46 protein-coding genes (1 of these 46 running past the window's edge) are annotated in these 57,671 nt (G+C 35.5%); 24 read left to right on the top strand and 22 right to left on the bottom strand.

Annotation, left to right across the window (positions count from 1 at the left end):
• Positions 1–68: the 3' end of a LytR/AlgR family response regulator transcription factor gene (locus ABD792_RS03625; protein ID WP_345004434.1), read on the top strand. Its footprint begins 613 nt before the window's first position; 68 of the gene's 681 nt are visible here — the last part of the coding sequence; its start codon lies beyond the left edge, outside the window; its stop codon occupies positions 66–68.
• An 81-nt stretch (positions 69–149) separates the two neighbouring features.
• Here the strand turns inward: ABD792_RS03625 and ABD792_RS03620 are convergent, their stop codons facing one another.
• The 6 genes from ABD792_RS03620 to ABD792_RS03595 all read right to left on the bottom strand — a co-directional run bounded on the left by ABD792_RS03620 (position 150) and on the right by ABD792_RS03595 (position 9,615).
• Positions 150–443 carry a F0F1 ATP synthase subunit delta/epsilon gene (locus ABD792_RS03620; RefSeq protein WP_345004433.1) on the bottom strand — a complete coding sequence of 98 codons (294 nt, stop codon included), beginning with the start codon at positions 441–443 and terminating at the stop codon, positions 150–152.
• 77 nt (positions 444–520) lie between these two features.
• Positions 521–2,029 (bottom strand): F0F1 ATP synthase subunit beta, encoded by a 1,509-nt coding sequence (gene atpD, locus ABD792_RS03615; protein WP_345004432.1) that lies wholly within the window; start codon positions 2,027–2,029, stop codon positions 521–523.
• A gap of 185 nt (positions 2,030–2,214) precedes the next feature.
• Complete coding sequence (locus ABD792_RS03610) at positions 2,215–5,022, bottom strand: TonB-dependent receptor (RefSeq protein WP_345004430.1); 2,808 nt, start codon at positions 5,020–5,022, stop codon at positions 2,215–2,217.
• Between the two features lie 196 nt (positions 5,023–5,218).
• Positions 5,219–7,066, bottom strand: coding sequence for a glutamine--fructose-6-phosphate transaminase (isomerizing) (gene glmS / locus ABD792_RS03605; protein WP_345004429.1), 1,848 nt, complete (start codon positions 7,064–7,066; stop codon positions 5,219–5,221).
• A 15-nt stretch (positions 7,067–7,081) separates the two neighbouring features.
• The gene (bamH, locus tag ABD792_RS03600; RefSeq protein WP_345004428.1) at positions 7,082–8,779 is read right to left on the bottom strand and encodes a BamH family beta-barrel-assembly machinery protein; all 1,698 of its coding nucleotides are present in this window, start codon (positions 8,777–8,779) and stop codon (positions 7,082–7,084) included.
• A gap of 26 nt (positions 8,780–8,805) precedes the next feature.
• Entirely contained in the window at positions 8,806–9,615 is an 810-nt protein-coding gene (locus tag ABD792_RS03595) for a glycogen/starch synthase (protein ID WP_345004426.1), read from the bottom strand.
• A gap of 198 nt (positions 9,616–9,813) precedes the next feature.
• Between ABD792_RS03595 and panC the strand changes: the two genes are divergently transcribed.
• The 9 genes from panC (at position 9,814) to ABD792_RS03550 (ending at position 21,526) form a co-directional block, all read left to right on the top strand.
• Positions 9,814–10,665 (top strand): pantoate--beta-alanine ligase, encoded by an 852-nt coding sequence (gene panC / locus ABD792_RS03590; RefSeq protein ID WP_345004425.1) that lies wholly within the window; start codon positions 9,814–9,816, stop codon positions 10,663–10,665.
• Between the two features lie 13 nt (positions 10,666–10,678).
• Entirely contained in the window at positions 10,679–11,029 is a 351-nt protein-coding gene (gene panD, locus ABD792_RS03585) for an aspartate 1-decarboxylase (RefSeq protein WP_345004424.1), read from the top strand.
• Positions 11,030–11,033: 4 nt separating this feature from the next.
• Positions 11,034–11,993, top strand: coding sequence for a lysylphosphatidylglycerol synthase transmembrane domain-containing protein (locus ABD792_RS03580; protein ID WP_345004423.1), 960 nt, complete (start codon positions 11,034–11,036; stop codon positions 11,991–11,993).
• Positions 11,994–12,083: 90 nt separating this feature from the next.
• Positions 12,084–13,232 (top strand): alpha/beta hydrolase, encoded by a 1,149-nt coding sequence (locus ABD792_RS03575; RefSeq protein WP_345004422.1) that lies wholly within the window; start codon positions 12,084–12,086, stop codon positions 13,230–13,232.
• Positions 13,232–14,590: a DNA repair protein RadA gene (gene radA, locus ABD792_RS03570; protein ID WP_345004421.1), complete on the top strand. Its 1,359-nt coding sequence runs from the start codon at positions 13,232–13,234 to the stop codon at positions 14,588–14,590. Before ABD792_RS03575 ends, radA begins: the two co-directional genes overlap by 1 nt.
• Positions 14,591–14,806: 216 nt before the next feature.
• Positions 14,807–18,211: an isoleucine--tRNA ligase gene (gene ileS, locus ABD792_RS03565; protein ID WP_345004420.1), complete on the top strand. Its 3,405-nt coding sequence runs from the start codon at positions 14,807–14,809 to the stop codon at positions 18,209–18,211.
• Positions 18,212–18,215: 4 nt separating this feature from the next.
• A complete protein-coding gene (locus tag ABD792_RS03560) occupies positions 18,216–18,596 on the top strand; it encodes a TraR/DksA family transcriptional regulator (protein ID WP_345004419.1) in 381 nt (126 codons plus the stop codon).
• 172 nt (positions 18,597–18,768) lie between these two features.
• Complete coding sequence (locus ABD792_RS03555) at positions 18,769–19,389, top strand: lipoprotein signal peptidase (RefSeq protein WP_345004418.1); 621 nt, start codon at positions 18,769–18,771, stop codon at positions 19,387–19,389.
• Positions 19,390–19,639: 250 nt separating this feature from the next.
• Positions 19,640–21,526, top strand: coding sequence for a hypothetical protein (locus ABD792_RS03550; protein WP_345004417.1), 1,887 nt, complete (start codon positions 19,640–19,642; stop codon positions 21,524–21,526).
• On the opposite strand, the gene ABD792_RS03545 is transcribed toward ABD792_RS03550, so the two are convergent.
• From ABD792_RS03545 to ABD792_RS03530, 4 genes are read right to left on the bottom strand one after another with little or no spacing between them, the layout of a single operon-like run.
• Positions 21,523–22,086, bottom strand: coding sequence for a 5-formyltetrahydrofolate cyclo-ligase (locus tag ABD792_RS03545; RefSeq protein WP_345004416.1), 564 nt, complete (start codon positions 22,084–22,086; stop codon positions 21,523–21,525). The genes ABD792_RS03550 and ABD792_RS03545 overlap by 4 nt on opposite strands.
• Positions 22,083–23,069, bottom strand: coding sequence for a succinylglutamate desuccinylase/aspartoacylase family protein (locus ABD792_RS03540; RefSeq protein ID WP_345004415.1), 987 nt, complete (start codon positions 23,067–23,069; stop codon positions 22,083–22,085). The genes ABD792_RS03545 and ABD792_RS03540 overlap by 4 nt, the downstream gene beginning before the upstream one ends.
• Before the next feature lie 8 nt (positions 23,070–23,077).
• Complete coding sequence (rimK, locus tag ABD792_RS03535; RefSeq protein WP_345004414.1) at positions 23,078–23,953, bottom strand: 30S ribosomal protein S6--L-glutamate ligase; 876 nt, start codon at positions 23,951–23,953, stop codon at positions 23,078–23,080.
• Entirely contained in the window at positions 23,950–24,375 is a 426-nt protein-coding gene (locus ABD792_RS03530) for an ATP-dependent zinc protease family protein (RefSeq protein WP_345004413.1), read from the bottom strand. Before ABD792_RS03530 ends, rimK begins: the two co-directional genes overlap by 4 nt.
• Before the next feature lie 191 nt (positions 24,376–24,566).
• Here ABD792_RS03530 and uvrC point away from each other — a divergent pair, with 191 nt between their 5' ends.
• The 9 genes from uvrC (at position 24,567) to ABD792_RS03485 (ending at position 36,571) form a co-directional block, all read left to right on the top strand.
• Positions 24,567–26,360, top strand: a complete 1,794-nt coding sequence (uvrC, locus tag ABD792_RS03525; protein WP_345004412.1) for an excinuclease ABC subunit UvrC — start codon at positions 24,567–24,569, stop codon at positions 26,358–26,360.
• Positions 26,357–28,591: a patatin-like phospholipase family protein gene (locus tag ABD792_RS03520; protein WP_345004410.1), complete on the top strand. Its 2,235-nt coding sequence runs from the start codon at positions 26,357–26,359 to the stop codon at positions 28,589–28,591. Before uvrC ends, ABD792_RS03520 begins: the two co-directional genes overlap by 4 nt.
• A gap of 202 nt (positions 28,592–28,793) precedes the next feature.
• Complete coding sequence (locus tag ABD792_RS03515) at positions 28,794–29,951, top strand: homogentisate 1,2-dioxygenase (protein WP_345004409.1); 1,158 nt, start codon at positions 28,794–28,796, stop codon at positions 29,949–29,951.
• A 136-nt stretch (positions 29,952–30,087) separates the two neighbouring features.
• A complete protein-coding gene (hppD, locus tag ABD792_RS03510) occupies positions 30,088–31,248 on the top strand; it encodes a 4-hydroxyphenylpyruvate dioxygenase (protein ID WP_345004408.1) in 1,161 nt (386 codons plus the stop codon).
• Positions 31,249–31,400: 152 nt separating this feature from the next.
• Positions 31,401–32,186, top strand: a complete 786-nt coding sequence (locus ABD792_RS03505; protein WP_345004407.1) for a DUF3108 domain-containing protein — start codon at positions 31,401–31,403, stop codon at positions 32,184–32,186.
• A gap of 7 nt (positions 32,187–32,193) precedes the next feature.
• Positions 32,194–33,111, top strand: coding sequence for a tryptophan 2,3-dioxygenase family protein (locus ABD792_RS03500; protein ID WP_345004405.1), 918 nt, complete (start codon positions 32,194–32,196; stop codon positions 33,109–33,111).
• Positions 33,069–34,394, top strand: coding sequence for a M23 family metallopeptidase (locus tag ABD792_RS03495; protein WP_345004403.1), 1,326 nt, complete (start codon positions 33,069–33,071; stop codon positions 34,392–34,394). Before ABD792_RS03500 ends, ABD792_RS03495 begins: the two co-directional genes overlap by 43 nt.
• A 4-nt stretch (positions 34,395–34,398) precedes the next feature.
• The gene (gene pgi, locus ABD792_RS03490) at positions 34,399–36,018 is read left to right on the top strand and encodes a glucose-6-phosphate isomerase (protein ID WP_345004401.1); all 1,620 of its coding nucleotides are present in this window, start codon (positions 34,399–34,401) and stop codon (positions 36,016–36,018) included.
• A 112-nt stretch (positions 36,019–36,130) separates the two neighbouring features.
• The gene (locus ABD792_RS03485) at positions 36,131–36,571 is read left to right on the top strand and encodes a hypothetical protein (RefSeq protein ID WP_345004399.1); all 441 of its coding nucleotides are present in this window, start codon (positions 36,131–36,133) and stop codon (positions 36,569–36,571) included.
• A 21-nt stretch (positions 36,572–36,592) separates the two neighbouring features.
• On the opposite strand, the gene ABD792_RS03480 is transcribed toward ABD792_RS03485, so the two are convergent.
• On the bottom strand, positions 36,593–37,645 hold the full coding sequence (locus tag ABD792_RS03480; RefSeq protein WP_345004481.1) for an endonuclease/exonuclease/phosphatase family protein: 1,053 nt from the start codon (positions 37,643–37,645) through the stop codon (positions 36,593–36,595).
• 182 nt (positions 37,646–37,827) lie between these two features.
• Between ABD792_RS03480 and ABD792_RS03475 the strand changes: the two genes are divergently transcribed.
• The 3 genes from ABD792_RS03475 to ABD792_RS03465 are packed head-to-tail and all read left to right on the top strand — an operon-like array spanning position 37,828 to position 42,495.
• A complete protein-coding gene (locus ABD792_RS03475) occupies positions 37,828–40,605 on the top strand; it encodes a carboxypeptidase-like regulatory domain-containing protein (RefSeq protein ID WP_345004398.1) in 2,778 nt (925 codons plus the stop codon).
• A gap of 59 nt (positions 40,606–40,664) precedes the next feature.
• Positions 40,665–42,110 (top strand): DUF5689 domain-containing protein, encoded by a 1,446-nt coding sequence (locus ABD792_RS03470; protein ID WP_345004397.1) that lies wholly within the window; start codon positions 40,665–40,667, stop codon positions 42,108–42,110.
• Between the two features lie 7 nt (positions 42,111–42,117).
• Positions 42,118–42,495: a hypothetical protein gene (locus ABD792_RS03465; RefSeq protein ID WP_345004395.1), complete on the top strand. Its 378-nt coding sequence runs from the start codon at positions 42,118–42,120 to the stop codon at positions 42,493–42,495.
• Here the strand turns inward: ABD792_RS03465 and ABD792_RS03460 are convergent, their stop codons facing one another.
• Positions 42,496–43,464 (bottom strand): endonuclease/exonuclease/phosphatase family protein, encoded by a 969-nt coding sequence (locus ABD792_RS03460; protein ID WP_345004394.1) that lies wholly within the window; start codon positions 43,462–43,464, stop codon positions 42,496–42,498.
• A 77-nt stretch (positions 43,465–43,541) separates the two neighbouring features.
• Here ABD792_RS03460 and hflX point away from each other — a divergent pair, with 77 nt between their 5' ends.
• Both hflX and ABD792_RS03450 read left to right on the top strand, forming a co-directional pair.
• Positions 43,542–44,753 carry a GTPase HflX gene (gene hflX / locus ABD792_RS03455; RefSeq protein WP_345004393.1) on the top strand — a complete coding sequence of 404 codons (1,212 nt, stop codon included), beginning with the start codon at positions 43,542–43,544 and terminating at the stop codon, positions 44,751–44,753.
• A gap of 169 nt (positions 44,754–44,922) precedes the next feature.
• Complete coding sequence (locus ABD792_RS03450) at positions 44,923–47,172, top strand: transglycosylase domain-containing protein (protein WP_345004392.1); 2,250 nt, start codon at positions 44,923–44,925, stop codon at positions 47,170–47,172.
• A gap of 60 nt (positions 47,173–47,232) precedes the next feature.
• Here the strand turns inward: ABD792_RS03450 and ABD792_RS03445 are convergent, their stop codons facing one another.
• From ABD792_RS03445 to ABD792_RS03400, 10 genes are all read right to left on the bottom strand, one after another.
• Positions 47,233–48,483 (bottom strand): YaiO family outer membrane beta-barrel protein, encoded by a 1,251-nt coding sequence (locus ABD792_RS03445; protein ID WP_345004391.1) that lies wholly within the window; start codon positions 48,481–48,483, stop codon positions 47,233–47,235.
• 15 nt (positions 48,484–48,498) lie between these two features.
• A complete protein-coding gene (locus tag ABD792_RS03440; RefSeq protein WP_345004390.1) occupies positions 48,499–50,916 on the bottom strand; it encodes a sulfatase-like hydrolase/transferase in 2,418 nt (805 codons plus the stop codon).
• A 26-nt stretch (positions 50,917–50,942) separates the two neighbouring features.
• Positions 50,943–52,373, bottom strand: coding sequence for a glycosyltransferase family 2 protein (locus tag ABD792_RS03435; protein ID WP_345004389.1), 1,431 nt, complete (start codon positions 52,371–52,373; stop codon positions 50,943–50,945).
• A 2-nt stretch (positions 52,374–52,375) separates the two neighbouring features.
• On the bottom strand, positions 52,376–53,479 hold the full coding sequence (locus ABD792_RS03430; RefSeq protein WP_345004388.1) for a HEAT repeat domain-containing protein: 1,104 nt from the start codon (positions 53,477–53,479) through the stop codon (positions 52,376–52,378).
• Between the two features lie 22 nt (positions 53,480–53,501).
• Entirely contained in the window at positions 53,502–53,876 is a 375-nt protein-coding gene (locus ABD792_RS03425) for a response regulator transcription factor (RefSeq protein WP_345004387.1), read from the bottom strand.
• Positions 53,877–54,166: 290 nt separating this feature from the next.
• On the bottom strand, positions 54,167–55,093 hold the full coding sequence (locus ABD792_RS03420; RefSeq protein ID WP_345004386.1) for a DUF3078 domain-containing protein: 927 nt from the start codon (positions 55,091–55,093) through the stop codon (positions 54,167–54,169).
• Positions 55,094–55,219: 126 nt separating this feature from the next.
• Complete coding sequence (locus tag ABD792_RS03415; protein WP_345004384.1) at positions 55,220–55,726, bottom strand: DUF2480 family protein; 507 nt, start codon at positions 55,724–55,726, stop codon at positions 55,220–55,222.
• An 85-nt stretch (positions 55,727–55,811) separates the two neighbouring features.
• Complete coding sequence (locus tag ABD792_RS03410) at positions 55,812–56,138, bottom strand: SUF system Fe-S cluster assembly protein (RefSeq protein WP_345004383.1); 327 nt, start codon at positions 56,136–56,138, stop codon at positions 55,812–55,814.
• Between the two features lie 85 nt (positions 56,139–56,223).
• A complete protein-coding gene (locus tag ABD792_RS03405; RefSeq protein WP_345004480.1) occupies positions 56,224–56,646 on the bottom strand; it encodes a SufE family protein in 423 nt (140 codons plus the stop codon).
• Between the two features lie 38 nt (positions 56,647–56,684).
• Positions 56,685–57,467 (bottom strand): META domain-containing protein, encoded by a 783-nt coding sequence (locus tag ABD792_RS03400; protein WP_345004382.1) that lies wholly within the window; start codon positions 57,465–57,467, stop codon positions 56,685–56,687.
• Positions 57,468–57,671 lie beyond the last annotated feature (204 nt).

The raw sequence follows: 57,671 nt of genomic DNA, 5'->3' as shown, positions 1-57,671 counted from the left end.
ATAACCATAAGATTGCTATTGGTAACCGTTATAAAGAGGTGTTTTTTCAACGGTTAAACTTGATGTGAAAAAAGTCTGGGTGGCCAAAAAAAGAAAATCGTCTAGAAAGTTACTTCTAGACGATTTTATATATTCTAAGCTTAAAGTTTTTAGTCGGCTAAAACAATAACTTTATTGTCTTTCATCTCTATAGTACCAGAATCAATCTTAACCGTCAAAATCTTCTTGTCATCATTATGGGGAACCAATCTTGCATGCAAATCGTCAAATTCCAAATGACTTTGACTATGCGTTTTTATTTTAATTGTTCCTGATTTTAAAAGAGAAACAATGGGAGCGTGATTTTTTAACATTTCAAACTCGCCATTAACTCCAGGTACAACCACAGAGTCTACTTCTGAGCTAAATAAAGTTGCTTCCGGTGATACAATTTCTAAATACATATTTTATCAGTATTAAGTATTCAGTATCAGTACACAGTTGCATTACTGCAAACTGCTACTGCAAACTGTATACTATTTTAAGCTTCAGCTAACATTTTTTCTCCAGCTTCAATAGCTTCTTCGATAGTTCCTTTAAGGTTAAACGCTGCTTCTGGTAAGTGATCTAATTCACCATCCATAATCATGTTAAATCCTTTTATCGTTTCTTTAATGTCTACCAATACTCCTGGTATACCTGTAAACTGCTCAGCAACGTGAAAAGGTTGTGATAAGAAACGTTGTACACGTCTAGCACGACCTACAGCCATTTTGTCCTCTTCAGAAAGTTCTTCCATACCAAGGATGGCAATAATATCTTGTAATTCTTTATAACGTTGCAATAACTCTTTTACGCGTTGTGCACAATCGTAATGTTCATTTCCTAAGATGTCAGCAGTTAAAATACGAGAGGTAGAATCTAACGGATCTACCGCAGGGTAAATACCAAGCTCGGCAATCTTACGCGATAATACTGTTGTTGCATCTAAGTGGGCAAACGTTGTTGCTGGCGCAGGGTCTGTTAAGTCATCCGCAGGTACGTAAACCGCTTGTACAGATGTAATCGAACCTTTCTTGGTAGAAGTAATACGTTCTTGCATCGCACCCATCTCTGTCGCTAGCGTAGGTTGGTATCCTACCGCAGAAGGCATACGACCTAATAATGCCGATACCTCAGATCCAGCTTGTGTAAAACGGAAAATGTTATCTACGAAGAAAAGTACATCTTTTCCTTGTCCGTCTCCAGCGCCATCACGGAAATATTCAGCAATAGTTAAACCAGATAAGGCTACACGTGCACGTGCTCCCGGAGGCTCATTCATCTGTCCGAATACGAAAGTAGCTTTCGATTCTTTCATCTTAGATTTATCAACTTTAGATAAATCCCAACCACCTTCTTCCATAGAGTGCATAAAGTCATCACCATATCTAATAATACCAGACTCTAACATTTCTCTTAAAAGGTCATTTCCTTCACGAGTTCTTTCTCCAACACCTGCAAATACAGATAAACCACCGTGACCTTTAGCAATATTGTTAATCAACTCCTGAATTAATACTGTTTTACCTACACCAGCACCACCAAATAATCCAATCTTACCTCCTTTTGCGTAAGGTTCAATAAGGTCGATTACTTTAATACCTGTAAATAAAACTTCAGTTGACGTTGATAATTCTTCAAATTTTGGAGCTTGACGGTGAATTGGCAGACCTGCTTCTCCAGTTTTTGGTAAGTTACCAAGACCATCAATTGCATCTCCAATAACATTAAACAAACGACCATAAACATCATCTCCAATTGGCATTTGTATTGGCGCACCAGTTGCAGTAACTTCGGTACCTCTACTTAAACCATCAGATGAATCCATAGCAATAGTACGAACAGTATCCTCACCAATATGAGATTGTACTTCTAGTACTAAAACAGAACCGTCAGGTCTTTTAATTTCTAATGAATCGTAAATTTTTGGAAGTTCAGAACCAGAACCGAATTCAACATCGATAACCGGACCTACTATTTGTGCAACTTTACCTGTAACTTTAGACATTACTTATGTGTTTAATATTATGCAATTTAATTGTACGAAAACAGTTTTGGTTTTCGCGTGCAAAGATATATTTTTTAATTTAAAAAGAAAGTTGTTTTTAAAGCTTTTTTGATATAAAAAACCACCTTGAATTTCAAGGTGTTTTATGATTGTTATTTAAAGGTATACTAAATAGAGAAATTAAGTTAATTGTTGATCGTCCAGGAAATAAAATATTGGGAGCCAATAAAAGGCGAACCTACTGCACTTTGAAATTCTTTTCCTCCTAAATTAGTGCCTCCAATTTTAAATACCGATTTCATAGATGGTATTGTATAGTTTATTTGGGCATCAACAACTGTTCTCGAGGGTATAACAGCGTTAGCAATACTTGCTTGCCATAAATATTCATCACTCCAACGTGCATTAATGTTAAAACCAAAATTTTTGAATAGTTGGGGATTTCCTAAGGATACCTTTATTTTGTGTTCTGGCGTATTGAAACCAGCGCTGAAATCTGGATCTGATGATTGGTCGAAATCTAATTTGGCATAAGTATAATTAACTCCAAAATTATAGTCTTTAGCTATTTTTGTTGAAAGACCAACAACACCCCCATAAGAATTAACGTCTGCTGATGAGTTTGTAAATACATTGAAAATTTGAACATTTCCTCCAGCAACATCAAGTACACCAGTCATATCACTTACAGACCCTGTTTTTGGAGTAACTACAAGTTTTTCAGCTATAAAGTTGTTATAGGTGCTATAGTAGGCATTGAAGTCTACAGTGAAAATTCCTAGCTTGCCACGATAGCCAACATCAAATGCAGTAACTTTTTCTTGTTCAACTAGCGGCGTTATGCCAGTGCCTTGAACGGGCATTAACTGTGTTGTGCCGCCACTAGCTTGGAAAGCCTGTACTGAAGAAAGGGTATAAGAATTAAAGTAGGCATCTCTTCCTGTTAAATCTGTATTGGGTAAATCCCTGTCTAAATTGTCTGGTGCGGCACCTACTAGGATAGCCCTGCTTACATCAAAGCCAATAAACAGAGCTTGCGTATGTGGGTTTCTAAAACCTGTTTGAAAGGAAGCTCTAAAATTATGTTCTTTGTTCTCTCCGGCCGAATAACCTAAAGAAAGTCTTGGTGAATGCCTTGGGTCAAAAAATTCATTTTTGTCAAGACGAAGTGAAGCCGTTATTTTTAAACGATCGTCCATTAATTTTTTTATACCTTGAATATAAGCACCATATTCGTGGTAATCTATAGAGCCATCATAATCGGTAAAAACACTACCGCTGGAGTTTAGCGAATATTCTCTGTAGGAACCTCCAATTTGCAAATCGATTACGTTGTTCAACAGGTCTTTAAAGTTGTAATTTCCTTCTCCAATATGCATTTTGGTATTATCGACTAATTTCGATCCAGTAGTCACATCGGGGTCAGAAGTAACCTTGTTAAAAAGGGCTTTAAACTCAGGACTTCCTGGCTGTGGTGTAAAGTTAGCATCTGCAAAAGTCCTAGCGCCATCATGTATCTGAGATTGTGTGACGGGGTCATTTGGGTTTCCCCCTCCGGCCAGTATTTGTCCTGCTCCTTGTGCATAGGCTGCAGCATAAGCTCCAAACCACTGTGTGGCTCCAACTTTGTTCATGTTAATCCCTGTAAAACGCATATCGTATGAATCGCCTGCGTTTTCGATTGTTGTGTAGCCTCTTAAAAAAAAGTTATCACCCTTAAATTCTAATTTGTGCTGCTGTAAATCAAAATCCTTGATGGCATATCTGTTAGAGCCTTGGTAAATAGAAGAACCTTTGCCTATTTTTGAGCTTAGCACAATTTCAGTATTGTCACCAAAAGGCCTGTAGTTTAGGGTGAAATACGCTTTTATACTTTCTGCCTTATAGTCTGTTAAATCGGATTCTCTGTACCCAGTGCGGGCAACATTAACTTCAGGAACTAACATACTGGCACCTGGAGGTAGTATGCCGCCAGCTTCCAATTGTTGGGCTACTTGGTTCAAGTTTAGTCCATTGGCTGCTAGAGATACTTCATCACCATATATGTTTAGTCCGTCATGAGCTGGTCCCGACCTAAAAGGAAGTATAGCGTCTGCAGTTCCAACAGGTCCCAAATTATATTGGTTGTCGTCTGAAGCATACCAATCGGTACCTCTCATATAGGAGAATGAAGCTTTTGCGGCAAACTTATCACTAAAAACATGTGCTGCTCGAATACCAAAATCATGAAACTGATTGTCTCCTGCTTCATCCTGCACGGTCAATCCTGTTTTGTAGTAGGCGCTTACACCGTGGTAATCGAAAGGATTTTTGCTGGTCATAAATAGTATGCCATTAAAAGCGTTTGCTCCATACAGAGCCGAAGATGCCCCTGGTAATATTTCAACACTGTTAATATCAAGTTCGCTAAGGCCAAGAATGTTACCTAAAGCAAAGTTTAATCCCGGTAGAGCATTATCCATTCCGTCTACTAATTGAACAAAACGTGTGTTGGCATAGGTAGCAAATCCGCGTGTGTTTACAGAGTTAAAGGTTAAACTGCCTTGATGAACATCTACACCTTTTAAATTCTCTAAACTAGTATAGAAATTTGGAGAGGAAGCAAATTTGATGTCTTTTAAATCGAATCGTTCAATAGTTACAGGAGATTCCCTAACACTTTCGGGTGATCTAGAAGCCGAAATAACAATTTCGTCTAGTTTGTTGCCTTCATTTAATACGAAGTTTACAGTTTGATTATTTGCTGTTACTTCTTGAATTACAGTTTCAAATCCAACACTACTTGCCTGAATCGAAAAGGGAGGTGTTTCATTTGTTGTCAAGCTAAAGTTTCCGTCAAAATCTGAAACAGTACCTGTTGAAGTACCAACTATAACAATATTAACACCTGGAATCGGTTGGTTATTATCGTCTATAACAGAGCCAGTTACAGAGGTCTGGGAAAAGCAAAATGTGCTAAAAAATAATGTTAAAATGGGGAGAATAGTTTTCATTTATTTATAGAATTAGTCAATTTCAAAATAATAATATACACTTAAGGCGAACATAAAAATATAAAAAAAATTATGCATGCATAATAAAATACGCGTAAATCAAACAAATTGTATCAACAAAAATACAAAAAGTAAGATATTATGCACGCTTTTATGCTTGGCATAATAATATTTTGGGGGTGTATGGAACTAAAAATTACTCTACCGTAACTGACTTTGCTAAATTACGAGGTTGGTCTACATTCTTGCCCAATAGCACAGCTATATGGTAAGATAGTAACTGAAGCGGAATTGTATTTAGTAAAGGAGATAAAGCTTCTAGGGTTTCTGGAACTTCTATAACGTGGTCTGCAAGTTCTTTAACAGTTGTGTCTCCTTTAGTAACAATAGCGATGATCTTTCCTTTACGGGATTTGATCTCTTGTATGTTGCTCACTACTTTTTCATAATGTCCCCTTTTTGTTGCTATAACTACAATTGGCATGTTCTCATCAATTAAGGCGATAGGGCCGTGTTTCATTTCTGCTGCAGGGTAGCCCTCTGCATGAATGTATGAAATCTCTTTTAATTTTAAAGCACCCTCTAGAGCAACTGGGAAATTATAGCCTCTTCCTAAATATAAGCAGTTATTGGAGTGCTTGTAGGTGTCGGCAATCAATTTAATATGGTTATCCAATTTAAGCACATTTTCTACATGCTGGGGAATGAGTTCTAATTCTAACAAATGGCGATGAAAATCGGAGTTAGAAATGCAGCCTTTAGCTTTTGCAAGACGTAAGGCCATTAAAGTTAATACTGTAACTTGGGTTGTAAATGCTTTGGTTGATGCCACTCCAATTTCTGGGCCAGCATGAGTGTAAGCACCTGCATGGGTTTCTCTGGCGATAGAAGAACCAACAACATTGCAAACACCAAATACAAAGGCTCCTTTAGATTTTGCCAATTTTATAGCAGCTAGTGTATCGGCTGTTTCTCCCGATTGGGAAATGGCTATAAGGACATCGTTCTCTGTAATAACAGGATTTCGATATCTAAATTCTGATGCATATTCTACCTCTACTGGGATTCTTGCCAAGTCTTCAAAAATGTATTCAGCTACCAATCCTGCATGCCATGAAGTACCACAAGCAGCAATAATAATGCGATTGGCATTAAGCAACTTATTTAAGTTGTCTTCAATGCCAGCCATTTTTATAAGCGCTTCATTCTTTAAAAGGCGCCCTCTGTAAGTGTCTGTTATGGCTTTAGGTTGTTCGTGTATTTCCTTAAGCATAAAATGCTCATAGCCTCCCTTTTCTATTTGCTCAAGGTTAATTTGTAGCTCTTGTATGTAAGGGTCTACTAAGGAATCATCTTTTATTTTCCGAACTTTTATGTCTTTGCCTAATCTAACGATGGCCATTTCTTCATCTTCTAAATAGATGGCGTTTTTAGTGTATTCTATAAAAGGCGACGCGTCGCTGGCAATAAAAAATTCGTTATCACCGATACCTACTGCTAATGGACTGCCTAAACGCGCTACAACAACTTCTTGAGGTCTGTTTTTGTCAAATACGGCAATGGCATATGCACCTATTACTTGGTTTAGTGCTATTTGAACGGCTTTGCCGAGTTTAACGTTTTCCTTTTGTTTAACATCTTCAATAAGATTTACAAGTACTTCGGTATCTGTATCCGATTTAAATGTATATCCTCTAGAGATTAGTTCTTTTTTAAGGGATTCGTAATTTTCTATAATACCATTATGTATAATGGCAAGTTCTCCTGTGTTGGAACAGTGTGGGTGGGAGTTAACATCGTTAGGAATACCGTGTGTTGCCCATCTTGTATGACCAATGCCTATATGGCCATTAGTACTTATTGTTTCGTTTGAACGGTTTTCCAGATCGGCTACTTTGCCTTTGGTTTTTGATATCTTAAGGTTTGAACCATCAAATAAAGCAATTCCGGCACTGTCGTAACCGCGGTATTCTAAACGTTTTAAACCTTCAATAATGATAGGGTAGGCCTCTCTATGACCTATATAACCAACAATTCCACACATAAGTAAGTTGTATTTTTATTTGGGCTTAGTGAAAAAGACGTCTAATCGCATTCTTCTATCTTGGGGAACACTTTCTTTAGTTCCATGTAAAATCGTGCCTCTAGGGGTTAAAAATGCTGCTGCAGGGATGTTTTTTACATCGTCCTCACTGTTTAGTATTTCTGCATTTTGGGTGGCAGTAACGTTTGTTGAAAGTACTAAGCCAAGCTTTGTATTAGTGGAGTCTCTTAGTAAAATATTCTTAATATGTTCAGTAAGACGAATTTTATATTTAGCCCGCCCGTTATCATCCTTAAAACGCCTCCCTAAACTGATAAGTTTAGAGTTGAAAGGATTAGAAGGATCATCAGTTTGGTCTATTAGATAATCAATAGTTGGCAAATCATTTTTTATATCGAATGCATAAATTCTATCGGCATGGTGGTAGTCTTTATCATCAACAGGAGGAGGTGTCGGCATGTTTTCATCCTCGTAAATAACCAATTGTACATCGTTGATAAGTTTTTTTAATACATACTTATCATTCTCTTTAATATAATCGCCGTTTTCATCTAGTTTCCTATAGGTCTTTTTAAAGGCATCTATTGCTGGAAGAATAGAAACATTGTCATTTTCGTCTTTATATTCTGCTTCTCCACTAAATAACTCAACTACGGCCATACTACCTTCGGCGCCTTTTAAATAAAGTTTATCATCGCCTGTTTCTGTGTTGCCGTTGGTTAATGTAACCTGATCGTATTTATTGATAATTGTGTTCAAGCGATTTTCCGAAAACTTTAAGACATAAGTAGCATCAACTCTTTCGCCTTCTACAGTAGAGTCTTTAGTGTAATTAATGGTTATGCTGCTGTCTGTTGATCCTAGGTCTAAAAGCACCATGTTGCCATTATCTCCTGTAGCTTCTGCTTTTATGTGTAGACCCCTGAAATAATTTTTAAAGTTATTGGAATTACTTAATTCCGGTTGGCCTTCTTTGTCAAATATTAGTGTTTCCCAAAACGCTTTGTCTAAAGGAACGCGTATTGAAGGGGTTAGTCTTTCGGAGGTTTCGTCATCTCCTTCTCCTGTTGTTACTACGATTACCTCACTACTTGGGGTGAAGTTTTCATCTTTATAAAGAAGTTCTCCCTTGTACTCATCAAAATTAATGGTTGCATTTTCGGTAAGTGCAAAATTATCCGTTTCATTGCCACTATTTCCGTTTGAAAAATAGTTTTGTGCCCCTTCGGAATCTGGATTAAAGTCCCTTAAGAAATAATTGTTTTGGTAAATTGATAGTTTGATAGGAGCGTTTGCATTGCCAAACAATGAGTCTTTAATGCTGTATGTTGTGTTGCCTTCATTGTCGGTGCCATCAGGTTTGCTAAAATAAGGGATTCTTAAAATAACCGATTCTATTTCTGGGTTTTCTCCAAAGTCCGGATTGAAAGAGTTCGGTACTACTTGGGTGACAATGCTGGCGGTAGTACTTCCGTAAGCAAGATCGTTATATACACCAAATAAGTTGGCAGATAAATTATTTATCTGTAAAGCGCTAAGCTTTTTGTTGTAAGCGAGTATAGGGATTGAGTTGTTGTCTGTGTTAAAATTGGCATTTTCTTCTCCAATAACATTGCTTTTTACATTAACAAATTCTTTATCACAGGCAACAAAACACAATGTTGTAAAGAGTGATAAGCAGGTAAATTTAAGGGCTTTAAATATCTTTTTCATATCTTAAATGTGTAGCGAAAATGGACTTAGCTTAAAACTTGGGTGTTTAAAAAATTTGTATAGGCATCGCCAAACTCATCTTTGCTTTTATATTCCAAAACAGGTTTGCTAGATGCCTCTAAATAGGTTTTTAATGTTTCTGGAATAACTTCAGAACCTATTGTCAGCGCATCAGAATAATCAATAGCAACTTTCATTAAGTTGGTGTAGGATGGTTCTGATAAATCCTTAAAAGCTGTTTCGTCAATATTGTCAAATTTTATTTTGTTAAACATGTCCTTGTTTAACGTGTCTTCAAAGCTTTGATTGTATATAGAGGTAACTATTTTACTTTCATTGAACAAAGGTTCACCATTGTAATATTCCTTTAGGTAAAGCGGTAGTAAAGCAGCTAACCAACCATGAATATGAATAACATCTGGAGCCCAGTTTAATTTCTTTACGGTTTCTATTACGCCTTTGGCAAAGAAAATAGCGCGTTCGTCATTGTCAGAAAACAATGAGCCGTCTTCATCGGTTAAAGTTGCTTTTCTTTTGAAGTACTCATCGTTGTCAATGAAATAAACTTGAATGCGTTCTTTAGGAATTGAAGCTACTTTAATGATTAAAGGCATGTCTAAGTCGTTGATTACTAGGTTTATGCCAGATAGTCTTATTACTTCGTGTAATTGGTGTCTACGTTCATTAATATTTCCGTATCGAGGCATGAATATCCTTATTTGTCCACCTTGTTGATTTACCAATCTAGGTGCTTCAAACGACATGGATGAAATTTCGGTTTCAGGTAAATAAGGAACTACTTCAGATGATACGTACAATATCCTCTTATCTTTCATATGTTAGATTTTGTTGACTTTTAATGGTCGTATACAACATGCTGTTTTATTTGTTTTTTTCGAATTCGTACTATTTAGCTTGTTGCATAAATGCGTCGATTCAGTAAAATTCTCAATAAAAAACACGCAAAAGTACAAAAATTTATGCAGAGTCACCTTAATATATTAAGTTTGCACCCGTTAATTTTTTATTAAAAAGTGGAAGTTTACTCAGAGAGACAGCGTATTAGCAATGCTGTTGAGGTATTAAAAGAGAGACAGCTTACAGTAGGTTTAGTGCCTACCATGGGCGCGTTGCATGAAGGTCATTTGGCTTTGGTGAGAAGAGCTTTGGACGATAACGACATTGTTGTTGTGAGTGTTTTTGTAAACCCGACACAGTTTGACAATCAAGATGATTTAGAAAAATATCCTAGAACTTTGAAACACGATGTTGCATTGTTAGAGGAAGTTGACAGAGAACGTATTTTAGTTTACGCTCCAAGTGTAGAAGATATTTACGAAGGCAACACCATATCTCAAAAATTTGATTTTGATGGACTGGAATATGAAATGGAAGGCAAATTCAGGTCAGGACATTTTGACGGTGTGGGAACCATTGTGAAGCGGTTCTTCGAAATTATAAAGCCACATAAAGCTTATTTTGGTGAGAAGGATTTTCAGCAGTTGCAAATAATAAAGAAGCTAGTCGAAAAAAATAACATTCCAGTTGCCATAATTGGTTGCGAAATATATCGTGAAACTAATGGTTTGGCAATGAGTTCTCGCAATGTGCGATTAAAACCTGAGTATAAAGAAGTAGCGCCTTTTATATATAAAACTTTATTAGCTGCCAAGGATAAATTTGGCATAGAAAGTGCTAGTGAAGTGGTGAAATGGGTTGAAAGTCAGTTTTCTAAACAAGACTTGTTAAGGTTGGAGTACTTTATTATAGCAGATACCAATACTTTAAAACCCGTAGAAGAAAAAACGAATAAAAAATCATACAGAGCCTTTATAGCGGTATACGCAGATGATATTAGACTAATAGATAATATCGCTTTAAATTAATTATCTTTGCCATATGCAAATTCAAGTAGTAAAATCTAAGATTCACAGAGTAAAATGTACTGGAGCAGAGTTAAATTACATTGGTAGTATTACTATTGATGAGGATTTGATGGACGCTGCCAATATTATTCAAGGAGAAAAGGTTCAAATTGTTAATAACGACAATGGAGAGCGCTTGGAAACGTATTGTATACCTGGACCTAGAAATAGTGGGGAAATAACACTAAATGGGGCAGCGGCTAGGAAAGTTTCGGTTGGAGATACCTTGATTTTAATAACCTATGCATTTATGGATATTGAAGCGGCCAAGGTCTTTAAACCGTCTTTGGTCTTCCCCGATGAAGCGACAAATTTGTTAAAATAATTTTTTGAATCCGAAGATAAAAAGAACATTAAAAATTTTACTCCCATTGCTTTTGGGAGTTTTTTTAGTGTGGTATTCGCTGTCTAAGGTTTCGTTGGAAGAATTGTATGTATATCTAAAAAAAGCCGATTATAAATGGATTGTTTTGGGCATGATCTTTGGCTTTCTTAGTCATTTGTCGCGGGCTTACCGTTGGTTGTTTATGTTAGAGCCAATGGGGTATAAGATTAGGTTAGGAAACAGTGTGATGGCTGTTTTTGCAGCCTATTTAATAAACTATACAATTCCTAGGGCTGGGGAAGTAGCAAGAGCGTCTATATTAACGAATTACGAGGAGGTGCCTTTCGAAAAGGGATTTGGGACCATCGTAGCCGAGCGCATTGCAGATCTAATGGTTATGCTTATAATTATTGTGACAACCCTGTTTCTTCAATTCGATTTTATTTATAATTTTTTTAACGAAAGATTTAATCCAATAAAAATAGGTGTAGCTGCAGTAGTACTTTTTTGTGCAATCATTTTCTTTTTACGTTATATAAAGACTGGAAGTTCAAAAATAGCAGTTAAAATACGGGGTTTTGTAAATGGTTTGGTAGAAGGCGTTATGAGTGTTTTTAAAATGAAAAAAAAGTGGCCTTTTATATTTCATACCCTGTTTATTTGGGCAATGTACCTGGTTATGTTTTATGTAACGACATTTGCTGTTGTAGAGTTAAAGGGGATTACACTAGGAGTAGTTTTAGTTGGTTTTATATCTGCAAGTTTTAGTATAGCAGCCACCAATGGAGGTATTGGTTCGTATCCTGTAGCTGTCTTTTTGGCCTTTTCTATTTTTGGTATTTCGGAAGACCCTAGTATTGCGTTTGGATGGATTATGTGGGCATCACAAACCTTAATGATTATTGTTTTTGGAGGCTTATCTTTAGTTTACTTGCCTGTTTATAACCGAAAGAAGCGTTTATAATCCAATTAGTGCCCTAAGGAATCAAAAGCTTTATTTTTAAAGGTTGGCTTAATTTTATACCTTGCATTATAAATCTCAAATTTATTAGACATGAAACCAATTGCCTGCTTTTTGTTGTTGTTCTGTTTTTTTAATCTTACTGAGGCTCAGGTTGTATACGAGTCTATCGAATCCGTTAAATTGGGAAAATCCCGCGAGCTTAAAATCCAATTGCCAAGAGGTTATCATGATGATGAGGATAAAAAGTATCCCTTGTTCGTTGTTTTTGATGGAGATTATTTGTTCGAGGCGGTTGCTGGTAATGTAGACTATTACTCGTATTGGGAAGATATGCCCGAAGCCATAGTTGTTGGTGTTAACCAGATAGACGATCGCGAAGACGACTGTATCTATTCCGATCAAAACTCATTACCCATAGAAAAAGGAGCGCGCTTTTTTGAGTTTGTTGGTATGGAGCTTATACCTTACATAGAACGTACTTACAGAACTGAGAGTTTCAGGGTAGCTGTGGGTCACGGTGCAACAGCTAATTTTATCAATTATTTTTTACTGAAGGCGCAACCTGTTTTTCAGGGATATGTGTCTGTTAGTCCAGAGTTGGCACCAAAAATGCAAGACTATCTTGTTGAGCGCTTGAGTGCAATGCAAACGAAGGTGTTTTATTATTTAGCAACCTGTTCTAATGACGTTAAGTTTATAAAAGAGGAAGTAGGGGGCTTAAACAAAAGTTTGGCCGATTTAGGTAATAAAAGTGTATTGTACAACTTTGATAGTTTCGAAGGGGCTTCCCATTATTCTGTACCTGCACATGCTATACCTAAAGCTATAGAGAGTATTTTTTATGTGTTTCAACCAATCAGTAAAAAGGAATACAAAGAAACAATTCTTAATTTAGATACTTCGCCAGTGGCCTATCTTCAGGAAAAATATCAAACAATTAAAGAGTTATTTGGTATTGATAAACAAATTCTTGTCAACGATTTTAAAGCTATTGCAGCTGCTATTGAGAAGCTTGAAGAATTTGAATATTTCGAAGCGCTTGGTAAAATGGCGCGAAAGGCCTATCCCGAAACACTTTTGGGGAATTACTACCTAGCACGTTTTTATGAAGAAACAGGAGAGCCGAAAAAAGCTATGAGAACTTATCAGTCGGCCTATGCACTTAATGAAATAGGAGGTATTACAAAAGACTTAATGTTGGAAAAGGCAGACTTAATTAAAGAAGATTTCGGGTACTAATGGCAAAAGTTAAAACGACTTTTTTTTGTCAAAGTTGTGGTACGCAATATGCCAAATGGCAAGGGCAGTGCAATGCTTGTAAGGCATGGAATACCATTGTTGAAGAAGTAATCCAAAAAGCCGAAAAGAATGATTGGAAATCGCCAACGTCAGCAGTAAAACGAGCGGCTGTTCCTTTACGAATTAAAGACATCGACTTGTCCCAAGAACCAAGAATGGATACGCTGGATGGGGAGTTTAATCGTGTTTTAGGAGGCGGTATTGTACCAGGGTCTTTAACATTGTTGGGTGGAGAGCCTGGAATAGGGAAAAGTACGCTGTTGCTTCAAATTTCATTAAAGTTGCCGTATAAAACCCTATATGTTTCGGGTGAGGAGAGTCAAAAGCAAATAAAAATGCGAGCCGAACGCATTAACCCCGATAATAACAATTGTTATATTTTAACAGAAACAAAAACACAAAACATATTTAAGCAAATTGAAGCTTTAGGGCCAGATATTGTTATTGTGGATTCTATACAGACCTTGCACAGTGATTATATTGAGTCTTCGTCTGGGAGTATTTCCCAAATAAAAGAATGTACTGCCGAGCTTATTAAGTTTGCTAAAGAAACGGCAACACCGGTTTTGCTAATTGGACACATTACCAAGGATGGGCATATTGCAGGACCCAAAATATTAGAGCACATGGTCGATACGGTCTTGCAGTTTGAAGGTGATCGCAACCATGTATTTCGTATTTTAAGAGCACATAAAAACCGATTTGGGTCTACTAACGAGCTGGGAATTTACGAGATGCGGGGTTCAGGATTGCGGGAAGTAACAAACCCATCAGAACTTCTTGTGTCTAAAAAAGATGAAGAATTGTCTGGAAATGCTATTGCGGCAACACTTGAAGGCATGCGCCCTTTAATGATAGAGGTGCAAGCTTTAGTAAGTACAGCTGTTTATGGTATGCCACAACGCAGTGCTACCGGTTTTAATGTAAAGCGATTAAATATGTTACTGGCTGTTTTAGAAAAACGAGCTGGTTTTAGATTAGGTGCTAAAGATGTATTCTTGAACATCACGGGAGGTATTACGGTTGATGATCCAGCAATCGATTTGGCTGTGGTTGCTTCCATTTTATCCTCTAATGAGGATGTGGCACTTCAAAAAGATATTTGCTTTGCAGCCGAAGTCGGTCTCTCTGGGGAGATTCGTCCTGTGCAACGTGTGGAACAGCGTATTTTAGAAGCTGAAAAACTCGGGTTTTCTACCATTTTTGTATCCAAATACAATAAAATATCTCTAAAAAATACCGTAATTAAAATTCAATTGGTTTCTAAGATTGAGGATCTAGTGGGGTTTATAGTTTAGGATGTGGTTGATTCATGTTTGTTGTTGTTTGTAGCAAGGTAATCTCTCTGTTTTATTGCAACGATGGGTGTTGTTGCGGTTCTTTTCAATAATAGGACAGGCTTCAAAAATTACTCGGCACTTAAGTCACTTGTAATGGCGTTAAATTATGGTAATCCATACGCGCTATTTTATCAAAATTCATTAATTTCGCAGCTCGATTAGAATATTGATATCATGAGTGTTAAATTTCCTGAGTATAAAGGACTTGACTTGTCAAAAACGTCTGAAGAAATTCTAAAGTATTGGCAAGAGAATAATATATTTGAAAAAAGTGTAACATTACGAGAAGGCAACCAATCTTTTGTGTTTTTTGAAGGGCCTCCTTCTGCAAATGGCCTTCCGGGAATACACCATGTTATGGCAAGAGCCATAAAAGATATTTTCTGCCGCTATAAAACACAAAAAGGATATCAAGTAAAACGCAAGGCAGGATGGGATACGCATGGGTTGCCAATTGAATTGGGTGTTGAAAAAGAGTTAGGTATAACAAAGGAAGATATTGGAAAAATCATTTCGGTTGAAGACTACAATGCAGCTTGTAGAAAAGCGGTGATGCGTTACACTGGGATTTGGAATGATTTAACCGAAAAAATGGGTTATTGGGTAGATATGGACGATCCATATATTACTTACGAGCCTAAATACATGGAAAGTGTTTGGTGGCTACTAAAGCAAATCTATAATAAAGACTTACTTTACAAAGGTTATACCATCCAACCCTATTCACCAAAAGCAGGTACAGGATTAAGCTCGCACGAGTTAAATCAACCCGGAACTTATCAAGATGTTACCGATACTACAGTTGTGGCGCAATTTAAGGCTAACAATGCTTCGTTGCCCGACTTTTTGCAAAACGAAGGGGATATTCATTTTTTAGCTTGGACGACAACCCCTTGGACACTTCCAAGTAATACAGCACTAACCGTAGGGCCTAAGATTGATTATGTGTTGGTTGAGACGTATAACCAGTATACATTCGAGCCTATAAAGGTTGTTTTGGCGAAGCCATTACTATCTAAGCAGTTTGACGGTAAGTTTAAACCAGTTGAAGAGCAATCGGCATTGCAAGACTACAAAGCAGGCGACAAGAAGATTCCTTTTTATGTTGTTAAAGAATTTAAAGGAAGTGAATTGGTAGGTATTACTTACGAACAGCTATTGCCATATGCATTGCCAAATGATAATCCTGAAAATGCCTTTAGGGTTATTTCAGGAGATTTTGTAACGACCGAAGACGGTACGGGAATTGTGCATACAGCACCAACATTTGGAGCCGATGATGCCTTGGTTGCTAAACAAGCAACACCAGAAGTGCCTCCTATGTTGGTAAAGGACGAAAACGGAAACTTAGTGCCGTTGGTAGATTTACAAGGTCGTTTTAGACCAGAAATAGGAGCATTGGCAGGAAAGTACGTAAAGAATGAATACTACAATGAGGGAGAGGCACCAGAGCGTTCGGTAGATGTCGAATTAGCAATTAAGCTAAAAGAAGAAAACAAAGCCTTTAAGGTTGAAAAATATAAGCACAGTTACCCTAACTGTTGGAGAACCGATAAACCTATTTTATACTATCCGTTAGATTCTTGGTTTGTTAAAGTGACCGATGTTAAAGAGCGTATGTTCGAACTGAACGAAACCATCAATTGGAAACCAAAAGCAACGGGTACTGGGCGATTTGGTAACTGGTTAGCCAATGCCAACGATTGGAATTTATCGCGTTCGCGTTATTGGGGTATTCCTTTACCAATTTGGCGTACCGAAGATGGTAAAGAAGAAATTTGTATTGGTTCGGTTGAAGAGTTGAAAGCAGAAATGGCCAAAGCGGTATTGGCAGGTGTTTTGGATAAAGATATCTTTGAAGATTTTGAAGTTGGTAACAACTCAGAAGATAATTACGCTAAAATTGATCTTCACAAAAATATTGTAGATGAGATTGTATTGGTATCTGCTTCGGGGCAGCCGATGCGTCGAGAGAGTGACTTAATTGATGTTTGGTTCGATTCGGGATCTATGCCATATGCACAATGGCATTATCCGTTTGAGAATACCGATTTAATTGATAAAGGCACAACATATCCAGCCGATTTTATTGCCGAAGGCGTAGACCAGACACGTGGTTGGTTCTATACCTTGCACGCTATTGGAACCATGGTTTTTGATTCTGTTGCCTATAAAAATGTTGTGTCTAACGGTTTGGTTTTGGACAAGAGCGGACAAAAAATGTCAAAGCGTCTAGGGAATGCCGTCGATCCTTTTGAAACGCTTGGGGCTTATGGTGCCGATGCAACGCGTTGGTATATGATTTCCAATGCCAATCCTTGGGATAATTTAAAGTTTGATATTGAAGGCGTAGAGGAGGTAAAACGTAAGTTTTTTGGAACTTTATATAATACTTATTCGTTCTTTCAACTATATACCAATCTTGATAAGTTTACTTATAGTGAAGCCGATATTCCTTTAGAAGAGCGTCCAGAAATCGATCGATGGATTTTATCAGAATTACATACCTTAATTAACAAGGTAGATGCCTATTATGCCGATTATGAACCAACAAAGGCAGCAAGGGTTATTTCCGATTTTACCCAAGACTATTTAAGTAATTGGTTTGTACGTTTAAGTAGAAGGCGTTTTTGGAAAGGAGACTATCAGGAAGATAAAATTTCGGCTTATCAAACACTGTATACCTGCATGGTTACTATTGCTAAGTTAGGTGCGCCAATAGCGCCATTCTTTATGGATAGGCTGTATTTGGATTTAAATTCGGTAACAAAGAAAGAAGCCTTCGAAAGTGTACATTTAGCTAATTTCCCTGTTTATGATGAAACTTATGTTGATAAAAGTTTGGAGCGAAAAATGGAAAGCGCTCAAACAATATCGTCTTTAGTTTTGTCGTTAAGAGCTAAAGAAAAGATAAAAGTGCGGCAACCGCTTCAAAAAATCATGATACCAATTGACAGTCAGCAACAAAAAGAAGAGATATTGGCGGTTTCAGATTTGATAAAACATGAAGTTAATGTTAAGGAAGTGGAGCTTTTAGAGGATGCTTCAGATATTTTAGTTAAGCAAATTAAACCTAATTTTAAAGTATTAGGGCCGCGTTTTGGTAAGGATATGAGGTTGGTTTCTAGTGCTATAAGTCAGTTTGATGCTCAGGACATCAAAAAAATTGAACAAAATGGCTCTTTAGAGCTTGATATTAATGGAAAAAATATTACTTTAGGCCTTGAGGATGTAGAAATTACCTCGCAAGATATTGAAGGATGGCTTGTTGCAAATGAAGGCGCTTTAACAGTGGCTTTGGATGTTACGATTACCGATGCGTTAAGAAGGGAAGGAATTGCCCGGGAATTGGTAAATCGTATTCAAAATTTGCGTAAGGATTCAGGGTTTGAAGTGACAGATAGAATAGATGTTAAGCTTCAAAAAGATGAGCATATTGTTAATGCTGTTGATGCTAATATGGCATACATAAAAACAGAAACATTAACAGACGAACTTGAAATTATTGATAAATTAGATAACGGTATAGAAATTGCTTTTGATGACGTAAATACCAAATTGTTTATACTAAAACATTAAAGTTATGGCCTTAGATACCAATGTAAGATATTCAGATAAGGAATTAGCTGAATTCAAAGTGTTGATTCAAGAAAAGATTAAGAAGGCGCAACACGATTTAGAACTTATTAAAAGTGCCTATATGAATGATCATAATAATGGCACAGAAGATACCTCGCCTACTTTTAAAGCATTTGATGAAGGAAGCGAAGTGATGAGTAAAGAATCGAATTCGCAATTAGCCATTAGGCAAGAAAAGTTTATTCGAGATTTAAAAAATGCACTTATTAGGATTGAGAACAAAACATATGGTATATGTCGTGTTACTGGTAAGCTTATTAATAAAAAGAGGTTAGAGTTGGTGCCGCATGCAACCCTAAGCATTGAAGCTAAGAATATGCAATAACCCTTTTGATGTTATATAACATCCATCGTTTAATTTTTAAAACGTATTTTGGATTTTGTATATTTTTATTGTAAAGAATAAATAGTACATAAACGTCTCATGATTTGAGACGTTTTTTATATAAAGTTTTATGCTCTTGAACAAAAATACTACCAGTTATTAATTTAGTGCTATGTCGTTAAAAAAATCAGTATTCCTAATCGTTGTTATTTTACTTATTGATCAAATAAGCAAGGTGTATATTAAAACACATTTTACACTTCAGGAGAGTGTTAAGGTATTTGAATGGTTTCAAATCTATTTTATAGAAAATGATGGGATGGCTTGGGGCACGAAGATTAGTGATTTCGTGACATTTATATCCGACAGAACGGCTAAAGTAGTCTTAACGCTTTTTAGGATAGTAGCAATTTTTGGAATAGGTTACTGGTTGTATGATGCCACAAGAAAACAAAGTCCTAAAGTGTTAATCTTATCTATTGCTTTAATTTTTGCTGGTGCTCTGGGTAATATTATAGATTCTGTGTTTTATGGCGTTTTGTTTGATGAAAGCTCACGTCAAGTAGCTGCTTTTTTACCAGAATCTGGGGGCTATGATGCCCTATTACACGGTCGCGTTGTTGATATGCTATATTTTCCCTTATTTGAGATCGACCTGCCCGGTTGGATTCCATTTTATGGAGGAAAACGTTTTAATTTTTTTGAACCTGTATTTAATGTAGCAGATGTGGCAATAAGTACAGGGTTTATTATGCTTATTGTTTTTAATAAAAAGGCATTTCCTAAAAAATAAGTTTTACCGTTTTTAAGCTTGAAATAGAATTTTTAACTTGAAAATAAATAGCCTAATTTCTTTAAGCTAAAAGCGTAGCGGTCTTAAGTCAATCTTCGGATGGCTGTGATAATAAATTCCCATAAATCAATTTTAAACCAGTTCTTAATCTTTTAGTAATAACTTAACAAGTAAGTTTTTTTTCACGTCAAGTTAATTTACTATCTTTAAATGCTATTATTAATATACCCAATTTAATCTCCCTCAATTAATGAAAGGTAAACCTCTCATCTTATCTTTGTTTCTTTTACTATCAGCAAGTTATGTATTGTCTCAAAACACCTACGATATCGTTTTCCCAGGTACAGATAGGGATGAAAAGTGTAGGTCGTGCTTTCAGATTTTCAATCAGAAGCCTTCTGAAGTAAAATTTTCCATCAAAAGAGAAAATGACAACCTGTTTTTTGAAGTAAATGACAAGAACTGGTTTAATTTGTTGTTTAAGAATCCAGGGGATGGTGTGGCAGTTGATGTAGTTACTAAAGATCGTTATGTTTGCGAATTAGAATCTATTAACAATACACAAATAAAAGGGGTTTTGCTTAAACCTGTATATTCTCAAGAACTTAAAAGCGGATTAAAGGCTTATGACGATAACAGGTTTAGGGTATTGGTTGGGAAAATACCAGATGGATTGCTTCGTGATAAGTTAGAGTTTAATATCCTGTTTTTAAGTAATAAAAACTTATGCCGTTATTATGTGATTTATGATTTAGAATTCTATGCTTGGGATTTGTTGGATATGGGTATGTATTTAGATTCATTGACCTATAGCCCTAAACAAATAAAAGCATCAACAGATAAAGATTACGTGGTTCGTAACAAAACATTAAAATTTAAAATTCCTTTTAAAAAGAACAAATCCAATTATTCTCAGGCAGATATAAAACCAATATATGATTCTTTACGATTAACGGACTTTAATATTAAGGTAATAAATATAAAGGCATACGCTTCTATAGAGGGGGTGGCACATCGTAATATAGAATTGCAGCAGCTAAGGGCAAATAGTATTGTTTCTGCGTTGCAATCATTTCAAAAGTCGACCATCAAAACGCAGGTGTCCTCTTCTGAGAACTGGGTTGAGTTTTTCAACGATATTAAGGGAACCAAATACGAATTTTTGTCATCCCTAACTAAAGAAGGGGTTAGAGAAAAAATAGCAGGAGCATTATCAAGGGAAATGGAGCCTATTTTTAAAAACCATAGAAAAGCTGTATTGGAATTAGAGTTGGAAAAAAAGGACAAATACAGTGAAGAATCTGCTAATGCACTGCTTGCAATATTTAATAAGTCTGTAACCTTAGGAAAAGTTGATGAAGCCAGGGAAATTCAAAATTCAATTTTTGAAAAAATAAAAATAAAGGAAGCTTCTGCAGATATTTTGCAAAAGATGACTGTTCCAAAAGAGGTGAAGTTTGCTAAAATATTGAATAAGAATGCAGCCTATAAGTATATGATTGATTTTAGGCAGGCTTTAATTGTTTATAATGAATTATTAGAACTAGAAAAGTTAGTGCCAAGAGATAGAGAGATAAAGTATAATTTGGCCGCTCTTAAAATAGTTTTATGGCGTTTTAAAGCGATAGATGTGGATGAAGAAGCGTTGAAAAAACAAATTTTAGCTTTAAAAAATTATGTTTTGCCTAGTTCCCTTATAGCTAGAATGATGGTAAATTATAACATTATTCAAGCAGAAAATTTAATGGAGAAAAAAGACTACGCGAACAAGGACAGATCTATCACGTTTATACACGATAATTATAAAAAGTTTCCTCTATCTAATTACGATTATTTAAGCTTAGCTCAATTTTTTAGCTATTATGCCAGTCATGATATGGCAGTAGAACTATTAGATAGAAAGGTAAGAAGTATTGATGTAGATGAAGATTTGCTGTTTTACTATTTAAACTTAACATTAATAAACAAACAACTTACGCGAGACCCCAATTATAGAACAATTATGTTAAATGCTATCAATATGAATCAACAGCGATTTTGCAAATTGTTTAATTCTGTAGAAAATGGAGGTGTGACATTTCAATTGCTTGAAGATGAGTATTTAAGAAAAGCATATTGTGAAAGCTGTCTGGATTAGAACGAATAAATCTTATCTGGTGTCACACAATAATCTAATGTAATATCGCTTTCAAAAACATCAGTAATTTTTGTTTCAGCTTCAAAAAAAGAAAGACCTATTTTAATAGTTTCAGGTTTACAGTTAGCTAAAAACCGATCATAAAACCCTTTGCCATAACCTACGCGGTTTCCTGTTGCGTCGAAAGCTAAAAGCGGAACAAAAACAACATCTATTTTATTGGCTTCAATTTCAATGCCGTTAACAGGCTCGGGAATGTTATAATTGTTTTTTTTTATAGGGGTGCTGTCTGTTAGTAAATAATGACTCATGCCCCCCGTTTTAAAGTCACTTTTAGGAACCACGATATGCTTGTCTTTGCCAGACAATATACTCATAATATATTCTGTGTTAACTTCTTTGTGCTCTTCAATAGAAAGAAATATATGGTAGAAGTCGTAATCCCAAATAGGTAATTTTAAGGCCTGATTGGCTACAGATAAACTTAAATCGTCAAGCTTTTGGATAGACAGTTTATTGCGAAGTGCTTTATATGTTTTTCGCAATTGCGATTTATTCATAAGGGTGTTTGTCGTTTTAATTTTTTGGTTATATGGAACAACGCATCGCCTTGGTAAACAATGGGCGATTCATTAACGTTAATAATATAGCCCGAGATTTCGGCTTTTACAAAGTGATTGAGTTTGCCATAAGGATCGGTAATATTTCCAATAACATCTCCTTTTTTAACATTAGCTCCAATTTTAATAGATGCCTTAAACATTCCCGATAAGTGAGCGCGTTGCCAGCGACTTTCATCTATATAAACACAACCCTTTTTGGGAGTAGATACTTTAAATTTTGAGTTTAGCATACCCAAATGGTGCAATATCCGTTTAGAGCCATTAACACCAGAATTGGTTACAATAGGGTCGATGTGAAACGATTTGCCGCCTTCAAAAAGCAATAAGGGTTTGCCTAGTTTGTAACATGTATTTCGAAACGATTTGTTTAAGTTTTTTGAATACAAAACAAAAGGAGCTCCAAATACTTTGGCTAGATCGTTTAAAAGTTTGTTGCCCTTTACAATGCGTAATTGAGGGGCGTTAAACCGACCAGAACCTCCAGTATGAAAATCAATTATATAATCCACGTGAGGCACTATTTCATGAATTAACTTGTGGGCAACCCTACTAGCCAAAGAACCTTCGGCCGAACCAGGGAACGAACGGTTTAAATCCCTGCCATCTGGGAATTCTCGTTTTAAATTAATAAAACCAAAGATGTTGATTGCCGGAATGCAAATAATGGTGCCGCGTTTAGGTTTGTTGATCCCTTTGGAAATAAGTTGCCTTACAATTTCTACACCGTTTACTTCATCGCCGTGAATGCCTGCCGTGAACAATACGGTTGGACCTGGCTTTTTAGAGCGTTCTATAATAACAGGAACATTTACTGTAGAAGAAGTATGAAGTTTGGCAACATCAAAACTAGCTTCCTTACTTTCTCCAGGTTTAATATTTATATCTAGGATTGTTAAAATGTCGTTATTGGTTTTAGCCATCTAGAATGTTATCTTCTATTTCTTTCAATGTATGTTATAATACTTTTAGCTATATTTTTTCCAGTAGCAGCTTCAATGCCTTCTAGGCCCGGAGTGGAGTTTACTTCCAAGAGTAATGGTCCACGGGAGGATTGTAGCATATCAACACCGCATACGGGTAATTTTAGGGCGCGTGCCGCATTAATGGCCAATCGTAATTCGGATTCGTTTAGCTTTATAATATTGGCAGAGCCTCCCCGATGTAAGTTAGATCGGAACTCACCATCTTTTCCTTGTCGTTTCATAGCGCCAACAACTTGTCCGTCAACGATTAAAGCTCTTAGGTCGGCACCGCCAGCCTCTTTTATAAATTCTTGAACAATTACTCTTGCTTCAAGGCCGTTAAAAGCTTCCAGAACAGATTCGGCAGCATTTTTGGTTTCGGCCAAAACAACGCCAAGGCCTTGCGTGCCTTCCAAAAGTTTAATGATTACTGGTACGCCTCCAACATGTTCAATAACTTCTTCTACATCCCGAGAATAATTTGTAAAAACCGTTTTGGGCATGCCTATGCCAGCTTTACTGAGACTTTGTAAGCTTCTAAGTTTGTCCCTGGAGCGCTGAATAGCTTCAGATCTTGCTATGGTGAATACGTTCATCATTTCAAACTGTCTCACAACGGCACAACCATAAAACGTAACAGAAGCACCAATTCTTGGTATAACAGCATCCACATAGTCTAAATAGCGGTCCTTGTAAAAAATTGTTGGTTTTTCCTTCTCAATAATGATGTCACACTTTAAAGGATCGATGATCTCAATCCTATGACCTCGTTTTTCTCCTTCAAACCTTAGGCGATTGGTTGAGTATAAATGCTGGTTTCTAGAAAGAATGACTATGTTCATAAGGCTTTAAGATTGAAGGAAATATTTTCTAAATCCACATCTACAATAAATTTTCGTTTTAAAAATTGCCTGCCTATTAGTACAGGAAATTTCATGTCATCACGTGTGCTTAAAGTTAAGTTAATCTTATATGTTTTTCCAAAAAATATGGCTTCAGATTTTATTTTATACCTATTTTCCTTAAAACCATTGCTGCTTTTTACGTTTGTACGTGAAAATGTGCTGAAAACAACCTCCTTTCCACTAAAGTTAGGATGCCCTTTACTGTAAAAGGTACAGCGTAAAGCATTATTCTCTTCAATAATTTTTGAGCAATGAATAGCCGATGTATAAGCACCTGTATCTATTTTGGCGTCTATATTGAACAAATTAAGTTTAGGAAAGTCAATCTTATCAACTCTTCCTATTATTTGTTTACTCATTTAACGTTTTTAAAAAGTGGCGCAATGTAGCAAATTAGTCAATTCGAAAACGCACTTTAACGTTAAAAGTTTAATCGAAAATAATTCCCCTAGGCTCTATCTCGGAGATAGTTCGTTTCAAGAAATTCTTTTATTAGAATTATAAGATTGTATTTAAGAGATAAAAAATTAAAATAATTACCTTTGGTTGAATGGATAAGCCAACTTTGGATATACAATTAAAAACCTTGCCAAATGCCCCCGGCGTATATCAGTACTACGATGCAGAAGGGACTATCTTGTACGTTGGGAAAGCAAAGAATTTAAAAAAGCGTGTTAGCTCTTATTTTACAAAGGTGCATGAAAATGGGAAGACCAGAGTATTGGTAAAAAAGATAGCTAACATCAAGCATATTGTTGTCGATACCGAAACAGATGCTTTACTGTTGGAAAACAATTTGATAAAAAAATACCAGCCTCGCTATAATGTCATGTTGAAAGATGACAAATCGTATCCGTGGATTTGTATTAAAAACGAGCGTTTTCCAAGGGTGTTTTCTACACGACGTGTCATTAAGGACGGAAGCGAGTATTTTGGTCCCTATACCAGTATGAAAACAGTATCGACTTTGTTAGACTTAATTAAGGGGTTGTACAGTTTAAGGACATGTAATTACCATTTATCAGAAGCTAAAATTGAATCAGGAAAATATAAGGTTTGCCTAGAGTATCATTTGGGTAACTGTAAAGGTGCTTGTGAAGGATTGGAAACCGAAAAGGAATACAATGAGAATGTCAAAGCCATTAAAGAACTATTAAAAGGTAATTTTAAAGATTCCCTATCGCAATTCAAATCACAAATGAAGCAGTTTGCAGAAGATATGCAGTTTGAAGAAGCGCAAAAAATAAAGGAAAAAATAGAGATATTAGAGAATTACCAAGCGCGCTCAACAATTGTAAATCCTAAGATTAGCAATGTAGATGTGTTTTCGATAACCAGCGATGAAAGTTATGGTTATATCAATTTTTTACAATTGTCTTACGGTTCCATTATCCGTTCACATACTTTAGAGATAAAAAAGAGGTTGGATGAAAGTGATCAGGAATTGCTGGAGCTGGCAATTACTGAAATCAGGCAACGTTTCAATTCAAAATCCAAAGAAATTTATGTGCCTTTTAAAATTGATTTAGGGCAAAACCTTAAGGTAACTATCCCCAAATTAGGAGATAAGAAGCATATTTTAGATTTGTCGCTTCGCAATGCCAAGTATTATAGGATGGAGCGGTTTAAACAGATAAAGATAACCGATCCAGACAGACATGTTAATAGGATTATGGCACAAATGAAAGCAGATTTACGGCTTTCTGAGGAGCCTAGGCATATCGAATGTTTCGATAACTCGAACATTCAAGGTACTAACCCTGTTGCAGCATGTGTAGTTTTTAAAGACGGAAAACCAAGTAAGAAGGATTATCGTCATTTTAATATTAAGACAGTAGTTGGCCCCGATGATTTTGCATCTATGGAGGAAGTGGTATACAGACGCTACAAACGATTACTTGAAGAAGAGCAGCCATTACCTCAACTTATAGTTATTGATGGGGGGAAAGGACAGTTGTCCTCTGCTCTAAAGAGTTTAGAGGAGCTTAACTTAAGAGGGAAGATTGCAATTGTCGGAATTGCGAAACGTTTGGAAGAATTATTTTACCCAAACGATCCAATTCCTTTATATTTAGATAAGAAAAGTGAAACCTTAAAAGTTATCCAGCAACTACGTAATGAAGCACACAGGTTTGGAATCGAACACCATAGGAATAGAAGAAGTAAAAGTGCGTTAAATACAGAACTTGAAACCATTCCTGGAGTAGGGGAAAAGACAATAGTAGTTTTGTTAAAGCATTTTAAGTCCGTAAAACGAATTGCAAATGCTAAATTGGATGAGTTGGAAACTGTAATAGGTGTTTCAAGAGCAGAAAAAATTTATAACTATTACCATAAAAAATGAAATACGTACTAACCATAATCTTATTCTTTTTTTGTGTTTCTGGCTTTGCCCAGGAGACAAGTAAAGAAGATTTAAAAGTTGGTTTGGTGCTTAGTGGTGGTGGAGCAAAAGGCTTGGCTCACATTGGTGTGCTTAAAGTTATAGATAGTTTGGGAGTGCGCATAGACTATATAGGAGGAACCAGCATGGGGGCAATTATAGGAGCTCTGTATGCCTCAGGGTATTCAGGGAAGCAAATAGAAGCTATTTTTAAAGATGCTGATTTCGATGATATATTAAACGATAATTTGCCGAGGGCTTCCAAAACATTTTATGAACGTGAAAATTCAGAAAAGTATGCCATTGTCCTGCCTTTCGATAATTTTAAGATTAAGTTGCCTTCAGCACTATCAAGAGGTCAAAATGCCTATGGATTGCTTTCAAGATTATTGCTGCATGTAAACGATATTGAAGATTTTAGTGCTTTGCCAATTCCATTCTTTTGTGTGGCTACCAATATAGAAACAGGCAAAGCAGTGATTTTGGATAAAGGAAATTTAGCACAATCTATAATGGCTAGCGGAGCCTTTCCGTCATTGTTTCAGCCAGTTATTGTAAACGATCAGCTTTTGGTAGATGGAGGGGTCGTTAATAATTATCCTATAGATGAGGTTAGGCAAAAAGGCGTCGATGTTATTATTGGAGCCGATGTACAGGACAGTTTGGCAACCAGAAAGGAACTAACGTCTGCCCCCGAGATTTTACTTCAAATTAATAATTATCGAACGATTAATGATATGCGGTTGAAGTCAAAAAAAACCGATGTTTATATTAAGCCAGAAGTTAAGGATTTTACGGTGGTTTCCTTTGATGCAAGTGAACAACTTATGAAACAAGGGTACAGTGCAGCTTTAAAATATGCAGAGAAGTTTAAAGAGATTCATTCAAATCAAAACCAAGCAAATAGTATTGAACGTCCAGAAATAAAACGGGTCGATAGCATAAAAATTAATTCGGTTACACTTAATGGAAATAAAAATTATACGCGATCCTATGTATTGGGAAAGTTAAAAATCAAAACCAAGGAAAAAGTAAGCTACGATCATTTTTATAAGGGGGTGAATAATTTAGTTGCAACCAATAATTTTGATAATTTTTTGTATCATTTGGAATCCTCAAAAAGTGAAGAGGGCTACGATATGTATGCTTCTTTAGAAGAAAGCTCAAAAACAATGTTTTTTAAATTGGGGGTGCATTTTGATGATTTATACAAAAGCTCTGCCCTAATCAATTTTACTAAAAAAAGAACTTTTACAAAGAACGATGTATTGTCTTTCGATTTAATTCTTGGTGATAATGTAAGGTATAATTTGGAGTATTATATCGATAGAGGGTTTTATTGGAGTGTTGGTTTTAAGTCGCGATTCGATGGATTTAATCAGAATGTAGCAGCAAAGACTATTTTGACACCAGATGAATTAGCATTGATAAATGTAAATAAACTATCGCTTGAAATAGGTGATTTTACCAATCAGTTGTATTTGCAAACGCTTTTTAGAAAAGATTTTGCCCTAACACTTGGTGCAGAACATAAGCATTTAAGGATTGCTTCCGAGACGATTGTCGCCGATAACTCAAACGAAGAAACGTTTTTTGAAAAAAGTGATTATTTAAGTTTATTTGGTAAATTGAAGTTCGATACCTATGATGATAAGTACTTGCCTAAAAGAGGGTTCTTGTTTGAGGGGGATTTACATAGTTACCTGTATGCTTCAGGTCTTAATAAAGATTTTTCAGGAACATCAATTGCTAAGGCTACTATAGGTTATTCACAAGATTTTTCTGCAAAATTTACGGCAAACCTAACGGCGCAAGGAGGGTTTAGGATAGGTGAGGACTTAAGTCCATACCTTAATTTTTCTCTCGGAGGTTATGGAGCGCAACTAATTAATAACTATACTCCGTTTTTAGGATATGATTTTTTATCCCTTACAGGGAATAGTTTTGTTAAATCTACTCTTACTCTAGACTATGAAATTTTTAAGAAAAACCATATTAATATAGCCGCGAATATTGCCAATGTTGAAGACAATATGTTTGAAACTGGCGAATGGTTTTCTGAACCAGATTACACAGGCTATGCTATTGGATATGCCCTTAAAACGCTAGCTGGGCCTATTGAAGCAAAATATACTTGGTCTCCCGAAAATAAAAAAGGTATTTGGTTTTTTAGTCTTGGTTTTTGGTTTTAGAATCCTGTAAATTTTTACGATATTTGTAAAGTTATGCAGTTATTTTGGAAAGACTTATTGCAATTTCTTCACTACCTTATCAAGAGAAATCCTGAATAAGCAAGCATTTTTGTATCTTTATATATACTGATTTTTAGTTAAATGTGACCTTGTCTATAAATACGAGTTACGTTTTTAGTATTTAATTTTAATAGTTGCAAAAATGCCATTTTATCATAAATTAGGAACGATTCCCCATAAACGTCATATTCAATTCAGAAAACCAGATGGGAGTTTGTATTACGAGCAATTATTTGGAACCATTGGTTTCGATGGTATGTATACAAATAGCTATCATGAGCAACGTCCAACTCAGGTAAAAGAAATAAAAAAACAATACAGTGTTGCTCCAAAAATAGCTGTTGAAAATAACATTAAATCATATCGTTTAAAAGGATTCCAGATCAAACCCGAACAGGATTATTTAGAGAGCAGAAAAACAGTGCTTATTAATAGTGATTGTGCCATTGTATTGGCAGCGCCACTAGAGCTTACTCAAAACTATTTCTATAAAAACACAGATGCCGATGAGTTGTTATTTGTCCATAAAGGTTCGGGAAAATTGCGTACTATGTTGGGGAATCTTGATTTTAAATATGGAGACTACCTGTTAATTCCAAGGGGGATTATTTACAAAATCGATTTCGATACGGAAGAAAATAGGCTCTTCATAGTCGAGTCACACCGACCAATATATACGCCCAAACGGTATAGAAACTGGTTTGGACAATTGTTAGAGCATGCTCCTTTTTGCGAGCGCGATATACGCAAACCTGAGACATTGGAAACACATAATGAAAAAGGGGGATTTTTAATAAAAGTAAAGAAGCAAGGAGATATTATTGAAATGGTTTATGCAACACATCCTTTCGATGTGGTTGGGTACGATGGCTATAATTATCCTTATGCCTTTTCTATTCACGATTTTGAGCCTATTACCGGTCGAATTCACCAACCGCCACCAGTGCATCAAACGTTTGAAACCGATGCCTTTGTAGTGTGTAGCTTTGTGCCACGATTATACGATTATCACCCGCAATCCATTCCAGCACCATACAATCATAGTAATATTGACAGCGATGAGGTGCTGTACTATGTCGATGGGGATTTTATGAGTAGAAATGATGTGGAAGCCGGACACATTTCCTTACACCCCGCAGGGATTCCGCATGGCCCGCATCCTGGAGCAACCGAAAGAAGTATAGGCAAAACAAAAACCGATGAATTGGCAGTAATGGTCGATACGTTTAAACCACTAAAGCTAACAGAAGAAGCAATGAAAATTGCTGACGAAGATTACTATAAATCTTGGTTGGAATAAATTATTAATTTGAATCGGTTTCCTGTTTTTGTTATGTTTTTATAAAATCGAAAAGAAAGCTCTTCAATCAGGAATAAAACAACACATTTGTTGTCAATTAAACGATTCAGCGAATAAACGAATAAACACTGTTGATATGAGTAAAGAAGTTAAATCAGTAAACTACGGTTTAGAAAAGATATTTGAAGGGGCACAAGATTTTTTGCCACTTCTAGGAACAGATTATGTGGAGTTTTATGTTGGGAACGCCAAACAATCAGCGCACTTTTATAAGACAGCATTTGGTTTTCAGTCATTTGCTTACAAGGGTTTAGAGACAGGATCAAAAGATACTGTTAGCTATGTGTTGAAGCAAGATAAGATCAAATTGGTATTAACGACGCCTTTAAACAGTAAATCACCAGTTAACGATCATATAGTAAAACACGGCGATGGCGTAAAAGTTATTGCATTGTGGGTAGAAGATGCTAAAAAGGCTTATGCCGAAACGACAAAGCGAGGAGCCAAATCATATATGGAACCAGTAGTTGAAAAGGATGAACACGGAGAAGTTGTAAGGGCAGGGATTTATACTTATGGAGAAACAGTGCATATGTTCGTTGAGCGAAAGAATTACAAAGGGGTCTTTTTGCCAGGGTTTGCTGCCTGGGAGTCGGATTATAACCCCAAATCAGTTGGGCTTAAGTATATTGATCATATGGTTGGAAATGTAGGATGGGGTCAAATGAATACATGGGTAAAATGGTACGAGGATGTTATGGGTTTCGAAAATTTTTTGTCGTTCGACGATAAACAAATACATACCGAATATTCAGCATTAATGAGTAAAGTGATGAGCAATGGTAATGGGCGTATAAAATTTCCGATTAATGAGCCGGCAAAAGGGAAGAAACGTTCACAGATTGAAGAATATCTGGATTTTTATGAAGGCGAAGGCGTGCAGCACATTGCAGTGGCAACCGACGATATTATACATACAGTATCGCAATTGAGGGACAGAGGAGTTGAGTTTTTGCCACCACCACCACAAGCTTATTACGATGATATTCCCAGTAGACTAGGAGAGCATAAGGATATGATGAAAGAAGATTTGAAAGAACTTCAAAAATTATCGATCTTGGTCGATGCCGACGAAGAAGGGTATTTGCTTCAAATTTTTACAAAACCAGTTGAAGACAGACCTACTCTGTTCTTTGAGATCATTCAACGCATGGGAGCACGTGGTTTTGGAGCCGGAAATTTTAAGGCACTTTTTGAATCTATTGAAAGAGAACAAGCAAATAGAGGTACGCTATAAGGATATTTGCTTTATAATCTTATAAATATCAATAAAACTCTGTTATTTATTTTTGATGGAGTTTTATTGTTTTAATACTTTTGGAACAGTAATTGTAATTCCTGTATCGTAATAATAAATTTAAAGTTACATTCACAGATACCCCTTTACAAATGAAAAAAGAACTACTTATAGCATTAATAACAATACAGGCATTAAATCCTGTTTTTTCTCAGGAAAAATCAGCTTTCGATGTAGGTGAATGGTTTAAATTTAAAATGAGCTACAGTGGGTTTTTAAAGGCCGGTAATGCGACGCTCACCGTTAAGGATTCCAAGATAAACGATAAAGATGTGTACCATGTTGTTGGTAAAGGTTGGACAACTGGTATGATAAAATGGTTTTTTAAGGTTAAGGATAGATATGAAAGCTACTTTGATAAGGAAACCATTATGCCCTATAGGTTTATTAGGAATATCGACGAAGGAGGCTATACAAAAGACCTCGAAATAGATTTCGACCAAACAAAGAATTTAGCATATATTAATGACAAAAAACATAATAAAAAGTCGGTAATTGAGACCAGGCCCAATATACAGGATATGGTTTCTACGTTTTATTATTTGCGTAATAATTTAGATATAAGTGTGTTAAAAGTTGGTGATGAGGTAAGAGTAGACATGTTTTTTGACAAGGAGAATTACGGTTTTAAATTGCAGTATCTAGGAGAAGATACAATTAGTACCGATTTTGGTGATGTCGAAGCCTTGAAATTCAGACCTTATGTTATGGCAGGTCGTGTTTTTAAAGAAGAAGAAAGTTTGACACTTTGGGTGTCGAAAGACAAAAATAAAGTACCTTTGCGAATTAAAGCAGATCTAGCTGTAGGGTCGTTAAGGGCAGACCTTGAAGCGTTTAAGGGACTTAAGCATCCTTTCAAAATTGTTGTTGATAATTAAATAAATTTTGGACTCAAAAATAATTGACCAGCTTAAGGAAAAGTATGAAGCAATAGGACAGGACGTAAACGTTCAATTGGAAGGGTTGCTTAACGGTAAACCCATGACCTATTGGGACTATATCCAAACCGATGCCTTGTTAAACCTTCAGGTACAGCGAACAACATTACCAGATGAGATGGTATTTATAATGTACCATCAAATAACAGAGTTGTTTTTTAAAATGATTCTTGTTGAAATTGAGCAAGTTGCTAAAAACGATACGGTAGATGTTACTCTGTTTGCCTCAAAACTCATGCGTATTAGTCGTTATTTCGATATGCTTACCGCTTCATTTACCATTATGAAGGACGGTATGGATGTCGATCAATATAATAAGTTTAGAACAACACTTACACCGGCCAGTGGTTTTCAAAGTGCCCAATATCGAAAAATTGAATTTGCATCAACCGAACTTATCAATCTAATAGATAAACGTTACAGAAAAACTATCGATAGAAATACATCCTATGAGCACGCTTTTGAACATTTGTACTGGCAGGCAGCAGGTAAAGATTATGAAACAGGAAAAAAAAGTTATACTCTAACCGTTTTTGAAGAAAAGTACAAAGACGAATTTATTAAGTTTACCGAGTTTTATAATACCCATAATTTGTGGACAAAATTTAAGGCCTTACCTCAGGAACATAGAGAGAATAAAGAATTAATAAAAGCCATGCGCCATTACGATTATACAGTAAATATAAAGTGGGTCATGGCACATTATAATACAGCAAACCATTATTTAAACCTTGGAGGCAAAACAACCGAAGCTACAGGAGGTAGTGAATGGGTAAAGTACATGCATCCAAAACATCAAAAAAGAATATTTTTTCCAGACTTATGGACAGAAGAAGAATTACAAAATTGGGGATCAAATATTTAATAGCATGCTTGTTGAGCATAAGTCTGTTTTTAGGCTGTAAAGAAGACAAGCAACAACCGCCATTGGTAGAAGAAGAACTGGCAATTGCCGAAGCTCCTGCAGATGTATATGAATTTGGGTTTAACTTGAATGATTTTGTTGTAAAAAGAGATACAATAAAAAAAGGAGATAGTTTTGGAGAAATTCTAGAACGTAATAAAATAGGCTATCCTAAGATATTCCATATCGCCGAAAAAGCAAAAGACACTTTTGATATTAGAAGGCTTCAAGTAGGCAAACCCTACACCTTACTCTGTACAAAAGACTCTTTGCAAAGGCCTACATGTTTTATTTATCAGCCTAATAAGGTAGATTATGTTGTTATTAATTTCCAAGATTCTATTCATGCCTATAAGCGGCAAAAACCTATTAAGTTTGTCGAGAAAGAGATTTCAGGAACCATATATTCCAATTTATCGGTGACTATGGACAGCCTGCATTTGTCGCCAATACTAACAAATACTGTTGCAGATATTTATGCATGGACATTAGATTTTTATAAGTTGCAAAAAGGCGATAAATTCAAAATAATATATACAGATAAGTATATCGAAGATTCAATTTATGCAGGTTTAGACAATGTAAAGGCAGCTTATTTTGAACATAATAATGAACCTTTTTATGCTTTTGAGTTTGTAACCGACAGTGTAAAAGGAATTATGGACTATTTTGACGAAAATGCCAAAAATTTACGCAGGGCTTTTTTAAAGTCCCCAATTAAATTTAGATATCGAATCTCATCTCGCTATAATTTGCGACGTAGAATAGCCTATTATGGCTATAAAGTGCGTCCACATAAAGGTACCGACTTTGCCGCGGCTGTAGGAACCCCAATTATGGCTACGGCTAATGGGACAGTAACGAAATCCACTTATGCAGGTGGTAATGGTAATTATGTTAAGATCAGGCATAATAGTACCTATGAAACGCAATACCTGCATATGAAAAGGCGTAATGTTAAAGTGGGACAGCATGTAAAGCAGGGTGATGTTATAGGCTGGGTTGGTATGACAGGAAATACCGGAGGTCCCCATGTGTGTTATCGATTCTGGAAGAATGGTAAACAAGTGGATCCATTTAGACAAAAATTGCCGGAGGCTGAACCTATTTCAGATAGTTTAAAAGCGAAATACCTAGATTTTATTGCACCAATAAAAGTGCAGTTGGACGCTATCCCATATGATGATGAAATTTTTGAAGACACTATAAACAACAATAACAACCTTATTACAAGCAACAACTAACTTTATGGCATTACCAAACATAAACCCAACAACAACAGATTCTTGGAAACAATTACAAGCACATTATAATAAAGTTTGTAACCTACACATGAAAGATTTATTTGCACAGGATAATGACCGTGCAAGTAAATTTACTATAAATTGGGAGGATTTTTATGTCGATTTCTCAAAAAATAGAATAACCGAAGAAACATTAAATTACTTATTAGAGTTAGCCGACCAGGTTAAACTAAAAGAAGCTATTGAAAGTCAATTTTCAGGAGAAAAGATCAATCAAACGGAAGGACGTGCCGTTTTACATACAGCTTTAAGAGCACCAATAACTTCAGAATTTATAGTTGATGGTGTTAATGTTATACCAGAAGTATATAATGTTAAGAAAAAAATAGAGCAGTTTACCAACGAGGTAGTTAATGGAGTCAGAAAAGGTTTCACAGGAAAGGCGTTTACCGATGTAGTGAACATTGGTATTGGAGGTTCCGATCTTGGCCCTGCGATGGTAGTCGATTCGTTACAATATTATGCCAATCATTTAACAACACATTTTGTTAGTAACGTTGATGGCGATCATGTTAATGAAATTATTAAAAAACTAGACCCAGAGACAACACTTTTTGTAGTAGTCTCTAAGACCTTTACTACTCAAGAAACCCTGTCTAATGCGAACACCATTAAAGAATGGTTTTTAAAGTCGGCCGATCAATCGGCAATAGCTAAACATTTTGTGGCGGTATCAACTAATATCAATAGCGTAAAGGCTTTTGGTATAGATGAAGCGAACGTGTTCCCTATGTGGGATTGGGTTGGAGGGCGATTTTCATTGTGGAGTGCCGTTGGTTTAACCATTAGTTTAGCTGTAGGTTATAACAATTTTGATAGCCTACTACAAGGAGCCAATAAAATGGATGAACATTTTAAAAACGAAGATTTTAAAAGTAATATTCCGGTAATATTGGCCCTTATAAGTATTTGGTACAATAACTTTTATAATGCCGAAAGCGAAGCAGTAATCCCTTATTCTCAATATCTCAATCAGTTTGCAACCTATTTGCAACAAGGTATTATGGAAAGTAATGGTAAGAGTATAGATCGTAATGGGAATGCGATAGATTATCAAACAGGAACTATCATTTGGGGAGAGCCAGGAACTAATTCACAACATGCCTTTTTTCAATTAATTCATCAGGGCACAAAATTAATTCCAGCCGATTTTATTGGATTTGTAACATCGTTGCATGGTAATCAAGACCATCAAGATAAATTAATTTCAAACTTCTTGGCACAAACAGAAGCCTTGCTTAATGGTAAAACAGAAGCAGAAGTAGTTGCCGAAGGTACAGCCAAAGACTTAACGCCCTTTAAAGTGTTTAAAGGGAATAAGCCAACCAATACTATTTTTATCAACAAATTAACGCCTGAAAGTTTGGGAAAATTGATTGCCATGTATGAGCATAAAATATTTGTGCAAGGTGTTATTTGGAATATTTTTAGTTACGATCAATTTGGGGTTGAATTAGGAAAACAATTGGCTAGTAAAATCTTGAATGAATTTAATGGAAGTATTGTAAACGAACATGATTCGTCAACTTCAAATTTGTTGAATTATTATAAAACATCTAAGTAAAGAGATAATCAATATTTAGTATATACTGAATGCTGAGCTAAAACTTAAAGCATTCAGTATTTTTTGTGTTTAAATCATTACATTTGTTCTATTAACGCATAACTGTAAAATCATGTACAATACCATACAAACATTACATTCTTATTGGGCTTATATTGTTTTATTAGTTTTAATTATAGCTGCTGTCAGTGCAGTTGTTAAGTCTTTAGGGAATAAGGAATATTCAGCAAAAGACTTTAGAATATCATTGTTTACATTAATAGTTTCCCATATTCAATTATTAATTGGTTTGGTATTGTATCTGGTATCTCCCCGTCTAGCGCTTTTTGGAGAGCTTGGAATGGGTGGTGTGATGAAAGACGCAGTAAACAGGTTATATTTAGTTGAGCACCCTTTTGTTAATATTATTGCTGTTGCTTTAATAACCATAGGTTATTCCAAACATAAAAAGAAGCTTACCTCATCGGCAAAACTAAAGCCTATTGCCATTTTTTATACGCTAGCACTGTTGTTGTTTTTATCGCGTATACCTTGGAGTGCTTGGTTAAGCTAAAAGGTGGTTTGAACAAAATATTTATTTGCTCACTTCTTTTATTATGTAAACGTACACAGGAAAATGATCGCTGTATCCGTTTGTGAACCCTTTATTTGAGAAACTCCGAAGAGGATATCCCTTATAAGAGCCTTGGCTGGTAACTAAGTAAGGTTTGTTAAAGATGCCAGCTTTATAAAATTGAAATAAGGAGAAGTCCTTATTCAATAAAGGACTTGTTATCATGATTTGGTCAAATAAGCTCCAAGTATCACGAAATGCCGTTGTGCCTGCTCCATTCTTATACATCTTTTCAAAAGGATTGTAAAGTCCCTTAAGTCCTAGTTTTTTGGTGTTCATTTTTGGTTTTAAGACAGATTTTATGCTTGAACTTATAGGATCATCATTAAAATCGCCCATAATAAATATTTTTGCGTATGGATCTGTTATTTGTAAGGAGTCTATAATGTGTTTTGTTAGCCTGGCGGCAGTCATGCGTTTATAAGCACTTCGTAATTCTCCACCACGTCGCGAAGGCCAGTGGTTTATGATAAGATGAATTAATTCACCTTCTAATTGACCACTTACTAGTAGTTGATCCCTAGTGTAGATTCGCTCTTTGGACGTATTGTCATAAATTTTTAATTCATGCTTGCTGGTGGATATTGGAGAAAATAATTGTTTCTGATACAAAAGAGCAACATCAATACCACGGGCATCGGGGGAGTTATAATGAAGAATGCCATAGTCTTTAGATATTAAAAGGGAGTCGTTTACAATATCCTCTATAACTGTTCTGTTTTCAACTTCGCAAATACCTATAATAGCAGGAGTGTTACCTGAGACTTCATAACCTATGTTGGCTATAACACGAGCCATGTTTTGCACTTTCTTTTGGTAGATCGTTCGACGGTTGTATTTTAATTCCATAATCGGACTTATCTCATCAAGTTTTTTAGGGTCATTGATTGTGTCGAATAAGTTCTCCAAATTATAGAACGCAATAGTATGGATTCTATACAATTTTACATCTTGGGCATGACCAGAAAAGTTAAGGCCTAAGATTAAGCAAAATATAAGTAGTGCTTCTTTCATTTTACACATCCATATCATTTAGTTTTTAGTGTACTAACAAGTTCATTACAATAATTTAATATAATATTTTAAATATAAGAAAAAACATTATATATTGTAGGAAAAATATATTATTATTTAATTAATGTATGATGGTTAATGGTTTTTGTAGGTGTTTTAAAAAAGGGAAAAGTGTATTAGTATTGCTTTTGTTACCTGTATTTACATCGTTTTTACAAGGTGCTTTTATAAAAGGTAGTGTTGTTGACATGGTATCTCTACAGCCCATAAAGGATGTAACCATAACCATTGAATCGACCAAGCAAATAGTACATACAAATGAAATAGGTGCCTTTGTGTTTTCAGGTAAAGTGCCATTAGGTGAGCAAATATTGGTGCTTTCTAAAGTAGGTTACGTTACCAAAAGATATCCAATAATTGTTAATGAAAATGAAACCGTAAGCATTTTTGATATGACTTTGGAAAGAGTGGTTCCTGAAATAGAAGAATTATTCACCATTTCATTATCTGATGACGAATTAGATAGTGATGCTAGCGAATCTGATAATATTTCCGGTTTGTTAGCATCGTCACTTGATGTGTTTCAAAGAACAGTGGCCTTTGAGTTTAGCCCGTCATTTTTTAAAATGCGAGGATTGGAATCCAATAACAGCACCGTTTTAATCAATGGCATTAAAATGAATAAATTTTATACTGGTAGCCCCCAATGGAGTAATTGGGGTGGTTTGAATGATGTTATGCGCAGTAGGGAGTTAAGCACTGGATTATTGCCATCGTCTTATAATTTTGGAGGCATACTTGGAAGTGTTAATATAACGATGCGACCCTCACAAGTAAAATCAGGAGCACGCTTAACCTACTCATCATCCAACAGGAGTTATACCAATCGCTTAATGGCTACCTATAGTTCAGGTTTACAAAAATCTGGATGGGCTTATATGGTGTCTGTTTCCAGACGTTGGGGAGATGAAGGCTATCAAGATGGAACTTCGTATAATGCAAATTCCTTTTTTGCTTCTGTTGAAAGCGTAATAAATGAAAATCATAGTTTGGGGATCACAGGCATTTTTACTCCAAATAGAAGAGGTAAGTCGTCACCTAATACGCAAGAAGTTTATAATTTGAAAGGAACAAAATATAATGAATATTGGGGGTGGCAGCAAGGAGAAAAACGAAATTCACGTATTAAAGAAGTGGCTGAACCAGTAATTATGCTTAATCACCATTGGCATCTAAATAATAAAACCATATTAAATACCAATATAGCATATCAATTTGGGAACATAGGGAGTAGTAGGCTGGATTATAATGGTAACGATTTGGTTAATGGTCTTCCTGAAGGAGGAGGGGTAAATCCCAGTCCTGCCTATTATCAAAAGCTCCCCAGTTATTTTGAAAGAAACTTTTCTGAGGATTTGGAGTTTGCTTATGGTGCACAGAAACAGTTTTTGAAGTATGGCCAAATTAATTGGGGTCATTTATACGAAGCAAATATTTTAAATGCTTCAAAAGGAGGAAACGCAATCTATGCATTATATGAAGATCGTGTAGATGATAAGCTGCTCACATTAAATACAATTTTAAACTGGGAATTAAGCGATCATACAATATGCAATGCAGCATTTAACTATAGGAATTTAAAATCTGAAAATTTTGCAGAAGTCCTAGACTTGTTTGGAGCTAGTAGTTATCTGGATATTGATGGGTTTGCGACCAATATCGATGATGCCCAAAATGATTTGTTAAACCCTAATAGAGTGGTTAAAGAAGGAGATCGGTTTAAATATAATTTTAATTTTTTGGCTCGTGAGATGGAAGTCTTTGTGCAAACACAATTTAGATATACCAAGATTGATTTTTATATGGGGGCTAGAATTAATAACACCCAGCACCAAAGAGACGGTGTTTATAAAAATGGTGGTTTCCCCGACTACTCTTTCGGAAAGGGAAAAACGTTATCCTTTACAGGGCTTGGGGTTAAGGGAGGCTTGACCTATAAACCAATAAGCAAACACATAATAGATGTTAATGCAGGTTATATTACCCGGCCTCCTACATTACAAAATACATACTCCAATGCGAGAGAGAATCATAGTATTGTACCAAATATTTCTGAGGAAAAAATAGCAACTGTAGATGCCAGTTACATTTTGCGTTTGCCCTTTGTAAAAGCAAAATTTACGGGATACTATACTAAAATAACGAATGCCAATGCTATTTCATTCTTCTTTGCCGATGGTATTGGGGGCGATAATGCAGTATTCGTTCAGGAAATATTACAAGGAATTGAAACGAATCATTTGGGAGGTGAATTGGGTATTGAAGCACAGGTAACCCAGACAATTAAGTTAAAAGGAGTAGCATCGGTAGGGCAATTTACTTATGCAAATAATCCCAATTTATTTTTAACTACAGAAGCGAACGATGCATCGAAAGAGGCCGGTTTTACAGAAGGGTTCAAGGATTTTGGGAAAGCATATCTTAAAAATTATAAACTGGCAGCTGGCCCGCAAAGTGCTTACTCCTTTGGGTTGGAATATCGCGATCCTGAGTACTGGTGGTTTGGAGTAGCAGCAAATATGTTTACCAATACTTATGTAGATGTAAGCCCGTTGACTAGATCTTCGAATTTTACAACCGATTTTGATGGAAACCCTTTTAATGATTATGATGAAGAGTTGGCTGCCGAACTATTAAAACAGGAACGATTTGATGACTACTTGGTTGTCAATCTCGTTGGAGGTAAGTCCTGGAAGGTGGGTAGTAAGTACATTGGTTTTTTTGCAAGTATCAATAATGTTTTAGATAAAGTGTATAAAACAGGTGGTTTCGAGCAAGGCAGGAATGCCAATTTTAGACAATTAAGAGATGATAAAGCTTTAGAAACCCCTGTTTTTGACTCTAAATATTGGTATGGTCGGGGAATAACATATTTTATGAATCTGTACGTCAGATTTTAAGGAGACATAAAAGAAATGATATAGTTTAATTGAAGAAATTTTCCAAAATAATGAATGATATGCTCTGTAAAATTAAGAATATAAATCTAGTTTGGCTATTATATGTTGTGCTGCTGTTGGTTGCATGTGTTAAGGACAATGATTATAAGATCCCAGATGTTTCCATTCAGGAACCTACCATTCCTTCAAATAAAATAACAACTTTTAAAGCCATTAAATCGCGATTTGAACAAGCTAAGGCAAATGAACTTCCTACAGCGATTATCGATTCCGATGAGGAATTATATATTGAAGGTTACGTGATTTCAAGTGATAAAGCAAACAACTTCTTTGAAGAATTAATTATTCAAAATAAAGTAGATGATAGTAATCCAGATACAGATCCTAGGCTAGGTTTTAGGTTATCTATTAACGTAGGTAACTTGAGTGATATCTATGAAGTTGGAAGAAAGGTATATGTTAAAATGAGTGGTTTGACCATTGGAGAGTCTAGTGGTGTTATAGTAATAGGAAAAGGAGAAGGTGTACAGATAGAACAAATTCAGGAACATGAGTATAAGGATATTATTATTAGAAGTACCGAGGTAGTAGAGCTGATACCCAAAGTTTCTACTTTGTTAGATTTAACAGAAGCCGATGAGAATACACTGGTTCAATTAGAAAATATGCAGATACATAGATACCAAATAGGCTCTACTTTTGCAGGAGAGGGCATTGATGAGTTTGATGGGTTGAGGATTTTAGAGAGCTGTAGCGATATAGGAACCATTGCCTTGCAAACAAGTACATTTTCAGATTTTAAGTCCCTACAAGTACCACTACTTAAAGGAACCGTAAAAGGTGTTTTTACACGCGATTTTAATGACGAACAGAATGTGTTAATTATTAACAGCATTGCCGATATCAATTTTAATGAAGAAGTACGGTGCGATCCTATGGAGTTAGACTGTGGTGTCGCCTTGGAAGGTGGAACAGAGAATTTGTTTTTTGAAGATTTCCAATCGCAAACCAACAATAAATTAATTACAGGTAATGGCTGGACTAATTATATAGAAGTAGGCTCGGAAGGCTGGGAAGCTTTTACGGCAACAGGAACCAATGCTTCGCTGGGAAGATCGGCACGGATACGATCTGCTAGTTCGGGCGATGCGAGCAATATTGCATGGTTAATAACGCCTGCAATTAATTTAGATATGCATGGTGAGGTGACATTGCAATTTAAAACATCCAATAGCTTTGCTGATGGTAGCCAAATGGAAGTTATGTATTCTTTAGATTGGGACGGTCTAGAAGAACATATAACAACAGCCAATTGGGGCATTTTATCGTCGGCTTATATTGTTAAAGATTCAGATTTTTTTGGTGAATGGTTTCATTCTGGTAAAGTTGACTTATCTTGCGTAACAGGAACAATGTACATTGCGTTTAAGTATACTGGAAATGGTAAATCGGCTTTTGACGGTACTTACGAATTGGACGATGTTCAGATAGATTTTAAGCCATAAATAGTATATGACGACTTTCGATACGCTGTTTTTTCATTTTTTCCAATATTATAAAAACAAAAAGAATAAGAAAGCAAATAGCATTGCAATCTTTTATATTTCAGTATTGCAGATAGCATTAGTGTTATTGTTGGGAATCTTTTTTGCTGGGTTTTCTAGACAAATGCACATGAATACCATGTCTTCAGACAAAGCGTGGACCCTTTTTGCTATCATGGGTATTTTTGTTTATTTCAAGAACTGGATACAATACAGTGGACGAAAACGTAAGGTGTTAAATGCTAAAAATCTTAAAAATAAGAAACTTACCTATAATATTTGGTTGCTTTGGTTTTTACCCATAGTCGTTTTAGCATTGGCTTTTGTTTTATATCAGGCTGTGTAATTATTTCCTAAAAATAGCATATACTGGAAAATGATCACTGTAACCTCCTTTGTATTTTTTTCCAACGTAGGTTCTAAATGGGGTGCCTTTAAATTTTCCACTAAAAAGTTTTAGAAAGTCTTCATCAAAAATATTAGCAGAGCTATATTCTAAAGTTCTGGGAGTGCTTTTAAGGAAATTAGTTGTAAATAAGATTTGGTCAAATAAATTCCACTGTCGGTTATGGCTTGTGCTGCCTCGGTTATAAGATCGTAAGGTTTCCATTGGATTAAATAGGTTGTGGTTTTTAACAAGTTGTTTAATACTTCCACAAGAAGGATCGTCATTAAAATCACCTATAACAACAATTTTAGGATCCGTTTCACTTTGTCGTAATTGGTCAATAATCTCACCAACTTTGTTAGACGAAGCCATGCGTTTATGTTCCGTTTCTCTGGCACCCTCTCGTCTAGACGACCAATGGTTTACAATAACATGAATGGATTCGCCATCAAGTAATCCGGAGACTAGTAAAATATCCCGGGTGTAATCCGGGGTTCCGTCCTCATCTACCAGATAAACTGCAAATGTCTCAGAAGAAAGAACCTCAAAAACAGTTATGTCGTAAAGTAGAGCAACATCAATACCACGTTCATCCAGAGAATCGTAATGAATATAGTTATAGTTACAATCGTTTAAATGTTCCGATGCAATTAAATCTTCAATAACAGAGTCGTTTTCAACTTCGGCAAGGCCAACCAAAGCAGGATGCTTCCCCGTTTCTTTTTTTCCTATGTTATTAATTGCAAAACCTAATTTTCTAAGCTTGTTTGTGTAGCGTTTAGGTGTCCATTGTTTGGCCGATCTTGGTAGGAAGTCATTGTCGTTCGTATGGGGGTCATCGGCTAGGTCAAATAAGTTTTCAAGGTTATAAAACGCAATGGTTTGCATATCGTGCTTTACGGTGGTGTCTTCGGTAGAATCGATCATAAATTTTAAAATCTGAGGCTAAAAATATAAAAATTTAAATGATCGCAATTGTGTAACTTTGTAGCTTAAATTTATTTATGTTAGAAAAGAAAGATGTTACTTTAGAGAAAGCCGTTTTAATAGGCATTATAACTAAAGATCAGGACGAAATGAAGTCTAAGGAATATTTAGACGAGTTGGCGTTTTTAACGTATACTGCAGGAGGAGATGTTGTTAAGCGTTTTACGCAAAAAATGGATATGCCCAATCCTAAGACTTTTATAGGAACGGGAAAGATGGAGGATGTACGCCAGTACATTGAGGATCATGATATAGGTACTGCTATTTTTGATGACGAATTGTCGGCCGCACAAGAACGTAATATTAGTAAAATACTCAATTGTAAGGTATTAGATAGAACCAACTTAATTCTTGATATTTTTGCGCAGCGGGCTCAAACAAGTTATGCCAGAACGCAGGTAGAGTTGGCGCAATGCGAGTATTTACTGCCGCGATTAAGAGGTATGTGGACCCACCTTGAGCGTCAAAAAGGGGGTATCGGTATGCGCGGTCCTGGAGAAACCGAAATTGAAACAGACCGCCGTATAGTACGCGATAAAATAGCGTTGCTTAAAGAGCGTATAAAGACCATTGATAAACAAATGGCCGTACAGCGAGGTAATCGGGGCAAAATGGTACGTGTGGCTTTAGTAGGTTATACCAATGTAGGTAAGTCTACTTTAATGAATGTGGTTAGTAAAAGTGAAGTATTTGCAGAAAATAAGCTATTTGCTACATTGGATACTACGGTTAGAAAGGTAGTCATTCAAAATTTACCGTTTTTGTTAAGTGATACGGTTGGATTTATACGAAAGTTGCCAACACAATTAGTAGAAAGTTTTAAGAGTACCTTGGATGAAGTGCGGGAAGCAGATCTTTTATTGCACGTTGTAGATATTTCACATCCTAATTTTGAGGAACATATTGAGTCTGTAAATAAAATTTTGGGAGAAATACAAAGTGCCGATAAACCAACTATTATGGTTTTTAATAAAATTGATGCTTATAAAGCAGAGCCTGTTGATGACGATGATCTGGAAACCGAACGAACCCAAAAACATTATTCGTTGGAAGAATGGAAGCGTACATGGATGGGTAAAGTAGGAAACAATGCACTGTTTATTTCGGCATTGAACAAACAAAACCTGGAAGATTTTAGAAAGCGCGTTTACGATGAGGTTAGGGCGATTCATATAACACGTTTTCCGTACAATCATTTTCTATATCCGGATTATGATGAAAGCCTTTAGCGTAAACAACTTCAGTACAAGCACACGAGGTATTCATAGGAATTAATTTTTTTGTTTCGCAGCAAGTCTCTCAGTGTTTAAGTCTTGACTATAGATAAAATTTAAAGAAATTTATTAATTAGTTGTCTGCTACAGCCCATTTTTACGTAGTTTATTTAAACAGTAACGTGTGAAATTAATTTTATCATTGGTTAGAAAGAAATGGGTTAAATGGTTGTTAATAGTTGGCTTGCTTGTTATAGGCTTTTTTACGGTTATTTATATAAGCGTATTTTTAGGGGCTTTTGGTAAGTTGCCTACAAAACAAGAGCTAAGTTCTATTAAACAAGCAGAAGCAACCCAGCTTCTGGATACAGAAGGCCGTTTAATAGGGAAATATTATATTTATGACAGGCAACCTTTAACCTTTGCCGATTTTCCTAAACATTTAATAGATGCACTGGTGGCTACCGAAGATGTACGTTTTTATGAACACGATGGGGTAGACAATGTGAGTTTGCTGCGCGTTTTTGTTAAGAGTATTATTTTACGCGATCGATCGGCGGGAGGCGGTAGCACTATTACCCTGCAACTCGCTAAAAATTTATTTGGAAGGGAGGACTATCCTGTATTTAGTATGCTTATTAATAAGTTTAAGGAAGCTATTATTGCGAAGCGTATTGAAGACATTTACTCTAAAAATGATATTCTTACCATGTATTTTAATACGGTTCCCTTTCCGGACAACACCTATGGTATTGAAAGTGCATCACGTAAGTTTTTTAACAAACCGGCAATTGATTTAAGTTACTCGGAAGCAGCTACCCTTATAGGGACTTTAAAGGCTACAAATTATTACAACCCAAGATTGCATGCTGATAGAAGTATAACAAGAAGAAATGTTGTATTTCAGCAAATGCAGAAATATGGTTACCTGTCACAAGACGAGGTGGATTCATTAAGGCTTCAAGAATTGCTTATAAATTACAAATCGTTTAATCACGATGTTGGTTTAGCTCCCTATTTTAGGGAAGCGGTTAAAAAAGAACTGGTAACCATTTTAGATACGCTTAAAAAATCGAATGGTGAAGCATATGATTTATATCGTGACGGACTGGTTGTACACACCACATTAGATTCAACTATGCAAGCTTATGCTGAAAATGCTGTGAAAGTACATCTTACAAGTTTGCAGAAAATACATGAAAAATCCTTTGGGAAGTATGCCCCGTGGCAAAGTGAAAAAGTAGTAAATGCAGCATTAAAGAATTTGCCAGTTTACAAAAAGTATTTAAAGGCTGGACTTACCGAATCACAGATTTTAGATTCTTTATCGGTAAAGCGAAAGAGTGAATTGTTTGGTTGGGAAGGGGATTCCATCCAAAACATATCGGTTATCGATAGTTTAAAGCATTACCTAAAGTTTTTAAATACCGGAATGCTTTCTGTAGAGCCACAAACAGGAGCCATACGTGCTTACGTTGGAGGTATTGATTATCGCTTTTTTAAATACGACCATATTTCTCAAAGTGAAAGACAGGTTGGGTCAACATTTAAGCCATTTGTCTATACAACAGCGATTGAAGATGGTATGAAACCCTGTACCTACTTTTCATTATCGGAGGTAACGTATACCGATTATGATGACTGGACACCAACAAATTCTGTTTCGAAAGAGGAAGATCCTTTTCTCAATTACAATCTAGAAACAGCCCTGAGCCAATCGGTAAACACCATTGCTGTAAAAGTTTTAAATAAAGTTGGAATAGAAAAGGTTATTCGTCAGGTTGAAAAAATGGGCATAGACAAAGAATTGCCTCTGGAACCATCATTGGCTTTAGGTGTGGCTGAAATAAATTTAAAAGACTTAACGGGGGCTTATGCAAGTTATGTAAACAAAAGTAAACCAGTGAAACCCTATGCAATCACAAAAATAGAAGATAAGCACGGTCATGTTATAGCTTCTTTTAAACCTGAAATAGCAGAAGAAGTTGCTTATAGTGATTATACGCGGGAAGTAATGTTGCAAATCATGCAGTCTACTGTGAATAGTGGAACGGCAGCGCGACTTCGCTCATCCTATAGTTTAAAAAATGCCATTGCAGGAAAAACAGGAACCACACAAAACAATAAAGATGGGTGGTTTGTGGGGATTACGCCAAAACTAGTCACTGTAACTTGGGTTGGTAACGACAATCATAGTATAGGTTTTAAATCGACAAGTATTGGTCAAGGCGCTAATTCGGCGTTGCCGATTTTTGCCAAATTTTATCAGAAATTAAATGCCGATAGGGAATTTAATAGCATTACTAAAAGTATGTTCGAGAAACCATCCCAAGAGGTTCTCGACGATTTGGATTGCGAACCAGAAAAGCGCGATGGGTTTTTTAAAAGGCTCTTTGGAGGTAGTAATAAAAAGAAAAAGTTTAATCGTAAGTAAACTTTTAGGATAAGTCTACGAGGTATTTATTAGAGAAAATATTTTGATTTCTAAGTAAGCTTATCTAAACTTGATATTCCAAGATAGACCAATATCAAAAATCCAGAAATAGTTACCAGGATCGAAACTTATTTCTTGATGTACCACCCCAGTTCGGATACCCCAAGCATTTTTGTCGTTTTTGGAAGTGAAAAAATAGCCTAAATTAAGTTTTTGTGATTTTAGGTTGATAATGGCGTTTTCGTTGTCTTCAAATGCGAATCTGTAAACTTCAGGAGAAAACCCCATACCTCCATCAATACTAAAATAGTTATTGGCATCTTTCCTATACTTTCTATAGTTTAACGTTCCAGATATACTCGATCCAGAATCACTAGGGGTAAGGTATGAACGTAATGACCAGTAACTATTGCCAGTATACCATCCTACAGATCCAGTAAAAATAGTGGTGGTTTCACTGTATTGTAATGCCCTGAAGCCTAAAGAAGCCTCAAAACTTTTGGGTAGTGATTTATAAAGTTCTGCACCATATCGAATGTCTGGGTATAAAAATGAATTGGACATGCCAAAATTAGCATAAGCATACAGGCCTTTTGCAATTTTAGGGTATAAATCTAATTCAAATTGAACGCCATTTTCAGAAAAACGCCTGCTAAAATTTACTTTAGCATTTAAGCTCCCGTATTTTGTTTGCCTGCCATACTGTAATAAATAATATTGCATGGGATCAAAAACTTCAGAATATATTTCTACTGTTGCCCTAAGTCCTATGGTATTGTGGCTTAATTTATTGATTAAGTTGTTTTTATAGTTTTCGGCCTTTTCATGGGTTGGATGTTTTGATAGTAAATATACTATGGTTTCTACTGCAGTTTCTGGCTTGCCCAGATCTTCTTCAGCACTAGCTTTTAAGTATAATAAGTCGGGATTTTCAGGAAAATGTTTTAGAGCTTGATTAGCCATTTTTAGTGCTTCAAAAGGAGCGTCGTCGTATAACTCATTTTTTATGGCTGCTTCCCAAGTGCGTTCACGATCTGGATCACTTTTTAAAACATATTCGAATTCTTTTCTAGCGTTTTTGTAATCACCATCCCATGAATAGGTACTTGCTAAAAATGAACGAATGTCATGGTAATTAGGGTATTTTGTTAGTATTAGTCTTAAAGTGTCTTGTGCTTGTTTACGTTGTTTATTGAATGCTAACTTCCTAGCAACTTCAAAAGCGGCATCGGGGTCACCATTAAAAGACTTTTGTTGACCATAAAAACAGAAGGTAGTTATAAAAAGTAATATAGAAAGGGATTTATTCATGTTCGTTGGTAACCTTTATTGTAAGGTTTTTTTAAATGTTATGTATTCGGAATTATTTGGGTGTGCTTTAATAAGGCTGTCAATAATGATGTTAGCACGTTCTGTATTTTCTAAACGCTTGTAAGCATGAGCCATTTTAAAGCTTAAATTGGGGTTTACAATGTTGTTTTTTAAGGCCTGTACGTAGATTGCTTCAGATTTATCCTCTTGTTCCGACCACCAGTACAGGTCTAATAAGGCTAGATAACTATCATAGTAATAAGGAGACCTCTTGATTACATTTAATAATTCTGTTTCTGCAGTTGCATAATCGCCATCCCAAGCCAATGTACGACCTTTTAAGGTTCTAGCATCAGAGTGATTGGGTAGTTCATTTAAAATGTAATCACAAAGTAATCGGGCTGTATCACGCTCTTTTTTAAAGGCTTTGTCTCGAGCAATTTCAAATGTTTGATCAAAATTTAGACCATTGGTTAATGTGCTTATCATAGCAAGTTGTTCTTGCGAAAAATCGATGCTTGGTTTTACGTAAATATTAAGTGAATCTGGAAAAATCTTGTTGCGCTGGGTTACATAAGCATTTAGCTTTTTAAATGACATTAAAGAATCGGCCATGGTTTTAATAATGGCTTCTTCTGTAACTTTATAAGTTCCAAAGTTTTCATTTACCTTATAGAGTTCACCATCAGAGTATAGATAGTCTTTGTACATAAAATCATTAATACTCCCCTTGTAGCGCATTAAAGGTATTTTGTGTGTATTTCTAAAGGTTCTGGTTGTGTCTAAACCTTCTCCCATCCAAGCAGTTTCTCCTATATCGTTAAACTTATAATTTGTCTTTAAAAACGAAAGCAAACTAGGTGTTACATCCCAATGTGATGACACCGATTTAAATTTTTCTGCATGTTTTAACATGGGGCTATATATGTATAAAGGCACATGAAACCTACATAGTTTGTCTTTTTGGGATATGGGAATGAGTCTGTGATCTCCTGTGATTATAAAAATAGTATTGTTGTAATCTTCCCTTTTGGCATAAGCATTCATAAAATCTTTAATGCTGTTATCGGTGTAAAATAAGCTAGTATAGATGTCCTTATGGGCTATAATATCTTCTTTCGGAATGTTAAAGTTGCCGTTTGAATTTAAGATACTATCTACCTTTTTTTCATAAAAGGCTTTATCTGGAAAGTTAAAAGGTTCGTGGTTGGACAGGGTCATAATGATATCTAGCCTTGGTAGCTTATTGTCGTCTAATGAGGCTAGTGTTTTTTTGAATATTTCTGCATCTGGATAGCCCCAGGAAAAGCCTCCGGAATTGGCTTCTGTTTTTATATATTCTGGGCCATATTTGTTTTCATCAATAACATTGTCAATGTCATTATACTCAAAAAAGTTAATTTTTTTATCGAAGCTGGATTGGTCACCCGAATAATAAGAAGTTATGTAACCATTAGTTTTTAAAATACTAATAAGTGATATATGCGAAGGTGTTTTGGGGAGTTCTAAAAAGCCTGTTTCACCAAAGGGTAAGGAACCTAGTAAAGATGGGATTACCCCAAATGTGCGGCCGGTGGTACTTAAAAAATTCTCCCAATACAACGATTTTGAAATTAAACCGTCTAAATATGGAGTGAAGCCACTATAAGTTTTACCTCCAACAAATTCACTGCCAAGGCCTTCTACTATTACAATTACTATGTTTGGTTTGGCTTCTTTAACATTAAAAAAGGGTGACAATACATCTTTTGATGTACTGAATGGCTTTAGTAAAGGGTAATCGTTTCTATTTGATAGGTTATAGGCATTTAATTGCCTTTTCTCGTTTTGGAATTTTATAATATCCTGTGCTAAAAAAGCTATTTTGTTTTGAAACTTTGCATCAGACACATTGGTAAGGACTAATTTTAAACTTCCAGAGATTAAAACTAAAAGAACTCCAGATCCGATTAGTATCCTGTCGTTGGTGTACTTGTTGAGTATTTTAAATAGAAATAAAAATAAAGCAGGGAATATTATAAAAGGGATAAAGTAAGTAATAGAGAATGATTCGGAAGCTGAAACCGTATTGAATATATCATCAAGTGAATAACCTAACAAGTCAGCTCCTAAATTTAATAAGGTAGTAAGGCTGTATTTTACTAATGCAAACTGTATTATTACAACACTAGTGAATAGTATTTTTATGGTAATATAAGACCATTTTTTAGAGAACCCGTTGATGAGTATGTAAAGAGGTACTGATAGAGCACCTATAGTTAGACCACACCAAAAGTCGTTGACAAATTTTATAGTTGCAGCTAAAAAACTATTAGTGTTGGTTGTGTTTGAAACAATAAGTTCGAATAAGCTCGTAAGCCACATTGCAATTATAAGGGCAAGACATAATTGAAGGTATTTGTAAATTTCTTTTATTTGAAAGCTAAATGTCATGGATTGAATTTTTGAAAACAATTTAATTAGGTGCTAGCCAATCCTTTTCTAACCATATTTCCCCATTTCTTTTTCTTATTAAAGAAATAGTCAAAGTTTCCACGAATTGCGGCATATAGTATAAAAGGATGTAATAGAAAAGGCTCTAAGGCACTTAGTAATACCAGTTTAAAACCAGTACCTTTCTTTTTGTATTGGTGAAAGGTTAATTCTTCCGAATAAATGGCTATAATTGAAAATAAGACAGAGAACACATACGATAAAACTAAAAATGACAATGCATATTCCCATTTTACTTCTTGTAGTATCACTAAAATAGCAAAATAAAGTAGGCCAATAACCTCTATAATTGGTGCCATGCGCTCAAAAATCAGCCAGTAGGGATAACTTAGCATGCCAAAGGTGCCATATTTGGGGTTAAAGCCAATTTTTCGATGCTTTTTTAAGGTTTCAATGGTGCCTCGGGTCCACCTGTTACGTTGGGAAATAAATATTTTATAACTGTCTGGTGCCTCTGTCCAACACAAGGGGTCTGGAATATATGAAACCCTGTACTTTTCATTTTTCTCCTCCATATAGCGTCGCATGCGTACAATTATTTCCATGTCCTCACCAACAGTGTTGGTGTCGTAACCGCCAACGGCAATAGCTATTTCCTTATCAAAAATTCCGAATGCTCCAGAGATAACCAGTAAACCGTTTAGTCTGCTCCATGCCATACGTCCGAGTAAAAAGGCTCTTAAATACTCTAGTATTTGCGATTGAACGAGTAAATTCTTCGGTAAATTAACATCTATAAGTTTACCTCCTTGAATAATACATGAATTGGCAATTCTAATGACACCTCCGGCAGCAATAACTCTTGTATCCGTTTCATCAAGAAATGGTTTTATCATTTTTTGTAGGGCATCTTCCAGCAATAAGCAATCGACATCAATACAAGCAACATATTTACTTTTACTAATGTTTAATCCCATATTTAAAGCATCTGCTTTACCACCATTTTCCTTATCCACGACCATAAGCTTTTCGAACGCAGGGTTTTTTGATTTAAATACCCCGGCACGAAGTGGTTTGGTCTTTATTTTATCATTAACGATGTAGTCTATTTTTTCTAAATCGTATGCCTCAATAAGCCTTTCTAAGCTATCATCTTTACTGCCATCGTTTACTATAATTACATTGTAATTTACATAGTGATTAGATAAAAGTGACCTAACATTTTCTACCACATTAAGACTTTCGTTATAAGCTGGGGCAATAATGGTTATGGAAGGTGACATGGCTGAAGATAAAATATCCTTATAATGAACAAAACTGTTTTTTTTAAGGTATTCGAGTGTTTCCTTGCCTGAAATAACCGATAATATAATATAAGATACAATGGCTAGGAAAGCATATCCAAAAAACAAATAATGGAGTATCTGTAAAATGACTTTAACTGTACTAGTATCCATAGCTATAAGGAGTTTACTAATTTTATCATGGACGAGTCTTTCTCGGTTGTAGCTGTTTGGCTTAATCCCATGTACTTATCAATATTGATGGATTTCAATATTTTAAGAGCTAAAAGTTGTATTTCAAAGTTTTTGTGGAATAGGTATTTTTCAACAAAAGGTTCATCAGTAGGCATTACTAATTTTTCTAGCATACCAAAGAAACAGATTTGCTCTTCTAAACTAAGGTCGTTAAAGTTTGCTTTTAATAGTTCTTTGGCCTCAATACCGTATAGGTGTGTTAAGACTTGAATGGCAGTTATTCTAATTTGTTTTTTAGGGTGTGACAGTAATTCCATTAAGGTGTCCTGAACTTCAAATTGATTATAGATTTGAGCAAGCTTTAAGGCAAATAGAACTACGGAATCATTCTTTGATTTTAGCCAAGGTCTAATATCACATATTTGTTGATCGTCAAATTTTTGTAAGGTTTCCAGTAATTGTATTTGCGCCCATTCAGAAAGCGGAGTCGTTAGATTGTTCAAAAACGAGAGGCCTTCAAATCTAAATAAACTCACTAAATACAGTTGTGTTTCTTTGCGTACTTCACTTCTAGGATGATTTACGAATTTTGAAACTTTATGATGTACTTCATCAATTTTAAATCGTGTAAGTTCACCAATACCCTTGGCAATGATATGCCAACGTTTGTTTTCTAAGCGTTCTAATGCATAGTGTATGAGTCCAGTTTTGTAATACAATAGTTTAATAGAATCTGACATTTCACCAGACACTTCATTCATTAGGTTGTATAATACAGAAATAATTATTTTCCGTTTAGCTTTTATAGGAACCGACACTTTTATTTTTTGAATGATAGATTTCTGAGTGGCGTTCATTTCCCCCTCTGTATCACCAGAATAAAGATATTCTATAAGGGAAGCTTCATATTCATTCTTAAACTGGGCATTTTCCTTTTCTTTTTTTCTAAGATGAAAACGCATTATTTTCAAGTAAATAGAAAGTAAAATAATGGCTGTTACCAAAACACAACTAGCACCCCAAGCTACTTGAATTAGCAAAGGAGATTCTTTAAAATGTGCTATGAGGGGCTGGTAGTCTATCATTATAATTGTATAATGCGTTAGCTTAGCTTATGGGAGCTACCGCTAGTAGTCGTTTTACTCTAATTACCAGTTCGTTAGGGCTAAAGGGTTTTCCCATAAAATCATTAGCGCCTAAGTTAAAAGCTTTAAGGACCATTTCTTCTTGTCCAGCAGCCGAAAAAACGATGATAGGGGTGTCCATGTCAAGCTTAATTCGAACATGGCTAATAACTTCGAGACCGCTTATAAAGGGCATCATTATATCGGTTATAATGAGGTCTGGTTCCTGTGTTTCTATAAGCTCTATGGCATCTTTTCCGTCTTTTGCCATAAATAATTCGTAACCTTCTTTTTCTAGCCTAAATTTGAGAAGCAAGGAAAGTGTTGTATTGTCTTCTGCTAAAACAATTTTTTTCATACTTGTAGGTGTTGGTTCAAAAGATTTGGTTTCTAAAAATAAATGGTTAGTTAATTTTTAGTATAGATTATACTTACAATGTAAATCGGGTGTAATATACAAAAAAATCGATGAAATGCAAAAAACACAGTCAAAATGCATATATATGAGGAAAAGTGCATAAATAAAGGGGTTGAGAAACTTTAGATGTTGTAAAATCTTATGTTGTTGCTTGCTTTGTAAGATTGTTATTGCAAAAAAAATGCGTTTCCTAATAAAGAAACGCATTTTTTTTATTGTTAAGGGAGGGTTTAGAACTTATAATTGAGTCCTAACATCCAGTAGCTTTGTAGGTCGTTATCAACACTGTCGAATGTTTCATTAGCATTCCCTAATGTGTTAATCGAATAATTTAGAGCTTCCTGTTTATTGTCTCTAAGTCCAAAATCAAAACCAACACCAATCATTTTCCATAAGGTGTAGCCAAATGAATTGGTCCATGTCCAGTTGGATAGGTTAGAGTCCTTGTAACTTTGAAACATGGATAGATTGGATTTAAAACTAACAGCACCAATTTTTTTAGTGTAGTCTGCAAGTATTTTAGCGCCCATCGACGAATCGAATATGGTTGTTTCATTACTAAATACAAAGTTGTAGTTTAATGGGTGTACAACAACTACCAAATCTTTAATGGGAGTCCAAGTGCCTCCAACTCCTAAATCCAAATAACCAGGATCGTTAAAATTACTTAATATGGTCGTTCGGTATTCGGCTAATCCAGAAGCTGCAATTGTTTTGCTAAGTTTTCTACCATATAAAGAAGTAAGGTTAAAAACATCTGTTGCTTCTCTAAAATCTTCACTGTCATTAGGATTGTCTTTGTCGTCTAATTTAACCCAAGAGAGGTTGATTTGAGCTGCATTTCTCCAAAAGAACTTTTCCTGTGTTAAATTAGCAAAGGCATTTACCGTAAAGCCAATATTTCCCGAGTTGTTATTGGGTGTGCCTTGAGCATACCAGTTTTTAAAGCTGGAAATGCTACCACCTATGGTACCAAAAGCCCCTTTTTTCCATCCTGGTAAGCCATCAATTTGAGACTGAATTGCTTTTACACGTCCTTGAACTGCTTTAAGAGAGTCCTTTTCGATAGCCAACTTTGATTTTAATTCGTCTAAGGTTTGCGCTTCTGTCGAAAAGATTCCAACAAAAAAGCTAAGTAGTAGTAATTTTTTTTTCATGTTTAATAATAATATTTAGGGAAAATAAATTGTTGCATTTGTTTAACCATAGCATCACTTTATAATTATAAGGTGATGCTATGGTTAAGACCCTTTTTTAGTAATAGGTCACAGTAAATATAACAATTATTTGTTTTTGAATAATGGAACCGAAGAGCAGGCTTCCCCATACATAATAGATTTGGCCACAGGCTTTAATTTTATTGCTAGCATGATATAGGCATTATTGGGTACGGGTTTTTTGGAGCATCCTTTTATAATAAGGGGTTTATCTTTAAATGCGGTAACATTCAATTCTTTTATGATATCCTGATAAATAGCTGTTTCCAGCGCTTCTAGATTACCAATTACAATTTTTTTGGCAAAGGGTTCTAAATACATGCTTAATAGCATATAAGCCCAACCTGGGATAATGGCATCACTACTACAAGTTAAGGCGACATATGCATCTTGGTATTGTTCCCAGTTGTAATTGGAAGCTTGTTCTCTAAAATCTTTTTCTTTTAATACAAACCCATGGAATAACCAGTCTTTAATGTCGAGCAAAATACGATTGCCTTCAGGATAATAATCCTCAAGATCTATGGTAATTAATTTGCTGTTCGCAACACGATTTACAATTTCATCTTTCACAAATGTGTACTGTTAGTTTTTTGGCAATTGAACTTAGACTTTAACTTGAATACTTCCAATTGTCATTAAATACCGTAAACCAATTTTACAGCATACCCAATTCTAATTTAGCTTCCTCACTCATTAAATCCTGACTCCAAGGAGGATCGAAAGTAATTTCTACTTCGGCACTTTTTACGTCGTCAAGCGATTTAACTTTTTCTTCAACCTCTAGAGGCAATGTTTCTGCTACCGGACAATTGGGTGTTGTTAAGGTCATTAAGATTTTTACATCGTAATCTTCATTAACAAAAACATCATAGATTAGACCTAGTTCGTAGATGTCTACAGGTATTTCTGGATCGTAAATGGTTTTTAGTACGTTTACTATTTTTTCTCCTAAAGCGTTTGTATCTATTGTTGAATTGCTCATTTCAATAATTGTTTAAGCGTTTAAGCATTAAAAAGTTTTAAAAGGTGTTTTTTAGTTATAACCATTAAACTTATTAAACAATAAACTAATTTAATTGTGTTTGGTATGCTATTGCATACATTTTAAGTTGTTTTACCATACTTACCAAGCCATTGGCTCTGGTAGGTGACAAATGTTCTTTCAAGCCTATTTTGTCTATAAAACTGGTATCGGAATCAATTATGTCCTTAGGGTGTTGATCTGAAAACACTCGAATTAAAATAGCAATGATGCCTTTTGTAATAATAGCATCGCTGTCTGCTGTAAAGCAAATTTTATCATCGCGCATTTCAGCATGTACCCATACTTTACTTTGGCAACCTTTAATTAGGTTGCTGTCGGTTTTGTATTGGTCGTCTATTAAAGGTAATTCTTTACCTAAATCAATCATATATTGATAACGTTCTTCCCAGTCGTCGAACATGGAAAATTCATCAATTATTTCGTTTTGTATTTCTTGAATGGTCACAGTCATAATTTTAAGCAAAAATACAACAAGAAATATTGTTATTCAATGTTTTGACCAATAGATAAGATTTCTTTAACAAGAGCTTTAATAGCTTTTGGTGGTTGGCCGTGATCGAAGCTAGAGGACTCATAGCTAACATTGTTATAATTAATTTTTAGTTTTCCTATGGCAGCACCATCATGAAAGCGTGCTTCTGTTGGTGCTTTTAATTTAGGTAGGCTATCAAGTTGTATGTCCTTTAATAGAGATATGAGTCTTTGCCAGTCTGACTTGCTACAGGTCTTTTTGATTGGTTTGGAATTTCTGTCTTTTTTTACCGAAATAGTAGATTTACTAATCGTAATATCTTCAAATTTACCACGGGAAAGTGCAGAGTAATTAAAAACAGTTTCATTTTCTTGAGACCGTATGGCTGTTATTATTATGGTATCGTCCTTTGCAAGTTTTAATAGTTCGCCATCAATTATTACCTTGTTAATTTTTGATAAAGCATCATGCATTTTAGATTCAATGGTGTTGGCTGTTTCTCTACAAAGCATTTTAGTTGAGGCCAACGGACCAACTTTTATAGTGTTGGCTTCTAATGTATACTTGCCGAAGAAACGATTACAGCCTGAAAATCCTGAAAGTTTTTGCTCTTGAGTATCAAAATTAATGGATAGGTTGTTCCTACTTACATCGATGTTATATAATGTTTTGATACGGTATAGGCCGTTAATTTCTGTTGTGTTATTGTTGTTGGATTGATTTGTTATTGTTTTAGATGTATTACCACAAGTATTCATAGTAATAAGAGCCAGTAGGATTAAAGTAAGTTTCATCTGTTAATGTTTATTGTTTTTAGTGGTCAGATGCAATTATTCACATCATTAACAATTGTTTTTCAAAGGTGTTCGTGAATTTTCGATTTCGCCAATAATCACCCAAGAGGATATTAGGATTTGTTATTGTTTATTTTGAATATCCGTTTTTCGTCATAATCCTGTGATATTAGCAATAACCAACCTATCGAAGAGTTTGTCCTC

It is taken from the genome of Snuella lapsa (genome assembly GCF_039539345.1).
Taxonomy (GTDB): domain Bacteria; phylum Bacteroidota; class Bacteroidia; order Flavobacteriales; family Flavobacteriaceae; genus Snuella; species Snuella lapsa.
This window is presented reverse-complemented; position numbering and strand designations above follow the sequence as displayed.

What these genes read in the sequence shown, in the direction of transcription:
- ABD792_RS03620 (WP_345004433.1), bottom strand. Translation starts at nt 443, where the DNA reads ATGTATTTAGAAATTGTATCACCGGAAGCAACTTTATTTAGCTCAGAA.
- atpD (WP_345004432.1), bottom strand. Translation starts at nt 2,029, where the DNA reads ATGTCTAAAGTTACAGGTAAAGTTGCACAAATAGTAGGTCCGGTTATC.
- ABD792_RS03610 (WP_345004430.1), bottom strand. Translation starts at nt 5,022, where the DNA reads ATGAAAACTATTCTCCCCATTTTAACATTATTTTTTAGCACATTTTGC.
- glmS (WP_345004429.1), bottom strand. Translation starts at nt 7,066, where the DNA reads ATGTGTGGAATTGTTGGTTATATAGGTCATAGAGAGGCCTACCCTATC.
- bamH (WP_345004428.1), bottom strand. Translation starts at nt 8,779, where the DNA reads ATGAAAAAGATATTTAAAGCCCTTAAATTTACCTGCTTATCACTCTTT.
- ABD792_RS03595 (WP_345004426.1), bottom strand. Translation starts at nt 9,615, where the DNA reads ATGAAAGATAAGAGGATATTGTACGTATCATCTGAAGTAGTTCCTTAT.
- panD (WP_345004424.1), top strand. Translation starts at nt 10,679, where the DNA reads ATGCAAATTCAAGTAGTAAAATCTAAGATTCACAGAGTAAAATGTACT.
- ABD792_RS03575 (WP_345004422.1), top strand. Translation starts at nt 12,084, where the DNA reads ATGAAACCAATTGCCTGCTTTTTGTTGTTGTTCTGTTTTTTTAATCTT.
- radA (WP_345004421.1), top strand. Translation starts at nt 13,232, where the DNA reads ATGGCAAAAGTTAAAACGACTTTTTTTTGTCAAAGTTGTGGTACGCAA.
- ileS (WP_345004420.1), top strand. Translation starts at nt 14,807, where the DNA reads ATGAGTGTTAAATTTCCTGAGTATAAAGGACTTGACTTGTCAAAAACG.
- ABD792_RS03560 (WP_345004419.1), top strand. Translation starts at nt 18,216, where the DNA reads ATGGCCTTAGATACCAATGTAAGATATTCAGATAAGGAATTAGCTGAA.
- ABD792_RS03555 (WP_345004418.1), top strand. Translation starts at nt 18,769, where the DNA reads ATGTCGTTAAAAAAATCAGTATTCCTAATCGTTGTTATTTTACTTATT.
- ABD792_RS03550 (WP_345004417.1), top strand. Translation starts at nt 19,640, where the DNA reads ATGAAAGGTAAACCTCTCATCTTATCTTTGTTTCTTTTACTATCAGCA.
- ABD792_RS03545 (WP_345004416.1), bottom strand. Translation starts at nt 22,086, where the DNA reads ATGAATAAATCGCAATTGCGAAAAACATATAAAGCACTTCGCAATAAA.
- ABD792_RS03540 (WP_345004415.1), bottom strand. Translation starts at nt 23,069, where the DNA reads ATGGCTAAAACCAATAACGACATTTTAACAATCCTAGATATAAATATT.
- rimK (WP_345004414.1), bottom strand. Translation starts at nt 23,953, where the DNA reads ATGAACATAGTCATTCTTTCTAGAAACCAGCATTTATACTCAACCAAT.
- ABD792_RS03530 (WP_345004413.1), bottom strand. Translation starts at nt 24,375, where the DNA reads ATGAGTAAACAAATAATAGGAAGAGTTGATAAGATTGACTTTCCTAAA.
- uvrC (WP_345004412.1), top strand. Translation starts at nt 24,567, where the DNA reads ATGGATAAGCCAACTTTGGATATACAATTAAAAACCTTGCCAAATGCC.
- ABD792_RS03520 (WP_345004410.1), top strand. Translation starts at nt 26,357, where the DNA reads ATGAAATACGTACTAACCATAATCTTATTCTTTTTTTGTGTTTCTGGC.
- ABD792_RS03515 (WP_345004409.1), top strand. Translation starts at nt 28,794, where the DNA reads ATGCCATTTTATCATAAATTAGGAACGATTCCCCATAAACGTCATATT.
- hppD (WP_345004408.1), top strand. Translation starts at nt 30,088, where the DNA reads ATGAGTAAAGAAGTTAAATCAGTAAACTACGGTTTAGAAAAGATATTT.
- ABD792_RS03505 (WP_345004407.1), top strand. Translation starts at nt 31,401, where the DNA reads ATGAAAAAAGAACTACTTATAGCATTAATAACAATACAGGCATTAAAT.
- ABD792_RS03495 (WP_345004403.1), top strand. Translation starts at nt 33,069, where the DNA reads ATGGACAGAAGAAGAATTACAAAATTGGGGATCAAATATTTAATAGCA.
- pgi (WP_345004401.1), top strand. Translation starts at nt 34,399, where the DNA reads ATGGCATTACCAAACATAAACCCAACAACAACAGATTCTTGGAAACAA.
- ABD792_RS03485 (WP_345004399.1), top strand. Translation starts at nt 36,131, where the DNA reads ATGTACAATACCATACAAACATTACATTCTTATTGGGCTTATATTGTT.
- ABD792_RS03480 (WP_345004481.1), bottom strand. Translation starts at nt 37,645, where the DNA reads ATGAAAGAAGCACTACTTATATTTTGCTTAATCTTAGGCCTTAACTTT.
- ABD792_RS03470 (WP_345004397.1), top strand. Translation starts at nt 40,665, where the DNA reads ATGCTCTGTAAAATTAAGAATATAAATCTAGTTTGGCTATTATATGTT.
- ABD792_RS03465 (WP_345004395.1), top strand. Translation starts at nt 42,118, where the DNA reads ATGACGACTTTCGATACGCTGTTTTTTCATTTTTTCCAATATTATAAA.
- ABD792_RS03460 (WP_345004394.1), bottom strand. Translation starts at nt 43,464, where the DNA reads ATGATCGATTCTACCGAAGACACCACCGTAAAGCACGATATGCAAACC.
- hflX (WP_345004393.1), top strand. Translation starts at nt 43,542, where the DNA reads ATGTTAGAAAAGAAAGATGTTACTTTAGAGAAAGCCGTTTTAATAGGC.
- ABD792_RS03445 (WP_345004391.1), bottom strand. Translation starts at nt 48,483, where the DNA reads ATGAATAAATCCCTTTCTATATTACTTTTTATAACTACCTTCTGTTTT.
- ABD792_RS03440 (WP_345004390.1), bottom strand. Translation starts at nt 50,916, where the DNA reads ATGACATTTAGCTTTCAAATAAAAGAAATTTACAAATACCTTCAATTA.
- ABD792_RS03435 (WP_345004389.1), bottom strand. Translation starts at nt 52,373, where the DNA reads ATGGATACTAGTACAGTTAAAGTCATTTTACAGATACTCCATTATTTG.
- ABD792_RS03430 (WP_345004388.1), bottom strand. Translation starts at nt 53,479, where the DNA reads ATGATAGACTACCAGCCCCTCATAGCACATTTTAAAGAATCTCCTTTG.
- ABD792_RS03425 (WP_345004387.1), bottom strand. Translation starts at nt 53,876, where the DNA reads ATGAAAAAAATTGTTTTAGCAGAAGACAATACAACACTTTCCTTGCTT.
- ABD792_RS03420 (WP_345004386.1), bottom strand. Translation starts at nt 55,093, where the DNA reads ATGAAAAAAAAATTACTACTACTTAGCTTTTTTGTTGGAATCTTTTCG.
- ABD792_RS03410 (WP_345004383.1), bottom strand. Translation starts at nt 56,138, where the DNA reads ATGAGCAATTCAACAATAGATACAAACGCTTTAGGAGAAAAAATAGTA.
- ABD792_RS03400 (WP_345004382.1), bottom strand. Translation starts at nt 57,467, where the DNA reads ATGAAACTTACTTTAATCCTACTGGCTCTTATTACTATGAATACTTGT.